Here is a 54,841-nt window from a genome sequence, read left to right as displayed (position 1 = left end):
GAGCGGGCGCATGAGCAGCTCGTCGAGCACCCGCCGCCGGGTCATGGCCGCGACGACCCCCCACGGGACGCCGAGTAGGTAGGCGCCACCCGTGGCCAGCAGCGCGACGAGCACGAGGCTCCGCCCGCCGAGCAGCACCTGATGCCACACGTCCCTGCCGATGAAGTCGGTGCCCAGCCGACCCTCGCTGGTGAAGGCCGCCCTCCTGGCGAGGTCGTCGGGCGCGAACCAGGGGCCGAGAAGCGCGATGAGCAGCGGTACTGCGAGCACTATCCGTCTCATGCGCGCGGCGCCAACCGGAAGGCCGCCAGGTCGGCGACGAGGTTCACCAGCACGGTGGTGGTGGCGAAGACCAGCGCCAGCCCCTGGACGACCGGCAGGTCCCGCCCGTCGACGGCACCGGTCAAGGTCGTGCCCAGACCGGGGATGACGAAGACCGCCTCGACCACGATCACCCCGCCCAGCAGCCAGTCGGTCGTGCGAGCGATCTGCTGGACGGCCGGCGCCAGCGCGTTGGGTAGCGCGTGCGCCAGCCGTACCCGAAGGACGGGTAAGCCGAGCCTGAGGGCGTGGCGCGCGTACCCGGAATGCAGTGCGTCGATCATCCCGGCGCGGACCAGGCGGCTGATGGAGCAGATCGGCCGGGCGAGCAGGACGAGCAGCGGCAGCACCAGCACCGCCGGATGCGCGAGCAGGTCCTGCACGCCGACCGCGGTCGGCGGGAGCCAGCCCAGGCCCACGCCGAACACCGCGATCAGCACGATGGCCAGGGCGAATTCCGGGATCGCGTACAGCGCGACGCTCACCGAGGTCAGCGCCTGGTCGAGCGCGCGGCCCTCACGGACGGCGGCGGCCACGCCGATCAGGATCGCCGCCGGCACGAGCACCAGGAGCGTGAGCCCGGCCAGCACCAGTGTCGGCTCCAGCCCGTCCAGCAGGATCTCCGCCACCGGCCGGCCGGAGACGATCGAGACGCCCAGGTCGGCGCGGGCGAGCCCGCCCAGCCAGTCGAGGAACCGGTCCAGCGGCGGCCGGTCCAGACCCAGCGTGGCGCGGATCTGCGCGATCCGCTGCGGGTCGGGGTTGTCTCCGGCCAGAGCGACGGCCGCGTCCCCTGGCAGGGCCTCGGCGAGCAGGAACACCATGGCAGCGACACCGATCACCTGGCCCAGGCCCAGCAGCAGCCGCCGCCCTGCGTAGCGCGGCAGGTTCACCCCAGCCGGACCTTGTCGAAGCGGGCCCAGTCGAGCGTGTTGGCGGGCGCGCTGGGCACGCCGGTGACGTTCGCGGCCGTTCCGACGATCCAGTCGGCGAAACCCCAGACCAGCAGACCGCCCTCGGCGTGCAGCATCTCCTGCATCCGGTGGTAGGCCAGGCGGCGGGCCTGCTCGTCGGCGGTGGAGACGGCCTTGGCGTACAGCGCGTCGAACTCGGGGCGGGCCCACTTGGTGGCATTGGTGGTGGAGGTCGACAGCAGCCGCTGGGCGATGTGCGTCTCGATCGGCATGGCGCCGGAGCGGAAGCTGACCATCGAACCCTTGGTGAGGATGTCGGCCCAGTAGGTGTCCTTGTTGCCCGTCACCACCTCGGCCTTCAACCCGGCCCTGCGGATCTGGTCGGCGAAGACGCTGGCGGACTCGACGAAGCCCGCGGCGGCGGCCGAGGTCGTCAACTGGACCGTGAACCCCTCCGCGCCCGCCTTGCGGATCAGCGCCCGCGCCTTGTCCAGGTCGGGCTCGCGCTGCGGGATGTCGGCGGCGTAGTACTGGTAGTCCTTTCCGAACAGATCGTTCCCGACCTGCCCCGCTCCCGGCATGATCGTGTCCACCAACTGCTGCCGGTCGGTCAACAGGAACATCGCCTCGCGCAGGTCCCGGTCGTCGAACGGCGGGCGGTCCACCTTCATGGCGAAGGCCTGCATGCCGCTGTTGGGCGAGCGGACCAGTTTGACCCGCGAGCCGTACTGCCGGGCAGTGGTCGGCGTGAGGTCGTGCGCGTACTCGACCTGCCCGCCGAGCAGGGCGTTGATCCGCGCGGACTCCTCGTTGGCGATGACGAACTCCAACTCCTCCAGGTACGGCGCGCCGTCCCAGTAGTCCGGGTTGCGCTTGAGCAGCACCGAACGGCCGGGCTGGAAGGAGACGAAGGAGAACGCGCCGGAGCCGACGGGCTTGGTGAAGTCCTCGGCGCCCTCGGGGACGATGTAGGTGCCGAACGCCGCCAGCACGTTGGGGAACTCCACGAACGGCCGCTTCAGCGCGAACTCCACCGTCCGCTCGTCCACCGCACGGCTGTTCGCCAGGTCGATCACCGCCAGGCTCGACTTGGCGCGGAAGGTCCGCTTCGGGTCGAGAATGCGGGCGTAGCTGGCCAGCACGTCCTGGGAGCGCACGGGGCGGCCGCCATGGAAGGCGGCCTGACGCAGGGTGATCCGCCACCGGGTGAGATCGGCCGACGGCTCCCACCTCTCAGCCAGCCTCGGTTGCGGCGACACGTCAGCGCCAAGGTCGGCGAGCTTGTCGAACATGGCCTTGGACCTGGCCGCCTCGACGAAGAGGTTCGCCAGGTGCGGGTCGAGCACCTCCGTGGCGCCGCCTCCCGCGAAAGCCGCCCGCAACCTGCCTCCTGTCGAGCCCCCGGTTGAGGCGGCGGGCTGTGTTGCGCACCCGGTGAGCGCGGCGGCCGACAAGCCGGCGGTGAAGCCGAGGAAGCCACGGCGGTTCAGGTGATCGTTCATGGGGTGGTGCCTTTCCATTTCGTTGTGACGTCGCGCAGCCGAGGCCGATGGCCGCGCAAAGCAGAGGTCCGGCGCGGTCGGCCCAGCCGAGAGTGGCGGTGCCCGCTGCCGCCGCGACGCCGGAGATCAGGTAGACACCCCGAAGTAGGTGCCGGACAGGCCGTCGCGGGCGAAGGCGGGGATCAGCGCGAGCACGAACGGCTGGGCGATCATCACGCCCGCCGACAGCGTGAGTGCCGCGATCAGCTCCGCGACCGGCCCTGCAAATCCCTAGTCCCACAGCCGCGTGAGTGCGGGGGCGGTGAAGCCGCGCCCCATCCAGCCAGTCCGACCGGGATGGTTCACTCGATCCGTCCGGGCGCTTCACGGCCACACTCCTGGGCGCGGGCCGTGAGATGGACGGTAGGCGACTGACCGAGTTCACTGACAGATGGATGGTGGCCGGCAACCTGGTGTTCACCGTGATCGCTCTATAGCCTCCACGCTTGAAACCTTGTCGCACGCGGGCCAGAGAGACGCGATGGCGCGACCGGATCGCCCTCTGCGGTTCCGCGCCCGGCAATGCTGGCGGGCGACCCGGTGCGCGGTAATCTCATCGAGCGGCGAGCCCCCGCTGATAGGCGCGGACGAGTCGTCGAGGGACCAGCAGGTCCCGCCCGTTCACGGTGATCGGGACGAGGTCCGGCACGGTCGCCTTCCACTGACTGCGGCGATGCCGCGTGTTGCTGCGCGAGGTCCTGCGCTTGGGCACGGCCACAGCTACCAGCTCGCCTTCGTGATCCCGGGGAGCTCGCCCCGGTGGGCCATGTCGCGGAAGCGGATCCGCGAGAGGCCGAACTTCGTCAGGTGCCCGCGAGGCCGCCCATCGACGGAGTCGCGGTTGCGCAGGCGGGTGGCGCTGGCGTCACGGGGCTGGCGGTTCAGCTCCTGTACGGCTGCCGCCCGCTCCTCCGGCGTACCGGTGCGGATCAGCTTCTTCAGCTCGGCCCGCCGTACGGCATAGCGGGCCACCACGACCTTGCGCCGCTCGTTGGCCGCGATCTTGCTCTTCTTGGCCATCAGACCTTTTCTCCCCGGGCGCGAATCCGGGCCACGGCCGCCTCGATGCCGATCTTGTCCACGGTCTTGATCGCTCGCGTGTTGAGCGTCAGCCGGACGAACCGGTCCTCGCTGGGCAGCCAGTAGCGGCGGCGCTGGATGTTGGGGTTCCACCGGCGCCGGGTGCGCCGGTGAGAGTGGGAGACGTTGTTGCCGAAGACCGGCGCCGCCCCGGTGAGCTGGCAGCGGGCCGACATCACGACCTCCCGTAACGCTGGTTGAAGCGGTCGACCCGCCCGGCGGTGTCCAGGACGCGGCTGCGCCCGGTGTAGAAGGGGTGACTGGCCGAGGAGACGTCAACGTCGACCACGGGGTAGGTGTTGCCGTTCTCCCACTCGATCGTCTTGGTACTGGTCATCGTGGACCTGGTGAGGATCGCGAACCCGGCGCTCGGGTCACGGAAGACGATCGGGCGGTAGTCCGGGTGGATGCCCTTCTTCATCGCTCCTCCCGGAATGCGACGTGCTGGCGGATGATCGGGTCGTACTTGCGGAGCGCGAGTCGGTCGGGGTCGTTCCGCCGGTTTTTCCGGGTCACGTAGGTGTAGCCGGTGCCTGCGGTGGACCGCAGTTTGATCACCGGCCGAAGTTCGTTTCTGGTCAAGGCGTGTCCTTTCCTGTCGCAGCAGTATGCCATGATAGCGACAACGGTTTTCATTTTTATGGGAGGTGCTGTGTCAACCCCCGTCGTCCTGGTCGCGGGTCTGCACACCGCGGCCCGCGCCGCAGTCGTCCACCAACTCCTTCGCGAGCACCCCGGCGCCGTCGCCATCCACCACGACCTGCTCAACGTGACCTCCGGCCGCGTCGAGCGCACGGTCCGCACCGCCGACGAGATGCTGGACGTCTCGGAGATCCGGCTCGCGCACGGCTGCGTCACTTGCACCGTCCGCGAAGACCTGCTCCCGCAGTTGGTACGGCACGCGGACGCCACCCCGCTGCTCGTCGTCGACCTCTGGGACTCGGTCGAACCCCGATCCGTGGCCGAAGCACTCGACAGCGAGGAAGCCCACGAGATCCTCCGCCTGGCCAGCGTGCTGACCGCCCTGGATGCCGAACACCTGCCGATCGACATCGTCCGCGGCGAGAAACTGATCGAAACGGGCCAGCCCGCCGCGGCCGGAGACCAGCGCTACCTGGCCGAGGTGCTGGCCCGCCAGCTCGAATACGCCACCGGCCTGGCCCTGCGCGGCGGCGACGAGGAGGACCACGAGCTGACCCGCGCCATCCTCACCCACCTGGCGCCCCACACCCCGGTCCACGCCGAGAACCTCCCCGCGGTGACCGGCCCCGCCGTCTGCACCGCCGCGCTGGCAGAACGCGTCGACCCCGCCACTGCCCAGCTCCCCTGCGACGCCCGGACCGGCGAGGTCACCACCGTGGTCTGGCGGCGGCTGCGCCCGCTGCACCCCGCCCGCCTCTTCGAAGCCGTCGATGAGCTGGTCACCGAGTCGGTCCGCTCCCGCGGCCGGTTCTGGCTGGCCAGCCAGAAGGACCGCATGCTCGCCTGGGACGCGGTCGCCGGGATCATCTCAGTGGAGGACGCCGGGCCGTGGCTGGCCTCGCTGCCCGAAGCCGCCTGGGAGATGGTCTCCCCGACCCGCCGCACGATCGCCGCCCTCGACTGGAACCCGATCGTCGGCGACCGCGTCCAGCACCTGGTGTTCATGGGCCCTGACCTCGACCACGAGCGCATCCACGCCCTGCTCGACTCCTGCCTGCTCGCGCCGCACGAGTCCGCCGCCGAGTTCGACGACCCGTTCGCTCCCCTGCTCAAGGAGACCGCATGAAGCCGCGCCGCACCCCGCGCAAGAAGAGCAACCCGCTCCTGGGGGTCAGCTCCATCGACTACAAGGACACGGACCTGCTGCGCAGGTTCGTCTCCGACCGGGGCAAGATCCGCAGCCGTCGCGTCACCGGCGTCACCGTCCAGCAGCAGCGCCAGCTCGCCACCGCCATCAAGAACGCCCGGGAGATGGCGCTCCTGCCGTACGTCTCCCGCACGCGCGGATGACGCCCGAGGAGGCGCTGGCCCGGTGGGACGCCCAGCAGGAGCGCTACGTCGCCAACCGGGAGAAGCGATTCGCGACGATCGTCCACGTGCTGGCGCATGCCCTTCGCGACGTGGCCCAGCCGCTGATCCTGGACCTCGGCTGCGGTCCCGGATCGTTGTCCGGCCGGGCGGCCGAGCGCCTGCCGGAGGCGGAGATCGTCGGCGTGGACGTGGACCCGCTGCTCCTCGCCCTCGGCAGAGCCGGGTACCCGACGGTGGCGCGCTTCATCGAGGCCGATCTGAGCGTCCCCGGCTGGCCGGGCCTGCTCGGGCTGGATCGGAAGGTGGACGCGGCGATGTCCAGCACCGCTCTGCACTATCTGCCGCCTGAGACCCTCGCCGGGATGTACGGCGAACTGGCCGGGCGGATGCGCCCCGGCGGCGTCTTCGTCAACGCCGACAACCTCTACGACGAGCAACCTATGGTCGCCGACTTGGCCGCCACGGTCAGGCGAGCAGCGGCGGCTCTCCATCACGAGGACTGGTCATCGTGGTGGAGAGCCATAGATGCCGAGCCGGCCGTGGAGGCCGATCATCGCGTGTCCGTCGCCGTACACGAGCAGCTGCTGCGCGACGCCGGGTTCGTCGAAGTGGGGACGGTGTGGCAGGTAGGCGACGACACGATCCTCGTCGCCATCCGGTGACGAGGATCTCCTTCGCCGCCGCTGGGGTGGGTGGATGTGCTGCGGGACTTGGCTCAGTCCAGCAGCCCGCACGCCTTGTAACGCGTCAAAAATTGCGCATACGTTCTGATCTGCGATTTCCCTGGCCAAGCTAACTCGCTGCCAAGGTTGATCAGGAGGTTGCGGGCCTGCTGAGCGGTCCACGCGCCGGTCGGGTGGCAGGTCACACCCAGAATGTGCACGCGCCGCGGATGGACCTCCATCACGAACAGCACCTACAGGCGGTTCAGAAAGATCGCGTCAAAGCTCCTTCCTTGGCGGGGGTGGCGCCCGCCGTCCTCGCCGTCGGCGCCGACGACCCGGTACACGACGACGTCGAGGCCTACGCGCGCAGGCTGCGCGGAGACGGCCGGTAGCCGTTGATCGTGGCCGAGGTTTCCGCGTCGAGGGTCACACCCCACCCATAGCGGCAGAACAACCTGCCGTTACTGAGCGCGACGACATTAACCGAAAGGAGCACTTTGTCATGGTCGGAGGATGCGCGCGTTCCCGGTCTCCCCGGAACTTGGCCGACGACCCGGAGAACTGGCCCCACGCGGATCTGTCCGGCCACCCGGCCGCCGCCGTCGTCCAAGCGATCGCCGCCACCTTGGCCGAGGTGATCGCCGAGCAAGGGCTGAGTTTCCGCCGTCTCGCGGTGATGTCCGGCGTCAATCGGCAGACCATCAACGACCTCATCGCCGGCCGCTGCTGGCCCGACGTCGCGACCATCGCCCAACTTGAAGCCGGCTTGGCCATCCGGCTCTGGCCTGCCTCGCCCGGCGGATCCGGGAGAGGCTGACCCGCGACGAACCCGCCTTCGCCCTGGTGAGGGCATCGCCGATCCTTCCCGCCCCGTCCCTGCCGCCAGCAGGGCAGGCGAAATCCAGGCTCGACGCCCCTCCCCAAGACATCCCATCCGGGTCACTCTCGGGAGTGCGCGAGCCACTGTCAGTTAGAACCTGGAGGGTGCTCACGCAACCTCGGGTGCCGCCGAGGGCCTAATCTCGGCGGCACCCCGCTTCAGTCACTCACGAAGCTATCGGCTCACTTCCCTCCCAGGCTGGGGCGTTGCCGTTCACGCCCGAGGCGATCGCGTAGGCGCCGCCCTCGCAGCGGGTCAGCCATCCATCGGCGGCCAGCCGCAGCAACCGCGACCGCATCGACTCCACCTTCCCCCGGTCGTCCGGCTGGCCCAGCGCCACCACCACATCCCGGACCCGCATCGGCCGCTGTGCCGTGGCCAGCAACGCCACCGTCTGCCGGCGAACTCCGCGCAACTCCGGCAACGCCGCAGTCCCGCCTGAAGGCCCGGCTGGGCCGTCCGGCTCATGCCTCTTGCCCGCCTCGACTGGTTCCTCGGCGCCTGACTCGCCCGATCCCGCCACCTGCTCACTCTGGGCCGACAATGCCCGCAGCGTCTCGCGGGTGATGGACAGGCGCCGGAGCTGTTCCTCCGCAGCGGCCAGTTGCTCACGCAGCTCGGCCGCTTTCTCGGTGGCAGCCGCCTCGACCTGGGCCAAACGTTCCAACAGTGACGTCACGTCGCCCTCCACGAAAGAGCGCAGACGCGCCCACCCGATCCGCTTCACGCCATGTGGTCCAACAACTCCACACTGTAAGCGGGGAAGTTCTGGCAGTCACTACCACAATCAAGATCAACGCCTGCATACGGCGCTCCGCCTTCACGGGCTGGAGGGGAGAGCGGGCAGCCAGTCTGCACGCGCCCGTCGTAGGGATGGCCAATCCAAGGTCCAACGTCTCCCGGATGCCGCCGCTGGCGCGTCGCCGAAGGTGGGCGTAGAGCGGGTAGTGCCGGTGGCGGGGCATCTGGGGCGGACCGCGCGCACAACGGGCCGGCTGTGCGCCGGTTCCTCAACCCCGATGCTGGTCGGCGTCATCTCCGGTTCGTCCAGCCCGATGTCCGATGCGCGATCGGCTAACGGATCCGGGCGCTCAGCCTTGATCGCTCACTGTTGCCATAGATGTCCCGGGCGAGCAGGGTCAGCCATGACCAGGCTGCAACGATCATGATTCGCTGGAACAGGCCGCCGAAGGCCACGAGGTTCGGCGATTGGGCGAAGGCCGCGTTCGAGAGTCCGAGGGCGACGAGGACGACGATGGCGGTCGCGGTCGAGTACAGCGCCCAGCCCTGCCGGTTCTCGGAGGCGAACCGGCGAGCGAACACGATGCAGGCCCCCAGGATCGCGACGAAGGCGACCAGCGACACGGCGTCGTGCAGGGCCGCCTGGGTGCTGCCGTAGGCAGGCAGCAGATCCGGGCTGCCAGCCGGGTATCCACTCACCGGGTCCGTGGTGAACAGGCCGGCGCCGACGAGGCCGAGCGCCCACACGCCCACGAGCATTGGGCCCCATAGCCTGCCGGGCCCTGGGTGCAGATTCCGTCGGAGCCCGACGGCGAAGACGGTGGTCAACGCGCCGGCGACGAGGAATGTGGCGCTCTGCACCCAGCCATGGTCGCCGAGGGCGAGGGAACTGACCGGATGGCGCAGCGGATCGTAGCCGTTCCGAACGGCGCCCTGCATCAGGAAGCTGAGTACGAACAGCGGACCGGCGGCGATGCCGCAGATGAACGTGGCCTTGGACATTGAGCCCTCCTCGAGTATTTGAGGTCTGTCAGTTTGGGTTGACAAGTGCCGCTTGTCAATCCAAACTGACAGTCATGGAGGAGCCCGAATTGGTCGCCCGACTGCGGTCGCACGACCCGGCGGTGGGGCTGCGCGCCGTCGGTGCCCTGCACCGGCTCGCGGAGCAGGTCGAGGCCGCCGCAGTAGCCCGCGCTCGAGCTGAAGGCTGGTCTTGGGAGCAGATCGGCGACGCGCTCGGAGTCTCGCGCCAGTCCGCCCACGCCAAGCACGGGAAGTGAGTTGCGATGTTCGAACGGTTCACGGCTGGCGCCCAAGCCGCGGTCGTGGCGCACGCACCGGCGGAGGCGCGGCGGCGCGGCGACCGGCGCATTGGCACAGAACATCTACTCCTCGGCGTGCTCCATGAAGCAGAGGCGGCACAGGCACTCGGGGCGGACGTTGAATCGGCGCGGTCCGCGCTCGCTGTCTTGGATGATGCCGCCCTTGCCGCAATCGGCGTAGATGCGCGTGGCGTCGAGCGGGCCATGATTTCGGCACCTTCGAAACGGATGCCCTTCACCTCCGGTGCGAAGGCCGCCCTGTCCCGGGCTCTCGTCGTGGCTAGGCGCAGCCGCGCGCGCCGGGTCACCGCGGTCCACCTGCTGGTCGGGCTCCTGGACGGTGACCGCACCGATCCCGCGTCTGACGTGCTGACCGAGCTCGGCGTGGACCGGGTGACTGCCCGCGCCCGTCTTGCGCCGTAGCCGATGGCGCGACGAAGAGAGTGCCGTGGGCGTGGACGTTGTCGTGGTGAGCGGGCCATGTGCGCGCCAGGACTTCGACGTCGACGAGCCAGCCGCCGCAGCACCCACCGCCAGGACACTGCGGATCGAGGAACCCTTACGCCGCTGTCCTGTACTCCAGGATCCTGGGCATCGATTCGGAGCTGGGAAACGATCATCTTCATGCCGGGAAACGATCTTCTTGCCCCCTCCTCCACCCCAGGCCAGATCCACCCGTGAACACCCCATGACCCCAAATGCCGACGCTCGGAGGCTTAAGCGAACCAAGGGGGATGGATGCCTGGTTCCGGGTTGGTGGCTGACCTTTGATCCCGATGTCACGCGCCGGGCCGTATCAGGCCGCTCTCGTAGGCCAGGATGACCAGCTGGACCCTGTCGCGCACGTTCAGTTTGGCGATGGCCCTGGTGATGTGGGTCTTGGCAGTGAGCGGACTGATGACGAGGCGCTCGGCGATCTCGTTGTTGGAGAGACCGAGCGCCACGAGCTTGACCGTCTCCAGTTCCCGGGCGGTGAGGGCGGCCAGTCGCCGCCCCGCGCTGGGCGTGAGGTCCTGCCGGTGGGCGAACTGCTCGATGACGCGGCGGGTCACCCCCGGAGACAGGAGCGCGTCTCCGCCGGCGACGGCGGCGACCGCCCGGCGTAGTTCGGCGGGTTCGACCTCTTTGGTGAGGAAGCCGCTGGCGCCGGCGCGCAGGGCGGCGAAGACATGTTCGTCGGTGTCGAACGTGGTGAGGATGATGACGCGACAGCCCAGAGTGGTCGGGTTGGTGACGATGCGGCGCGTGGCGGTGATCCCATCGGTGCCCGGCATGCGGATGTCCATGAGGATCACATCGGGGCGGGTGCTCGCGGACAACGTTACGGCTTCGTCGCCGTCCTGGGCTTCGCCGACTACCGTGATGTCCCGGGAGCGGGCCAGCAGGCTGCGGAAGCCGGCCCGTACGAGTGCCTGGTCGTCGGCGAGAAGCACCTTGATCGTCATGCCGTCGAGCCTGCCACAGGGATGTCGGCCCGCACGGCGAAACCGCCGGGGACCGGCCCCGCGGTGAGCACGCCCCCGAGTGCGCTCACCCGCTCGCGCATGCCCGCCAGGCCATGGCCTTCGGTGACATCGGCACCGCCTGGGACGCTGCGGCCGTCGTCGCTGATCTCGACGGTGATCGAGCCCGACGCGTAATTGATCGTCACCTCGGCCTTGCTCGCCCCCGCGTGCTTGAGCGTGTTGGTGAGGGACTCCTGTACGACGCGGTAGATGGCGATGGCGGGAATGGCGGGAACGGTCGCCGGGTCGCCGTGCTCGTCGAGGGTCACGTCAAGCCCTGCGGCGCGGGCGTCGGCGATGAGAGTGCCCAAGGAGGCCAGATCGGGCTGGGGCACGGTGTCGCCGGGGTTGTCGCGCAAGACCGCGATGAGGGAGCGGAGGTCGGTCATCGCCCGGTTCCTGACGTCCTTCGCCAGGCGTAGCGCGGCGGCGGCCGCGGCCGGGTCCTCCTCAAGAGTGTCGGCGGCGACATTGAGTTGAACGCCGACGACGGCCAGCGTGTGGGCGATGACGTCGTGAACCTCGTGCGAGACGCGCAGCCGTTCCTCGGCGGCGCGGGCACGGCTGTCGGTTTCGCGCAGCCGTTCGCGCCAGCGCATCGCGGCGGTGTAGGTGAGGCCCGCGGCGATGAGGATCGCCAGGAGCAGTCCTTCCCCCGCGACGTGGATCAGGTAGCGGGTCGGGTTCGTGTCCAGGACCGAGCGGAAGTCGACCGCGGAGTAGACCAGTTGAGCCAGGCCGATGGCGGCCACCCAGCGCACGCGTGGCGTGGTGGCGGCGGTGAAGTAGGCGACCGCGGCTGGCCAGATCCAACCGGCGGGAGACCAATGTCCGGTGAGGTGATAGGCGAAGATCCCGCCGATCGACAGCAGCAGCACGGTCATCGGCCAGCGGCGTCTGACTAGCAGGAGCGCTCCGAGAAGCAGAGCGAGGGGGATCGTGCCCTGCCAGGGGCTGTGCACCCCGGTGGCGAGGGCTACGGCGACGAAGAAGACCAGAGTGAAGGCAGCGAGCGTAATGTCGGTGATCCGGGCGAAGTGCCAGACAGGAGCGGGTTCGCGTCGTGGGGGCGGCTCTGCCATGCGGAGGCCCTTTCTCGAGGGGTGACGGGTGTAACGCCGGGCCGGGGCGTACCGGACGGCGTGTTCGGCTTCCGTAGCCGCGTGGATCGGCGGACTCAAGGACTGCGGAAGCTCTGGATCTGTTACCAGCCCGGGTGGGAAGGTTCGGATCAGACGTGGGTGACCAGGAGGGTCACGCCTGCCTCGCCGCCACAGTCGACGAAAACAGGACCGACGCCGTTACCGATCTTGGGGGCGAGGGTCGCCTTCGCCAAGAATCCCTTCGGGTTGTCCTCAACGATGCGGATGTTCTGTAGCACTGGGTGCTCCCTGTCGAGCCCGGCGAGCACGGCCTTGAGCCCTTTGCCGCCGCCACAGTGGCCGGTGATCGTCACCTCCTGGCCTCGCTTGGTGGTGGGATTGGGGCTGACCTGAACCACCGCCCTGGCGCCCTTCGGCGGCTTCGGCACGGCCATCGCAGCGGTGACAGCCTCGCTGGCCGTGCCGACCTGGGCACCAGCCGGCGCGCCGGCCAATCCCAGCAAACCGGCCGTCAAGCTCAGCCCGGCGATCGCAGCCATCACTCTCTTGCTCATGGCGATTCCTCCAGCTCTCATCCGGCTATCTCGAGGAGAAACGCTAGGCCGGGCCGCAGCGGGAGCGCGTCGTCCGTTGATCGTCACTTGACCTTGCACCGTTCGCCGTACGCACTACACCGAAGGGAGTAGACATCAGGCCTCAACCGACCGCACAAGGCCGAGACTGTCAGGGCTTTAGGACGGCATGTCCAGGCCAGTCGCGCCGGGCATGACGTGGGAGGCCGACTTCTTCGCCTTCGGTACTGGTGGAGGCTGAGTGCAGAAATTGGCGCTAGGAACGTGATCTTCGCTTCGGTTCGATGTCGCGACCTTTGGCCTGGCTGCTGGGCTTACGTTCCTGGGGCCATGCCTTTCCGAACCTTTCTGACGAGCCGCCCGGCATGGCCGCTTCCCCGAGGAGCCGTCAGCGGCGGAGCCGGAACGGGCTCTTCCGGCTGGATCGTGGCGTGCTGGAGGCGGTGGCCGACAAGCGCCGTCCTGCGACCCGTCTTGGGTGGGTGGCGCAGTGGGGGACAGTCCGTATGCGCGGGGCGTTCATGACCGAGGATCCGCTCGCGGTCCTAGCGCCAGCCCAATATCGTGATCGGCATCGACGACGGGCGCGTGTTCTCGCGCCCGGGAATTGGCCCTTCTGCCCCGGCGGGTCACATCACCGTCGAATCCGCAGTCGCCGGGCGCAGCGGTCTCCAGCCGCCGCCGTCCGGCTTGGCCAGCTCCGCCTCGACGTCCACGGTGATGACGCCGAAGAAGTTGACGTTCTCGCTGCGCGCCGGGGAGATGTGGGCCAGCAGCTCGTCGGGAACGTCCCTGCCGGCCGCCCGCAGCTGCAGCACGGCGAGTGAGTAGTACTCGGTCGTCCACGCTATGACAGAGCTGGTCAAAACGGTCAAACACCATGTCTGGTCCGTCTGATCGCCCAAGGCCGGCCTGATGATGGCGCCCTGCTGGGCATAGTGCAGGCCGCGACGCGGCGTGTGCAGGCTCTCGCCCTTGTTCAGTTGGCGGGCGATCTTGCGGCGGTAGGCTGGGTCCGACAGGTACTTCGCCGCGTGCAGCGTACGGCGTAGCATGCCCCCCGGTCCTTCTGCCATACCTACGGACGCGGCAAGGACACCCACGTGATGATCCCGGGCTGGCCGTACTCCATCGTCGCGGCCCTGGAAACCGGTCGCACGTCCTGGACCGCGCTGTTGGACGCGCTGCGCCTGGAGCCCGGCGCCGACGTCACGGTCACCGCCGCCCAACTCCGCGAGGTGATCGAACGGCTGGTCGCTGCCGGGCAGTGGCAGGCCGGGACCCGTCCGTCCTGATCGCCGATGCCGGCTATGACCTGCACCGCCTGTCGTTCCTGCTGGCCGACCTGCCGGTCGAACTGCTTGGCCGACTGCGCTCGGATCGGGTGATGCGCCGCCCGGCGCCCTCGCGCCAGGACTTCTTCCTGGCCAATCCCGGGGGCGGCAGGCCACCCAGGCACGTCGGCGAGTTTGTCTTCGGCCAGAGCTCCACCTGGGGCACCCCCGACCAGACCACGACCACTGCCACTACCCGGTACGGCACCGCGACCGCGCTGGCTGGCCTGGGGCCGGCTGCACCCGCGGTTGACCCGGCGGGCGGCCTGGATCGAGCACCTGACCGAGTTGCCGCTGATCGAGGGCACTGTGATCCGGCTGCAGGTAGAGCATCTGCCCGGCGGCGGCGATCCCAAGCCGGTGTGGTTGTGGTGGTCGGGCACCGACGCGAGCGCCGCTGACGTCGACCGGCTCTGGCAGGCGTTCCTGCGCAGGTTCGATCTGGAACGCACCTTCCGGTTGTTCAAGCAGACCCTCGGCTGGACCGCCCCCAAGATCCGCAGCCCTGAGGCGGCCGACCGGTGGACCTGGCTCATTCTGGCTGTCCACACCCAACTGCGTCTGGCCCGAGGTCTGGCCGACGACCTGCGGCGCCCCTGGGAGAAACCCGCCGACCCGCTCCGGCTGACTCCAGCCCGGGTTCGTAGAGGGTTTCGGCACATCCGCACCAAGACGCCTTCGCTTGCGCGTGCGCCTAAACCCACCCGGCCTGGTCCCGGTCGGCCACCCGGCTCCACCAACCGTCCCGTCCCACATCACGAAGTCGGGCGCGTCCTGGCTACCGGCGAGGCCTACCAACGCCCAGCTCACCACCGCAAAGGCACCAAGCCCAGAAGGTGATCCCACACTCGCTACACCGAGCAACCACCCGCTTCGTCATCTCCCAGGGCAAATGCGAAGATCAGAGGTTAAACGACAAGCTAAGTGCCTGTTCCTGAACCCGTTGCTTGAGCCGTATGACTATCCCGTCCACGCGAACGTTGCGACGTCCGGACCTACCTTGCGAACGATCGCGCAACGTCCGCAGTAACCATGCGAAAGGAGAGCCCTGACAGGGGAGATACGAAAGTCGTATCACAAGGCCCACTCTGCCGACGGCGACGACAACCGCGCTGCAGGGTGCTGCTCGGCGAAGTCGAAGCCGTCCAGACGGTGCTCGTCAACGATGCCTCCGTCGCGCTTTCGCCGTGCAGTTCCCGAACACTCTCGACTAACACTTTCGACGCGGAGGAGGCGCGGGCCGATTCGACGCCGTCGGCTCTCCCGTTCCGCCGGGTGCTCGCGTCGAAGGGCGACTGTGTCTCCTCCATCGGTCCCCGTGCCGCGATGATCGTCGCCGCCGTCACCTCGCCGCCCGTGAGCCAGAGAACGCGTGAACTGCGCCGTCGAGCTGCAGGGACGCCGGGGGCGCCGCCGAATCGGCGAACGCCATGAATTCATTCCATGAATTCGTGAATCATTTCCAGCGTGCTAGGTTCAGGGCATCGCGGTAACGAAAACAGCACGAATTCATGCCATTGGGAGAATCATGGAGTCGCTAATCGTCGAGCAGGTGGACACATTTGTCGTGGAATTGCCGTCCATCCGGTCGTTCAGCATTTCCGGGGGAAGTGTCACCACGGCGGGGAAGCCCGCCGAACGGGTTCTTGTCAAGGTGACGGCCGGAGGGCTGACCGGCTGGGGAGAGGCGACGCCGACACCCGCCTGGACCTACGAGACCGTGGAGTCGATCTCGACGACGATCGATCGCTACCTCGCTCCCGCGCTGGTCGGACGGTCGGCGTGGGATCTCGACGGTGCCTGCGCGGCGTACGAGAAGGTGATCAACCGAGGGCTGACGATCGGCTCCCCCATCGCCAAGTCCGCACTCGACATCGCGCTGCACGACCTGCTCGGCCGGGCGCTCGGTGTCTCCGTCGGCGTGCTCTGGGGCCAGCGCCGCGTCGACCGCATCACGCTCGGGTGGATCGTGGCCGGCCAGACCCCGGCCGAGGTACGGCAGGCGGTCGAGGAGGGCAGGGAGCAGGGCTATCAGGCGTACAAGGTCAAGGTGGGCCTGCACGACGAGGCGACGGACGTCTCGGTCGTGGCGGCGGTCAGGGAGGCGGCTCCGGGCGCGCCCATCTGGGTGGACGCGAATCAGGCCTACACCGTGGACGGCGCGCTGCGTATGGCGCGCAGGCTCGCCGACCTGGACGTGTCGGCGTTCGAGCAGCCGCTGCCCGCCAACGACGTCACCGGGCTGCGCCGGCTGCGGGACCGCAGTCCGCTGCCCGTGGCGTTGGACGAGAGCCTGCGCCATCCCTCCGACCTGGCCACCTTCGTGAAACTCGACGCGGTCGACATCGCCATCGCCAAGGTTCAGCGTTCGGGCGGTCTCACGCTCTCCCGCCGGCTGTGCCAGTTCGCCGAGGACGCGGGGCTGCGCATCATGGGTTCGGGACTGACCGACACCGATCTCGGATTCGCCGCCTCGCTGCATCTGTTCGCCGCGTTCGGCGTGGACACTCCCGTCGATCTCAACGGGCGGCAGTTCGTCCACTCGGCGTACGTCGGGGGGAGCACGGTGGAGGTCGTGGACGGCACGGCACTGGTGCCTTCGGGGCCTGGCCTGGGGGTCGAGGTGGACGAGGACGCGGTCCGCGCCCTCGCCTCGGCCCACTGGAGCGTCTGACGGACTGTGTTCCGCCGCTCCCCGAGGAGGGCGGCGGAACACCGGAGCGCTCAGCGCAGCCAGTCGTCCAGGCCGGCGGCGACGAAGTCGTCGTCGACCAGCCAGGGGTAGGCGGCACCGACTCTGGCGATCTCGTCGGCCTGTCCCGGGGACAGTCCCTCTTGCGGGTCGAGGCACCACGTTCCGGCCAGGAGCCCCTGCCCGCGCAGCACCTCGTGGACTCCGGCGATGCAGCCGCGGAAGTTGCCCGCCACGTCGAAGACGGCGCTGTTGGCGTCGGTGAGGTCGGCGGCGCGGGCCAGCAGGGAGCGGAGGACCTGGTCGTCCCCGGCCCATACCTGGCGTACCTCCTCGAACATGAGTACCGCCGCGCGGGTCCACACCGCCCACTGGCCGAGCAGTCCGCCGACGATGCGGTGCCCCGCGACCGGCGTGAGCAGGTCGGTCAGGATGTTGTCGTCGTTTCCGGTGTAGAGCGCGATGTCGTCGCCGCGCCCCGACGCCTCGACGGCCCTGACCACGTCGACCGTGCGGTAGCGGTCGAAGGGCGCCATCTTGATCGCCACCACCGACTCCTGCTCGCTCAGCGAGCGCCAGTAGGACGGGCTCAGCCTCCTGCCGCCCACCGCCTCCTGCAGGTAGAAGCCGATGACGGGCAGCACCTCCCCGACGGCCCTAGCCCGGTCGAGCAGCTCGGCCTCGCCGGCGCCCGCCACCTTCGGAGACAGCAGCACGGCGTGGTAGCCCAGCGAGGCGGCGAGCTCGGCCTCGGCGACGGCCTGTGCGGTGTCGCCGCACGCCCCCGCGACCATGACGAAGGGCCGGTCGGCCTCCTTCGCCACCACGTCGGCGGAGATCTCCAGCACCGGCCTGAGCAGCCCCGCGTCGCGGATCTCGAACTGCGTCGTGTGCACCGCGACGGCCACCCCGCCCGCTCCGGAGGCGAGGTAGTAGCGGGTGAGCGCCCGCTGGCGACGCTCGTCGAGCGTGCGCCGTCCTGTCAACGCCAGCGGGTGGGCGGGGATGACGGTCCCCTCCTTGAGCAGGTCGATCGACATCTCAGAACCTCCCGTCGCGCACCGCGAACCTGGTCGGCTTCCCTGACAGGGGCAGCCCGCGTGACAGCCAGCCGGCCTGCCACGCGATCAGCGTGTCGAGCGGCACGTCGGGGTAACTGACAGGCCGTGGCAGCGGGAGGCGTCGTTCAGCAGCGCCGTGCCGCTCTCCTGGCCGGTGAAGGTCGCCTCGACATCGAGTGCTGCGGCCAGCCGGGTGGCCGTGCGCCGCACCGAGGCCGTCTCAGGGCCGGTCAGGTTGAGCGTGAACGCCTCCGGTGCCCGCGCGTGCCGCAACGAGCGCAGCGCGACCTCGTTCGCGTATCCCTGCCAGACGACGTTGACGTGGCCGGTCGTGAGGTCGACCGGCTCGCCCGCCGCCAGGGTAGCGGCGATGTCCGCCAGGACGCCGTAGCGCAGGTCCACGGCGTAGTTGAGGCGCAGGATCGTGACCCGGGTGCCGTACGAAGCGGCGGCATGCTCGAAGACGCGCTCCCTGCCGAGGCAGCTCATCGCGTACTCGCCGACCGGTCCGGGCCGGTCGTCCTCCGCGCTCCCGCCGGAGGCCACGTCCACCAGGGGGTACACGTTGCCGGTGGAGAACGCCGCGATCGCCGAGTCGCGGTAGCGCCGCGCGACGGCGGCGGGCAGCGCGGCGTTGACCGCCCACGCCTGGTACGGCGCCGCCGATGTGCCGAACTTGGCGCCGACCATGAAGACGACGTTCGCCGCGTCGGGCAGCCCGGCGAGGTCGTCGTCGCCCATCAGGTCGTGGCGCACCACGTCGACGCCCTGCTCCGCCAGCTCCTTGGCGGCGGCGTCGTCCGACCAGCGCGACACGGCGTACACGCGGGCGGAGCCGCGTCCCGCGGCGTCCAGCGCTCGCCGGGCAAGCCGGACCAGGCTCGGCCCCATCTTGCCGCCGGCGCCGAGCACGACGAGGTCGCCGTCCAACTCGCCGACGTCGGCGACCAGCGCCGCCGAGGGGGTGGCCAGCCGGTCCTCGAGTTCCCGTTCAGAGGTGAACATGTCGCGCTCCTTCGTCGTCTGGCCTCCGGTAGCGCACGCCCAGCCGGTCTAGGAGCGGCAGGTGCGCGGTCAGCCGCCGGGTGAAGTCGCCGAGGTCCCTGCCGGAGGACCAGGCGGCCTCGGCGACGGCGCACAGGCGGGGGAAGGCGTTGTAGTCGAAACGTTCCCTGGTGGGGAGGTACTCGCCGGTTCACACCCCGCCACGCCATGATCACCATGTCCTCGGGCGGGTCGTGGTCGAACATGTCGTCCCAGGCCACCGCACGGCAGCCGAGCCCGCGCAGGTGATCGGCGAGGAGCCGCCCCCACCAGCCATGCAGCGCCTCGGGGCCGGCGAGCCCCTCGCTCGCCACCCGCCGCAAGGCGTCGGGGCTGGACGCCCATTCGCCGCTGCGGACCTCATCACCGCCGATGTGGATGAATCTGGACGGAAACACCTCACTCAGCTCGTCGAGCACGTCACGGGCGAACCCGGCGGCGCGATCGCTCACGTTGAGCACGTGCGAGGAGATTCCCCACGAGGTGCGCACCTCGGCGGGCGTGTGGCCGAGCCAGGGACAGGCGGCGATCGCGGCCTGGGAGTGCCCGGGGAACTCGATCTCGGGGACCACGGTCACGCCGCGGTCGGCCGCGTAGTCCACCAGGCCGCGCTGGGTGTAGAAGCCCCCGTGCGGGGTCCCGTCGAACCTGCCCTCCCGTGCGTGACCGGCCGAGGACTCGGCACGGGTGGCTCCGACCTCGGTGAGCCGCGGGTGGCCGCGCACCTCGAACCGCCACCCCTGGTCGTCGGTGAGGTGCAGGTGCAGGACGTTGAACTTGTGCAACGCCAGCAGGTCGACGTACGCCCGCAGAAAGGAGATCGGACGCCACCAGCGAGCCACGTCGATCATCACGCCGCGCCAGGTGTACCTGGGCACGTCGCGAACGGTGCAGCACTGCACGCCGCCGGGCCCGCTCAGCTGGCGCAGCGTCTGGACGCCCCAGCGCAGCCCGGCGGGTCCGGCCGCGGCGATCCTGGCCTCGTCAGGGGTGACGGTGAGCGTGTATCCCTCCTCCCCCAGGGACGGGTCGTCCACGAGGTGAAGGGTGATCTCCCCGGCGCCGCCGCCTTCCGACTCCAGGCCGAGCAGGTCCCGCGCCGTCCCGGCGTGCGGGCCGCTCACCTGCGTGCCGTGGCCGAGCGGGAACAGTCCTGGCCCTGGGATCAACGAAGTGACCTGCGGGATCAGCGGGGAGATCATCGCCCGAGCACCTCGCGGAAGGCGGCGAGGGCATCGCCGACGGGCGGCGCGTCGGGGTACCACACGCGTTCCCATTCGAGCGCGAGATAGCCCGTGTAGCCGAGACGGTCGAGCTCGGCGAGCACACCGGGCACCCCCACCGCGCCCCGGCCGGGCAGCACGGGGGCCAGCTCGGTCGGCGCCGCCGCGTCCTTGATCTGCACGTGCCGAAGGTACGGTGCCAGCGCGTCCGCCGTGGCGGCGGCCGTCTCGCCCGCGCGCCACGGGTTGACCATGTCCCACAGCGCGCCGACCCGTGGCGAGCCGACCCCGGCGAGCACTCCGGCGATCGCCTCGCCGGTGAGGAAGACGTCGTGCGTCTCCAGCAGCACGTCGACGCCGTTGTCCGGCAGCAGGTCCGCCACCTCCGCGAGCCTCCGAATCGCGGCGGCGGCCGGATCGTCCTGTCCCTCGACCCCGCCGAAGACGCGCACGAACGGCGAGCCGAGCGCCTCGGCGATCTCGACGTGGCGCAGCACCTCGGCCACGGTGTCGCCGTCTGGCCGCGCCACGCGCGTGTAGGAGCAGACGGCGACGATCTCGACTCCTGCCTCGTCGAAGGCGCGGCGGACCTGACGCAGGTCGGCGGCCGACGTGTCCGGCGCGACGATCTCGCCGTCGGCGCAGCGCAGCTCCACGCCGGCGCAGCCGTACTTGGCGGCCACCGCGATCACCTCGTCGGCGGGGGCGCCCGGCATGCCGAGCGTGCTGAACGCGATCGGGTTCACATCTGTCCCTTCACTGTGACGGTGGAACCGTTGAGGGCGGACTCGTAGACGGCGAGGGCGACGTCCAGGACGGACAGCGCGTACTCCGGCGTGACCTGGGGCGCGCTCCGCGCCGCGCAGGCGTGCGCGAAGTCGGCGAGCTGCGCGGCGAACGCCTTGGTCATCTCGCCGGGCTCGGGGGCGGCGACCTGGGTGGCGACGCCTCCGCGGAAGGACCAGACGCCTTCGCCCCGGCTGATCCTGACCGCGCCCTCGCCGCACACGAGCTCGGCCTCGTCGGTGAACGGCAGGCCGGTGCCGGTGACGGAGATCGTCGAGCGGGTGCCGTCGGCGTGCCGCGCCAGGGCCACCGCCTCCGTCTCGACCGATGCGCCGGCGGGTCCGGCGATGTGGCCGGTGACCTCGACGATCGGCGAGCCGACGAGCATCTGGAGCTTGTCGATGCTGTGGGTGCCGACGTTGAGCACGATCCCGCCGCCGGCCATGTCGGCGTCGAGGAACCAGCGGGGCCTCGAAGGGTCGGCGTAGTCGGCGGTACGCCGTTCCGAGGCCACCACGACCTGGCCGAGTTCGCCGGACGCGAGATAGGCGGCCGCGGCGCGCAGCGTCGGGACGAAGCGCAGGACGTGCCCGACCGTGAACACGACTCCTGCCGCACGGCAGGCGTCGATCATGCGGATCGCGTCCTGGCGCGTGGTGGCGATCGGCTTCTCCAAGAGCACGTGCAGCCCGGCCGCGGCGGCGTCCAGGGTGATCGGCGCGTGCAGGGCGTGCGGGACGGTGATCACGACCGCGTCGAGGCCGCCCGCGTCGATCATCTCGCGATGGTCGGTGAAGACGCGGGCGCCGGCCTCCGCGGCCAGTTTCTCCGCCACCTCGGCGCGCACGTCGCACACCGCGGCGATCTTCACCTGGCCGGCCGTCTGACGAGCGGCGGCCACGTGGAGCTCGGCGATGGTGCCCGCGCCGATGACGCCCAGGCGCAGCCCGGATGTTGTTGTCACGATTTCCTTCCTGGATGGGACGGAGGGCCTCAGCCCTTGAGTCCCGCGGACATGGTTCCGCGGACGAAGTAACGCTGGGCCAGGATGAACACGACCAGCATCGGCAGCAGGCTCATCATCGCCGCAGCCGTGACGAGCTGGTCGTTCCCGACGAACTGGCCCTTGAGGCTCAGCACGCCGACCGGCAGCGTGTAGTTCTCGGGTGAGGTGAGATAGATGGTGGGTTCCAGCACGGCCTTCCACGAGGTGGTGAAGGTGAAGACCGCCAGCGTGGCCAGGGCCGGCTTGGCCAGCGGGAGGTGGACCCGCCAGAACACCTGCCAGGGATTGGCTCCGTCAAGGCCCGCGGCCTCCTCGAAGTCCTTGGGGATGCCGAGGAAGGTCTGCCGCATCAGGAAGATCCCGATGGGCGTGGCCAGCCAGTACGGCACGACGAGCGGCAGCAGGGTGTCCAGCCAGCCCAGCGAGCGGAACAGCAGGAAGTTTGGGACGATCGTGATGACGGTCGGCAGCATCATGGTCCCGAGTGCCATGGCGAGCAGCGTCTGCTTGCCCGGCAGGCGCATCCTGGCCAGGGCGTGGCCGACCATCGCGCTGGTCAGCACGTTGCCGGCCACGGCGAGGACCGCGATCACGAGGCTGTTGACGAGGTAGAGCCCGAACGGGGTACGCCGCCACACTTCCGCGTAGTTGTCCCACTGGACCGGATCTGGGATCCACACCGGCGGCACCTGGATGTACTGGGCGAAGCTCTTGAGCGAGTTCCCGAGTGCCGCGACGAACGGCACCAGCATGACGAGGGCACCCGCGAGCACCAGCACGTAGGAGATGGTTCTACGCATAGTGCACCCACCTGCGCTGGAGACGGAACTGCACCAGCGTGAGCGCAAGGACCAGCACGAACAGCACCCACGCGATGGCCGAGGCGTAGCCCATCTGGAAGAACTGGAAGCCCTGCCGGTAGAGGTGGAGCACGGTCAGCTCGCTCGCCCCGTGAGGACCTCCGTCGGTCATCACGAAGACCTGCTCGAACGACTGCAGCGTCTCGATGGAGGTCAGCACCAGGACCAGGAAGGTGGTGCCGGAGACGCCGGGCAGGGTGATGTACCGGAACCGGTTCCAGGCCGACGCGCCGTCGATCTTCGCCGCCTCGTAGCGCTCCTCGGGGATGGCCTGCAGGCCCGCGAGGAACAGCACCATCATGTAGCCGACCCCCTTCCACACCGCGACGGCCGCTAGCGTGGGGATCACCAGCGCGGGGTCCTGCAACCAGTTCTCGGCGGGCAGCCCGAACCAGCCGAGCACCTGGTTGGCGATGCCGGTCTGCGGGTTGAAGACCGCGTCGGCGACGTACGCGACGACCACCCACGAGGAGACGACGGGTACGAAGTAGGCCGCGCGGAAGAGGGCCATGCCGCGCAGCCGCTGGTTGAGCGCGATCGCCAGGGCCAGGGCCAGCGCCGTCTGGGTCGGCACGAACAGCACGGCGAAGTACGCGGTGTTGCCCAGCGTCTGCCAGAAGACGCCGTCGCTGAAGAGCCGGGTGAAGTTGCCGAAACCGACGAACCTGGGCGAGGACATCAGGTCGTAGTCGGTCATGCTGAAGACCAGCGAGGCCAGCAGCGGCCAGGCGGCCAGCACGACCAGGTGAAGCAGGTAGGGCGAGGCGAAGGCGAACGCCCAGGCCCGCTCTCCCACGTGCCGTATCCGGGCGGGCGGCCGCGGTGCGGCGGCCGCCTTCCCCGGTGGTCTGGTGAGCATCGTCACTGCGTCTGTCCCGCGTAGAAGCGGTCGATGACCTCCTGTGCCTCCTTCTGCCCGGTCTCCAGCGCGGTGGCGACGGGCGTGGCGCCCGACAGCGCCTCGTTCATCCGCTTGGCCAGGGCCTCGGTGTACTCCGACCACACGGCGTTGGTGCCGAGGTCGGTGGCCGCGTCGAGCGACTCGAGGAACGCCTTGCTCTGCTCGGCGGGCAGGGCCGAGGAGGCGACCTGCTTGTTGATCGGGATCGCCTCGCCGAGTTCGGCCCACTTGCGCTGCGGGCCCTCACCGGAGAAGAACATGATCCACTTCCACGCCGCGTCTGCTTGCGCCGCCGAGGCCGCCTTGCTGACCACCCACGAGTTGACGATCGCGACGTTGCCGCGGCCGGCCGGCCCCTTCGGCATCGGCGCGACACCGAAGTCGACGCCCGCGCTCTTCGCGGGCAGGGTGCGGGCGTAGATGCCGTACGACATCGCGACCCGGCCGGTGGCGAACAGCGTGTGAACGACGCCCTTGCCGAGGGCCTCCGTGGTCGCGTAGTCGGGGGCGAACCCGTCCTTGCCCATCGCGGCGAGCATCCAGTCGAGCGCGGCGCTGGACTGCGGGCTGTTGACGACCACCTTGCGGTTGCCTTCGGTGACGATGTCGCCGCCGTACGCCTTGATGATGGGCCACCAGCTCTCGGTGAAGCCCGGCGAGTAGGCGCGGAACCCGTACGTGTCGGGCTTGCCGTCGCCGTTGGTGTCCTTGGTGAGCTTCTTGGCCGCGGCGGCGAAGTCGTCGTAGGTCCAGTCGGCCGTCGGCTCGGCGACCTTGGCCTCGGCGAACATCTTCTTGTTGTAGAACAGCACCGGTGTCTGGGCGCCCTGCGGGAAGCCGTAGATCCGGCCCTTCGCGTCCTTGTTCAGCTCGATGCCGGAGTAGTCGGCGGCGTTGACGGTGCTGACCCTGTCAGTCAGGTCGGCGAGGGCGCCGCGCGCGGCGAACTCCTGCACCAGCACGCCGTCGGACAGCCACACCTGCGGCGCCTGGCCGCCGGCGATCTGGGTTCGCAGCCGCTCGAAGAACTTGACGTACGGCGCGACCTCCAGCTCCACCTTGATCGACGGGTTGGCGGCCGAGAACTCCTTGACAAGTTCCCGCATGGTCGTGTCGGCGGGGTCTCCCGCCGCCGCGTAGAAGCCGAGTCGCAGGGTGACCGCTCCGGAGCCGTCGGCCGAGCCGCCACACGACGTCGTGCCGGCCACCGTGAGCACGACCACCGCGGCGGCGGCGAGCATGCGCACTCTCATTGAGTCCTCCAACAGGAAAAGGGGGCAGGGGGTGAGGGGATGAAGGTCGGCGTCACATCGGGACGCGGACCTCGACGAGGGTGCCGGAGGCGGCTCCGCAGGAGGCCCGTACGGCCAGGCGAGGCTGCAGCACGACACGGCAGATCGGGGCGACGGGACCGAGCTCGACCCGGCGCAGCAGCAGCTCGGTCGCCATGCGGCCGACTTCTGCCTTGGGCGGGGACACCGCCGTGAGCGGCACCTCGGCCAGGTCGGCGACCTCGTCGTCGTAGGCGACCAGGGCGATGTCGTCGGGGACGGTCAGGCCGACCCGGCGCAGGTAGGGCAGGAGCGCGGTGGCCTCGCGGTCTCCGAGGCACACCACCGCGCGCACCTTCGCGGTGACCAGCGAGTTGGCGTAGGCCAGCATGTCGGGTCCGGTCCAGACGGGCTGCCGGGCCACCGCCTCAGGGATCTCCGGCAGACCCAGGTCGGTGACGGCCTGGCGGTATCCCGCGAAGACCTCCTCGGAGGTGGCGGTGCCGATTCTGCCGAGGTAGCCGATCCGGCTCCGGCCGAGCCCGCTGAGGTGCTGGACCGCCGCGTAGCCGCCGCCTTGCACGTCGGTGCAGACGTAGGACGTGGAGTCGGCCGGGCGGGGGTCGGCCGGCCGGCGTTCCACCAGCACGTACGGCACGGTCAGCTCGCGCAGGCGGGCCAGGTGCGCGGCGGGGTCCGCGGCGAGGTGCAGGTTGGGCACCAGCAGCAGACCCGCGACCCCGACGTCAACGAGCTGCTGGATCTGCGCGAGCTCTACGCCGGGGTCGTAGTTGGAGCACGCGAGCACGAGCTGCACTCCCGCGGCGGTGGCCGCCCGCTCGATCCCCTGGACGACCTGGGGGAAGTAGTAGGTGGTCGACGGGACGAGCGCGCCGATGAGCCGCGGCCTGGCCTCGGTGGTGCCTGAGGGTCTGACGGAGGCGCTCACGAACGTGCCCGACCCCTGCCGGCGCCGGACGAGCCCCTCCTCGACCAGGAGGTCGACCGCGCGGCGCACGGTGTTGACCCCGACCGAGTAGGTCTGTGCCAGTTCGGACTCGGTCGGCAACCTGCCACCGACCGGCCAGCGGCCCTGCACGATCTCCTGCCGCAGGCGTGCCGCGAGAGTGCGGTATCGCCTTCCCTTTGGGAGGGAATTCATTCCGTCCAGTGGCTCCATAACGGGATTCTTCTTGTCATATCGCGGCAATGTCAATGACGAATTCATCGCTAATTCTGCAGAAAACAGGGATGAATTCCTTCCTTTAAATCGCAGCGCAGGGCCGCCTCAGGCGGGAGGTGGCCCTGCGGGCGGCGGGGTCGTCACCACTGGGCTGAGACGTCCCTGTCCCGGTCATAGGCGCTGGCCCAGTAGCGGCCGGGAGCTGTCAGCCGGTGGCCCGCGAACCCGACCTGGCCCGTCGGCTGTACCAAGGCCTCGGACGTCGCGGTGGCCCAGCCGTCGGCGTCCGCGGTCACCGTCACGTAGCGCCCCGCGGAGAAGGTGAAACGCCCGCGCACCGTGGCGGCCACCGGCTCACCGGTCTTCTTGTCCACGACGCGCAGCCGCACTCGCGCCGCGCCGCCCTCAAGCTTGACGGCCATCGACTCCACCACCATCGGGCGCAGGTCGGTGCTCCCGGTCGTCACAGAGACGGGATCCGACGCGGGGCCGCGGTGTCCGGCCACGTCCACGGGCACGACCCGGTAGGTGTAGGCGGTGCCGGGCAGCAGCCCGGTGTCGGTGTAGGTCAGGCCGCGCGCCCGGCTGGCGAGGGTGCCGGGTCCGGGAGTGAAGCCCGGCTCCACCGACCGATGCACCTCATAGAAGTCGACCTCGGCGTCGTCGTGGGCCCGCCCGTAGGTCAGGTCCACCGTGGAGTGGTCGAATGCGACGGCCTTCGGCGGCGAGTCGACGCCCGTGGGCGGCCCGGAGTCGGCGGGCGGCGCGGGCCACTTTGCCGAGGGGCCCCAGATCGTGGGCAGTTCCCGATAGGAGTCGTAGTGGTGGAGCGCCACCCCGGCGAAGGCGGGGCTGTCCGAGAACGCCCCGTAGACCTTCGCCAGCTCCGCCTCCATCGCGTCCCTGCCCTGTTCGCGGAAGGTGATGGTGTGCGGGTCTCCGCTGGTCGCGATGTCCAGGGTCTCCACCCCGATCACCACTGAGAGCGGCTTGCCGATGCGCTCGGCGTAGGCGATCTCACCCTCGGCCTGCGCGATGATGCCGGGGCTGCCGTCCGCCTGGTCCCGGTAATCCATGATCGCGATGTAGTCCGTCATGTCCTGGATGTGTTCGGCCATGGTGCGGGTGGTCCCGCCGTACGGGATGTCCGTGCAGCAGGCGGAGGTGTCCAGCCACCGGGGCACGGCGGGGCCGAACAGCAGGGGCTGCCCGGACGCGTCCCGGCGCGCGATCATCGCCCGCAGCGTGTCCAGCCACTGGATCTGCACGTCGGGCTTGGTGCTCCCGAACCAGGGCAGGATGTACGGCTCGATGTCGACGTTGATCCCGTCGAAGCGCTCGGCCGGCGCCGACGAGAGGTTGTAGTCGAGAACCCGTTCCATCTCCCTGACCGCGCGGTCGCGATATCGGGAGAGCGCGCCGAGATAGGGCGGACGCGTCCCGCCGGCCACCGTGGCGTGCACTTTCATCCCCCGGCGATGCGCCCAGGCCACGAGGTCGCGCAGCTCGGAGCGCGCGTCCTCGATCAAGTCGCGCCCGGCGTAGGTGTCCACTCCCAGGTAGATCGTCGAGCCGGGCCCCAGCACGGTCTCCAGCAGGCGGCGCGATCCCGGGTTGAGCACCAGGTTGTAGGAGGCCTTCTCCCAGATCCACATCGCCCGGTCCTGTTGGTGCCGCACCGGGCGTTCCTTCTTCGCCGCGCCGAGCGCCACGTACCGGGTGGCCGACCTGGACACGTTGCCGCGCGCGTCGACCGCCTCCGCCTCCAGGCTGGCCATGACATCGCCGTACTTCGCCGGATCCACCACCGTCACGTACCGCCCGTTCGCGCCGGAGGCGTTCTTCCATGGGCCGCCGTTGACCCGGACCCGCACCGAATGCACGTCCGCGCCGGTGATGTTCACCCGCACCGTCGCGGGCCTGGTGAGGCTCGCCCCATCCGCGGGCTCGGCGATCGACACCTTCGGCGCCCTGGCGCGCGGGTTGTCCACGCGCAGCGTCAGTGGCCTCGACCACGTTCCGTAGCGCGTCGCCGCATTCGTCGCCTTGGCGTAGATCTCGAGTTCGCCGTCCATCTCGCTGGTGTCCAGGTCATAGGACCAGGTGCCGGAGTCGTCGGCGTCCAGATCGCTCACCCTGGCGCGCTCGATCCGCTCGCCGTTCACCACGATGTTCACGTCGTACGCCCCGGTGAACCGGCCGGCGAGCCGTACGACGCCCTGGGTTGTCTCGGAGGAGTCGATCACCACCGATGACGGCTCATCCGCATGGACGGCGGCCGGTATGGCCGCCGTGCCCGGCAGGGCCAGCACGAGAGCGCCGGCGATCCGCAAGAGCCCTACACGCATGAAGAAGCCACCTCCGCAGGAATGAATTTATGCCGGATTACGAGATATCCAGACAAAGGAATCCGTGAGATGGCGAAACAATAACCCCGAACTAATGACAGAAAAATGGCGGGAATTCATGCCCAGCCCTGCCTGCGCGGAAGCGAAGCCCGTGCCCGAGACGGCCTTGGCGAGGCCGTCGAATGCGCGCGTGCACCAGGTCGGAGGTGGCCAGGTCACGCAGGGCAGGAGCCCTCGGAGTTGCGCGCCCGGCGCTCTCTGAGACAGGACACCCACGCTGGGCACGGTCATCCGCCCTGCGGCGATCGCATCGCTCGAAACAGCCTGTCGCGGCCCTCTGGAAAGTTGGTCCAGAGCCTGCGGTGCCGTCTTGCGCGGCGCTGTCGGCGCAGAGGTGGGTGCTTCGGTGTGGTTGCGCGGCGTCGCACCATGATCACTAGCGGGCGGGGAGAGCACGGGCCTATGGCATGATCACTTCCCATGAGCTGGACAGTGACGATGGCGGGTGTGGTGGGACTGGCGACCGTGTCGGCTCCTGCCCAGACCGCGGCGGCCGTCGATGTGGTCGCGGCGGTGCAGCGGCTGCAGGCCCACAGTCAGTCGGTGAAGGTCGTGCAGCACACCGCGGCTGACTGGCCGTACGATCCCCGGTTCCGCGAGATGCCACGCGGCGCGTGCCGGGGTGGCAGCGGTGACCCCCACCTGACGGGCGTGGCCCGGCTGGGCCGGGGCGGGGTGATCGCCGCCGACGTGACGCGGTCGATGCCGCTCGGTGAGTGCCACCTGCAGCTCCTGCGGGATGACGCCGCGGGTGGTGACCGCCGGGCGGCCGACCTCGCCAAGGTCGGCTCGGCGGCCCACAAGGTACGCGGCGTCGGCGGCGTGCTGTACGGCGCGGGGCCGGCCTACGGCGGGAAGTCGTGGGTGCGGCTGGGCAGCGCGGCCGGTGGCGCGGCACTGTACGGCGACCAGATCATCGACGTCTTCGACCTCGGCACGCTCAAAGCCCTGGTCGCCTCGGCGTCCAGCAGCAAGTCGGGCCCGACCCTCCGCGACGCCGACAACCGGGCCGTCAAGACCTGGGGCTACCGCGGCACGACCACGTTCGGGCAGCTGTTCAAGGTGTCGAAGCCGTTCAATCAGATGCTCGGCGGGCGGCTGAATCCCAAGTACAGCCGGATCACCCTGCACTGGGGGATCTCGACCGACCTGTCCGGCAGACCCATCGTCGTGCAGGCGATCTGGCGGCCGGGCGAGGGGTATCCGATGCAGTCGGTGGCGGTGGCCACCCGGTTCAGCTGGAACGTCAATGCCACCGCCATCAAGGCTCCGCGTGCCGGTGGGACGGCGCGGGACCCGTACGGGGACGACGTCGTCGACTTCTTCAGGTCCTGACCGACGGCCTCCTCAGGAGTGATCGAGATCCGGAGCGGTCAGCAGGGCTACACCTGCGTCTCCTCCGACTTCCGTACCCGCACTCTGTGCAAGGCGTTGGAGAGCACGGTCGACGCAGCACTGCGCGCCGGAACGAAGACCCGATGAAACGCCAGGTCAGCTACCAATGACGGCTCCGCTGGGTCATGGCCACCCACGGGATGTTCTCCGGGTACGGCGGTGTAGCACTTCAGACACCTTGCTCAAGATCGGGAGCATCGACGAAGATCAGGAATGATCACGGTGGATGCCGTATACGTAGACGAGGGAGATGGCGTGAAGAACACCGCTCGATTAGGCAACAAGATGCGTATACGTTCAATCGCGTTACGCGTGCTGGCCACCGCGGCGCTGGGGGTCTCGGCAACGCTGGTGCTGCCCGCGGCTGCTGCCCAAGCCGCACCGTCTGGTTGCTGGAGCGGACAGTGGAATAACTATGATGGCTGGCAGGGCAAGTGCGGCACGATTACCTACCCCGGCGTCGACGGGTACCGCGCCGTCGCCTACTGCGCACGGGAAGACGGAAGCCGCCGGACGGTCTATGGCGCTTGGGTGACGAACATCCCATATCCGGTGTCGATCGCGGCATGTCCAGTCAACTGGTTCGCCAGTGGCGGTACCCTCCAGACCGTCTCAGGTCCGTGACCTACGGATAATCGGCTCACACCACCACGACAGCGCGCAATCGGGTTGACACCCGCCGAAGTCTCGTCGTCTCGGCGGGTGCCGCACGCCTCGTGGCCGATGGGGGCGGGGTCTTTGACGGGGTTGATGCCGCGATGGTCCCACAGGTCGGACCCGCACAGGCAGGTGGCAAAGGTGCGGGTGATCGCGTCGGTGGGCTTGAGGAGCTTCGGCGCGTCACGGTCCTCGACGCGCACGTCTCGGGGGCCGTACAGGATGGCTCCACGCATGGCGGATACTCCCTTGCTCGATTCGGTCGGTTCCGGTCGCGGGGGCCTGCTGCCCCAGGCCGTCCAAGGTCGGGTGGCCGGGGATCTCAGGTGGGGTGGTCGGTGGGAGGGCTGGTGTATTCGGCGTCGGTGACGTGGTCGAGCCAGGTGACCTCATCGCCTTCCCACAGGGCGATGTGCGTCATGAACTGGTCGGGGGCGGCGCCGTGCCAGTGCTCTTCACCGGGCGGAGTCCAGATGACCTGCCCGGGGTGGGCTCGGAGGATCGGGCCGCCTCGGGACTGGATCAGCGCGATCCCCTCCACGATGTACAGGGCCTGGCCCCTGCCGTGGGAGTGCCAGGCAGTGCGGGCACCGGGCGTGAAGTGCACAGCGTTCGCCCGCATCGCGGAGGCGTCGTGGCCTCGGTAGATGACGTCGGCGAAGGCGTCGCCGGTGAACTACTCGGCCGGCAGCTTGCCGGTGGCGGGCCGCTTCAGCAGTTCCATGATGTTTTGTTCCTTTCGCAGGACGGGCCGGTCAGGCGCGAAAGAGATCTTTGGTGACCGTCATGGCGGACATGGCGCGGGGCCAGCCGGCGTAGAAGGCCAGGTGGCTGATCGCTTCGATCAGCTCGGCCTCGGTGACGCCGTTGTCGGTGGCCCGGCCCAGGCCGGAGATCATGCAGCCGGACCGGCGGCAACCCCGCCAGATAGGCCAACCACAAGAACTGGTCGGACACGTGCTGCGGGTGCAGCCGATCCCCATCCGGTTGGGTGAACACAAACCCGGTCTCCTTCCACGCCTCCCCCGCCGCGAGCCGTTCCTCCTGCTGGCGCCGCCTGTGCGCCCGCAAGATCCCGACCGTCTCGGCATCCAGCGCGATGGTACGCATCGAGGCATCGGTCTTGGGCCTGCCCTCGTGAATCTGCCCCGCCAACTGCACCAACTGCCAGGCGATACGCGCGGATCCCTGGTCGAGATCGACGTCCTTCCAACGCAGCCCGCACGCCTCCCCGCGTCGTAGCCCTCGAAGCGTGATCAGCCGATACAAGGCGAACAGCCGATGTCTCCTGGCCTCCTCCAGAAACAGCCGGGTCTGCTCCGGCGTCCACACCATCACCGACGACGGACGCGACACCCGGACATAGGCATCGATCGGATCGACCCTCCGGCCACCGCGCCGCGCCCTCTCCGCCGTGCGATAGTCACGGAACTCACGATGCCATTCCTCGACCCGGTCCCCCGGTCCATACCAGCGCCTTGGGCCGGGCAGTGGCCGGCATCTCCAGCACCGCCGCCGGGTTGAAGTCGGGGGACGGGGGCCGATGGGCTGCGGTCAGCTGACGGCACGCGTTTCATCCGTCACTGAAAACGATCTTTACTTTTAGTTCGACCTCATGTGATGATCACTCCGTTTTGTCGCTTTTATCCTCGAAGGGTCCGAGTGAACACATCACGACCAGCGTCCGGTTTATCCAACCGGACGCGCCGGCGCGCTGCCCTGATCGCGGCTGTGACGTTGCCGCTCTCGATGATGAGCGCGCCCGCGATCGCGCAGAGCCCCACCCCACCCCCCACCCCACCCCCCACGACATCACCCCCGAGCACCCCCGCGACGCCGACCGAAAAAGCGCTGGCGCAGGCCAAGAAGGAGAACCGACGCGTCGAGGTCGAGTCGATGGGCTCGGAGAGCACCACCTTCTACGCCAACCCGGACGGCAAGACGATCCGGATGGAGTCCAGCGCCCGCCCGATCCGGAAGAGGAACGCCGACGGCAAGGGTTTCACGCCGATCGACACCACCCTCGTCAAGGCGGACGGCGCCATCAAGCCCAAGGCCACGCTCGGCGACCTCATTCTGTCCGCGGGCCGGGACAAGACCCTGCTCAAGAGCCAGGCGACCGGCGCCGAGGCAGCGGCGGACGACGCCACGGCGAAGATCAGCACACCCTTGGCACTACCTGAGCCGCAGCTGAAGGGCAATACCGCCACTTACCCCGGCGCCTATGGCAAGGGCCGCGACCTTCGGGTGACCGCGACCGCGACCGGTTTCCGACAGCAGGTCGTCATCACCGAACGGCCCAGCGGTCCGGTCACCTTCAAAATGCCGGTGGCACTGCCCGCTGGGCTCTCCTTCGGCAAGAACGCGCAGGGCAGGCCCGTCATCGTGGGCAAGGACGGCAAGACGCTGACCGAGCTGCGGCCGACGCTCCTGCAGGACGCCACGGCCGCCGACGCCTACGCCCCCATCGACGAAGGCAAGGTCGGCAAAGCCGCGATCAGCCTCGATGACGACGGCAAATCGCTGGTGTTCGCCCCAGATACCGCGTTCCTGGCCAACCCTGCGGTCACCTATCCCGTGACCATGGCGGCCGTGGCAGCCGACTGGTGGGAGACCCACACCGGCGCCGGCGGCCTGCCCAAGCAGGGCTGGGACACCTTCGTCAACAACGCCGATTACCCGGACAGCTGGGACAACTTCACCCTGGACCGGATCCTGGTCGGCAAGTCCAACAGCGGCACCGTCCGCTGGCGCAGCTACATCAAGTTCCCCGACATGCCCGCCGAGTTCCGCGGCCTCAAGGTACAGAACGCCGACCTGATCCTGTGGAATCACCTGTCCAACGACTGCGGGACCTACATCGGCTCCGGGATCACCACCCGGCAGGTCACGTCGCCCTGGGACGAGGCGACCATGACGTGGAACAGCCAGCCGTCGGTCACCTCAACGGGCCAGATCACCGAGGGCGCCGCCTACAGCCCCAACTGCACCAGCGGAGCCGCGAGCTGGGCGGGCAAGGAATGGGACCTGGTCTACTCGATCGACGAGATCGTCCAGGCATGGTCGGACGGTGCCTCCAACTACGGCGTCCAGCTCACCGCCGGCAGCGAGTCGGACACCACCAACTGGCGCCGCTACCGGACCGACGAGGCAGGCGGCTGTAGGAGCACCCCGCTGGAGGAGTGCAAGGGGCAACTCCACCCGCCCATCCTCACCGTTGACTTCGAAGCGCCTCCACCGCCGGTGCCGAACATTGGATATTGGCTTTATCCCGGAGAGCCCCATCCGACGACAGCGGATGAGATTCGCGCCTTCGCGGACGACCCAGCGAAGGGACGCTCTGCGACTGCTCTTCCAAGCCCTGAAGATGTTTCGTGGGAGAAGGCCTCGGAGCTCAGGCTCCGTTCCGGCCAGGACATCTCCACGTCGGCAGAGGATCTTCTGAACGGTCCTGCGCCTGTCGAGGAACCACAGCCTGATGCAGCTCCGCCAAGCGTCGTGACAACATCGCCCGCCAGAGATGCAACCAACACGGCGACCAAGCTTGATGTCTGGGCTGTGTTGAGCGAAGACGTATCGAAGGCGGAGATAACCCTCAAGGACTCCGCGGGAAACGCTGTCCTCGGAAGCAAGATTACCGGCCAGGCTGCGGATTTCGTTGGATTCACTCCAGCAACGTCCTTGACGCCGGGGTCGGTTTACGTTGCCCAGCTGAGTGGGGTCGAGGATGCGGCGGGCAACGCGATGCCCTCGTACTCCTGGTCGTTCACGACTGACGGCACGCCACCGGCGGTATCTTCGGTGAGCCCGGTGGCCGCGGCCACCGATGTTCCAGTCACCACCCCGGTCACAGTGACATTCAGCGAAGTGGTCACTGACGCTCAGTTCACGATGAAGGACTCCGGCGGAGCTGCGATTGCTGGATCATCGGTGATGGATACCACCGACCGAGTGCTCACCTTCACTCCTGAACAGCCGTTCGCTGAGGCTTCCACCTACACCGCCGAGGTGGCCAGCGCGAAGGACCTCGCGGGCAACTCCCTGGCCGTGCCGTACAGCTGGTCGTTCACCACGGGTGCGAAACCACCGAGCGGGCTCGTGGCGGCGTACGGCATGGATGAGGGTGTCGGGACGAGCGTGAGCGACTCCTCTGGCCACAACAACACCGGAACAGCCACTGCCACCTCGTGGCAGAACGGAAAGTACGGCAAAGCGCTGCTGTTCAACGGCACCTCCAGCTGGGTGACCGCCCAGGACGCCGCCTCGCTGCGCGTGGAGAGCGGGATGACGCTGTCGGCCTGGGTCAACCCGGCCTCGGTGGCCAACTGGAGCCCCGTGGTGGGCAAGGAGCTGAGCGAGGGAGGCGTCTCGTACACCCTGTACGCCGCCAACGGCGACTCGGTCCCCTCTGGTTGGGCGCAGCCTGAGCCGGAGGCCGTCTCGTCCGTAGCCGGTACCTCCCCGTTGCCGGTCAACACCTGGAGCCACTTGGCGCTCACCTACGACGGCACGTACCTGCGGTTGTTCGTCAACGGCCAGCAGGTCAACCAGATTCCGTTCAGCGACAACCTGTATGACGACGGCAGCCCGCTGCGCATCGGCGGCAACCAGATATGGGGCGAGTACTTCAGCGGACTGATCGACGAGGTGCGCATCTACAACCGCGCGCAGACCACCACCGAGATCCAGACCGACATGACCACCCCGATCGGCAGGACGCCGTCGCCGGACACCCAGGCACCGAACGCGCCCGGCTCGCTCGCCGCGACCGGCGGCCCCGGCAACGCGCAGCTCACCTGGACGGCCTCGACCGACAACGTGGGCGTGACCGCCTACACCGTCCACCGCTCCACCACGCCGGCCTTCACCCCGTCGGCCGCGAACCAGGTCGGCTCGTCGCCGGCCACCACGTTCACCGACGCGGGCCTGGCGGCGGGGACGTACTACTACCGGGTCCGAGCCGCCGACGCGGCCGGCAACCTCAGCCCGTCCTCCAACGAGGCCTCGGCCACCGTCACCGCCCCGCCGGCGACCCCGGGCCTGGTGGCCGCGTACGGCATGGACGAGGGCACGGGCACCACCGTCGGCGACTCCTCCGGACAGCACAACACCGGAGCCGCCACCGACACCACCTGGGCCAGCGGCAAGCACGGCAAGGCCCTGTCCTTCAACGGCACCTCCAGCTGGGTCACCGTCCCGCATGCCCAGTCGCTGCGCTTGACGAACACACTGACATTCTCGGCGTGGGTCCAGCCGGCCACAGTGGCCGGCTACCGCACCGTACTGTCGAAAGAGAACACCAACGGCCACTCCTACGGCCTGTACGCCTCCTACGGCGGCGAACCCTTGGGCTGGCTGGAGAACGCCACCACCTCCAAGTCAGTGGTGGGCGACGATCCGCTGCCACTCAACCAATGGAGCCACCTGGCCGTCACCTACAACGGCACCATCGTCACCCTGTACCTCAACGGTACCCAGATCGACCAGACACCGATGACCGGCAACCTCGCCGACAACGGCGGTGCGCTACGCCTCGGCGGCAACAGTATCTGGTTGGACGAGTTCTACAGCGGCCTGATCGACGACGTGCGCATCTACAACCGCGTCCAGACCGCGTCCGAAATCCAAACCGACATGAACACCCCCGTCGGCGCCGCGGCGACCAGCACAGTGGCAAGGCTGAACACGGCTACCGCAGACCACGCCGGGATCGCGAAGCTGACGGTCGACGACGGCCGCACCATGGACGGCGTCACCGTCGCCTCCACCCTCACCCCCCGCCTGACCACCTGGCTGCCCGCCCAGCGCGACGGCGAGGCGAAAGTGGAGATGGAAATCTCCCGCATCCCCGCCAAGGCCAGCAAGTCCGGCAAGACGGACGAGACCGCCGAGGGCAAGCAACTGGTCTGGTCAGGTCAGGCCACCGCCAAGCGCGCCGACTCCCGCGTGACGCTGCAGGTTCCCGGTGGGCGGCTGGGAGACGGCGATTTGGTGAGGTGGCGCGCCCGCGCGACCGCCCCTGGCGCCAACGGCGCCTGGACTGGTTGGCACACCATCAGCGTGAGGATCACTGCAGCCACCCCTGCTGATACTCGCCCGGCCCAGCGTGAATCCGACAACACCGTCGTCCAGAGCGCGCCAGCCGCGGACGACCCGATCCCCATCTATGAATTCGATCGTATAACCCCCGACGACTGCAAGAAAGAAATCGCCAAAGCCGGTCGTCCGGAGGGCTGGATCAAAAACCACTATTCCTGGTGCTCCATCGGCGACGTTACGGCGATAGACACCTCCACCCCTAGCTGCCGCATCACCTACTGCCAGGCGAAGGGGAAGGTGATGACCATTGTCCAGACCTTCCACGGCAAGGGCAGCCTGGGCGCGGATGAAGCAAAGGGCGCCACATCACGAGACATCGTGGTTGACGTCTATTACCTGGATAATAAGCTCGACGACATCTATAACGTAGGCATCGGTTCGCGCCAAATGACGATCGGCGTGAATCCGGTGGGCACTCGATGCCAGCACGTAACCGAATTTGGGGGTAGCCCGAATGTCAATTATCGCACCAAGTCGATAAATAGCTGGGACGGCAGTACTGCGCGGTTCCGGCTACGCTGCCCCAAGGAAAAGGCGGATCCAAAGCGGACGCTTATCTGGGAAGTGCACGACAACGGAACTCCCGCAAAGACGGAAGAGAAGGAAAACGTGGAGGCCGTGACGATTGACGGTTTCCGAACGTATGTGAACTGGCCGACCTGGCCGGGCATCCAAGGCTATTACTCGCTCTCAGGGAAGCCGCTCGAGGATCGCACAATTGTTCGATGCGACAGCGCCAGCTACATCGCCGGCGATGGTGGCTGCATCTTCGACAGTGCCATCCCCTCGATCGTGTTCAGCACCGGTTCAGGCTATGACGCTGCATACGAGCATTACTGGAAGGCCTGCAACGACCCCAACGACACCTACGAGAAGCCTCTCGGCTACGTCGGTCCCGGAGGAGGTGCGGGAAAGACCATCATCCAGGGATGCGGCGGCGAGGACAAGAGCAGGGCATGGCTCCACAGACTGTCGGGCGACCTCGCCGACGCCTATCGTAGAAAGTATACGCGGCCGAAGTGCATAGAGATCTGGGGAGTTAACTACACGCAGAACCAAACCCGTCAATGCGATGAATATCCCTTCGCCTCCACATATGAGCGATGGGAATGGTCATCGCTCTGGGACGGCGACAAGCCGGCCAATCCCAATAAGTTCTCCGTCTGCCCCATAGCGAACGACGACAACAAAAAGGCCGGTGACGCACTCGACAAGAGATTCTATCTTCGAGACCGGATCCTGCATGGCGATCCATTCTTCGTCCGGTTCAAGACCAAGATCGACGTGCGACCGATCGAGCAGCTTTGCGGAAATCCCACCAAGGAATACCAAGATTGGGATGATCGCAGACGGTAAAGCATCGGGCGACGCCTTCTAGCGTCAAGCGATAAGCACACCCTGTTTGAGCCGGCCCGGGTGCCGAAACGGAAGCTTCAGCGCTCCCGGGCCGGCTCGGCGTGAACCATCTTCCCGATCGACTTATCGAGGAGTAGTATCAGGCACCATGTACGATCTTGCTGCGACAAACTACTACCTGCGCTTGCTGCGTTCCAGCTCTGCTCAGTGGCTATCCGATCGAATGTGGTGGATCTCCGTCACGCCAAAAGCTCAACAATCGATTGAGATGGACGATATCCACGAAGTCCTCGCGGGTGGGACTCCGCCAGAGGTTCGCCAAGAAGACGGATACGAACTTCCGATAACGCTGCACTGTCCGGTAGTGGCATTCTTTGTCCATCGGTCCGCAGGAGACGGGACGGTATCGATCCTCAACCTGTCCTCTGAATCCGCCTCCTTGAGAGACTATTGCCGCGCTCTGAGCAGTGGTGCGTCGGCGCTGGGAATCGAGTGGGGCGGCAGAACTTGGGAGGCCATTGCGTATGCCGAGGACGGGGATATCGTCGCGTACTTCCCCGAAGGTTTCTCGCGCGAGCTCGCCGGCGGAACCAATCCGGAAGCGCTCAGCCAAGAGCTGCAATTCATCCACCAATTTTCCGAGGACAGTCCTGCTGGCGTTCTCGCACAGAAGGCGGCGGCGCTGGCGATCCTGGAAGCCCGGTCAGGGCTCCGCATCACCGAAGAGTGGCTGAATTCAACCCACGAGGTCGTCTACGTCGACGTTCCGGTCGGCGTCGGCGATTCGGCACACGGTGATGCCATCGCTTCACCGCAGACTATTCCGAATCCACCGGATACGTGGCCGCACAGCAAGAAGACTGAAATTCTCTTCCGGATTATCGACCTGCTTGTCGCGAAATTCGGCTTTGAATGGCCGGAGATTGCAGAGGCCCGTAGCGCTTACGGCTCGGGGCATGTCCCCAGGGAGACGCTCCACACAGAGGTCATGGACCGCACACTTCGCCTCGGTCGCGATTGGCTCCAGGCTACCAATGAATATGAATCGTCCGCTGCGAACTCTGGGCTCATGAGGTTGCGATGGAGGGCTGGGATTGCCATCCGAGTCGCGCTTAGAGAGATCGAACAGAGCAACCCCAAACTGTCCTCGCTTCAGCTTGCCAAAGAAGCTCTTGGGACGGAGTGGCCGACCGTTCAGCAGCATATCCTCAACCTCTGATCTACTTTCTGAGAGTAAGCCGCCAGGGCTTTTAACGGCTGGCTGACGCGGGGTTGAGGAAGGCTCTGAGCCAGAACTCCCCGCTACCTGGCGCTTGCGCCTGCCGGAAATTCCATCCATGCAGGTCAAGCCGTATGTGAGTACTCGTGGAGGACCCCGCCGAGCAGGTCTCGTCGGCGTATGTTCAGGTCGGCGATTCGCTTCGGATCGGTGATCGGATCTGGCACGGTACGCAACGGTGCCGCTTGGGCCAGGGCCTGATGGGCTCGGTGCTGGTAGTAGAACTTTTCGTACTCGCGCAGGGCGTGCCGTAGGTGGCGTTCGTTCCAGATCAGGCAGCGGTCGAGAAGCTCTCGGCGGCACGACTGCACCCATCGTTCCATGACCGCGTTCATGCGCGGCATCCGGATACCGGTGAGCACGGTCTGGACGCCGGCGTCGGACAGGACCTCATCCATGAGGGCCGGGAACTTCGCATCCCGGTCCCGGATCAGATAGCGCGCCCGGCAGCCCGCCTCGTCCAGATCCATCACGAGATTCTTGATCGCCTGGATGACCCAGCTCGCGGTCGGGTGCGCGGTGGTGCCCAGCACGCGCACGCGCCTGCTGGCGTGCTCGATGACTGCCAGGATGTACTGGCGCTGCCCATCGAGGGTGATGGTCTCGATGAAATCGCAGGCCAACAGGGCGTCGGCCTGCGAGCGCAGGAAGTCGGCCCACGTGGTGGACGCCCTCTCGGGCGCCGGATCAAGACCTTCCTGCTTGAGGATCTCCCAGACCGTCGACGCAGCGACCTTGATGCCGAGTGCGGTGAGCTCGCCGTACACTCGCCGATATCCCCACGATGGATTCTCGCGAACCAGTCGCAGGATGAGGACGCGGATGGAGCGGACCGTGGGCGGGCGACCTCGCCTGTTCGGCTGGCAGGTACGGGCGTGACGCCGTTTCAACAGATCGCGGTGCCAGCGCAAGACGGTATCCGGCCGGACGAGCAGCCGTACCCGGCGCAGGATGTCGCGTGGCAGCGACGTCAGGAGGGCGGCGAGAACGGCTCGATCCTCGGGAGCGAACCTCACCCAGGTGTCGTCGCCGAGTTGCCGTTCAAGCACGGTGATCTGATGGCGCAGGGCGAGGATCTCGATGCCCTTGTCCCGATCACCCATCGGCAGCAACCTCAGCGCGGCGAAAGCGACGTGACGGCCAGATAGGCCAGGCGAAGGAGCACGACCGGTCATCCTGCCGCACTGACTCCTCTTCAGGAATTGAAGCCTGCCTACCAGAGAAGCCCTGCAAGGCCGTGACCTGGACGGATGGAATTATCGGCAGGCGCAGGGCCCGGCCCAACGCGGAGAAGCGGTGCGCCACACCAGCGAGTTGCCGGTGACCAGCGCCGACATCAGGGAGTAGTACTGCTCTATTCCTGGCATGACACGTAAGGGTCCTGTGGTCCGCGTACGGCCTTGATCGAGAAAATGTCGAGCATACGGATTCGCGGCCGGTCGTCTTCGCCTGCCGGTCAGGACCGGCCGGCTGAGGTCCTCGGATAGGGTCCACGGGTGAACGACGCCCCCATCATCCTGCTCGGCGGCGCTTCGGGGACCGGCAAGAGCCGGGTGTCCTATCCCCTGGCGCGCCGCCTGGCCTCACCTATCGTCGAGATCGACGACATCGTCGAGGCGCTGCAGGCCATGACCACGCCGGAGCAGCTGCCCGCGCTGCACTATTGGCGGGCCAACCCCGAGGCCGTCCACCTGCCTCACGAGCGGATCGTGGAGATGCAGATCTCCGTGGCGCGGGCGCTCGTCCCCGCGGTGCGGGCGGTGGTCGCCAACCATCTCGAGACCATGACGCCGGTGGTCGTCGAGGGCGACTACCTGTTGCCGTCCACGGCCGCAGAGCTGGACGGCGTGCGCGCGGTCTTCCTGCACGAGGGCGACGAGGAGCAGATCGCCGAGAACTACCGGCTTCGCGAACCCTCGGCAGGGGCGCAGCACGGGCGGGCCGTGGTGAGCCGCCTGTACGGCGACTGGCTGGCGTCGCAGGCCGAAGCGGCTGGAGTGCCGGTCGTTCCCGCCCGCCCCTGGGACGACGTGCTCGAACGGGTGGCACGGGCGCTCAACCTCGCGCCGCCCGCCGTCTGATCCTGCCGCCGGGCTTGTGGACCGGCACGCGGCGCGCCGATCGGTTCACCTGTGCGTCCAGCGGAAGAGGGTAACGCCTTCGGCGGTGAGCCAGGTGCCGTCCCCGAGCGGGTATGCAGATTCGTGCGCGGGCATCGGGTAGCGTACCTCCCCGCTGAGAGTGTCGATCAGGACGTGCCTGGCGTCCTGCGGCGTTTCGGTGTAGAGCGTCGCGGTGGCGATCACGGTCGCGACACGGGCCGCGATGTCGGAGATGTCGCCCAAGGCGTCGAGCTGCTCGTCGGTCAGCAGGTCGATCAGGTGTCAGCGCACGGATTCGACATGGAGAGGGGCGGCCTCTTGGATGGCGCGCCAGCCGCCCTCGCTCAGGACGATGACCGCGCCCCTGCCGTCCGTCGCGTGCACTCCTCCCTGGACACCAGGCCGCGCTCCTCCATCCGGCTGATGTGCCTGGACAGGCGGCTCTTGGACCACAGCACGCGATCGGCCAGTTCCTGCAGCCTCCAGCGCCTGTCCTCCCTGGCGGTCAGTGCGGACAGGACGTCGTGGTGGGGCGCAGGAAACCCTCTCCGACCTTGCCCGTCGCATCCTAGGTACAGCTCACCGTCGCAGGATGAAGGAGGATGGCGGCGACGCCGACCGGGCACGATCAGCGGCATGATGATCAGCGATGACAGGAATGCCGCGCTGCGCCTGGCGCAGCAATCCCATGAGGTCGGCCGTGCATCTGGACGCCAGCTCTGGCGAGAGGTGCTGCTGTGGAGTGGATCAGCCGCGGGCGACTCGGCCGGAGGGCAGGCTGGCCCGCCATCCCGCACTTAGGTACTGTCCAGCCCGGCCTGGTAGATGGCCAGCACCTGGCTCGCGTCGGCCTCGCGCATCGGGCGGACCTCCAAGCCGGGGCCGATCGCGGGCTTGACCGCTTGAACGATGGCCGAGCGGACCCCGTCGCCGTGATCAGCCGTGAGAGTTACCGTGGTGCCGACGAAGCCGGTCGTGCGCAGCAGGTCGCGGTACTCGGCCACCTTCAGGGAGCCGGCGACGCAGCCCACCCGCTGCTCGGCCGCGGCGCGCCGTGTCGGGTCGAGTGCGCTTTCGGTCACCATGTCGCTGATTCCCAGCCGTCCGCCCGGGCGTAGGACGCGGAAGGCCTCGGCCAGCACGGCCGCCTTGTCGTCGGACAGGTTGATTACGCAGTTGGAGATGACGACGTCCACCGACTGGTCCGATAGCGGGATGGCCTCGATGGTGCCGTGCAGGAACTCGATGTTGGTTGCGCCGGCCTCCGCCGCGTTGCGCCTGGCCAGCTCGATCATGTCGCCGCTGGCGTCCAGGCCGTGGGCCTTGCCGCGCATCGAAAACGACTCCTCCCCCTGGCTGGAACGTCCCCCCGGGATGGGAGCCCCCAACGATTGGGACGGCCCACCGCCGGACTGGCCCGACGCCCCGCCGTACTGGCTGTGGTGGAAGGAGCCAGCAATCCTCGCGCCACCGGGAGCGCGCGGTGCTCACTCGCCGTCGATAGCCCACGTCCATGGCTCTTCCGGATCGAGTCCTCATCGTTTCGCTAGGTTTGGTATTTCCCGATCAGGGGGCCGGTAAGGACATCAATGGTGCAGGCAGGGAGTGTTCATCTTGATGAGGAGTTCGATAGAGGCCACGTCGGTGCTGGCGGGGCGCTATCGGCTGGATGCGCTGATCGGCAGGGGTGCGGTGGCCGAGGTGTGGAGCGGCCGCGACCTGACACGTGACAGGCCGGTGGCGGTCAAGCTGTTCGCCCCCCAGTTGGCGGACCCGGCGGTGCGTGCGCGTTTCATGAGCGAGGCCCGCATCGCGGCCCGCGTGGTGCACCCCAACGTGGTGAGCGTGCTCAACGTGGGCGAGCATGACGGGCGGCCGTTCCTGGTGATGGAGCTGCTGTCCGGGCGGAATCTGGCCACCGAGATCGCCGAGCGGGGACCGTTGCCGCCAGAGGAGGTACGCCATCTGATGGGCCAGGCCGCCGCCGGCTTGGATGCGGCGCACGGGGCCGGGGTGGTGCACCGCGATATCAAGCCCGGCAACCTGCACCTGACCAGCAGCGGACTGCTCAAGGTGGTGGACTTCGGCATCGCCCGGGTAGCCGGAGAGGAGGCGGGCAGGCTGACCGCGGCCGGCACCGTGGTGGGCACCGCCGCCTATCTGTCGCCCGAACAGATCCTGGGACACGGCGGGAGCGCCGCCGCCGACCTGTACGCGCTCGGCTGCGTAGGCTACGAGCTGCTCTGCGGGCAGCCACCATTCTTGGGTGTCCCGATCGAACTGATCTACCAGCATCTCAACCAGCCACCGGTGCCGCCACGCCGGCTTCGGCCGGACATTCCCGCCGACCTGGAGGCGCTGGTGCTGTCGATGCTGGCCAAGGAGCCCGCCAGCCGCCCCGCGAGCGCGGCACAGGTACGACATGCCCTCGCCTCCGCAGGCCTTCGACGCGCGCCGGGCGGCACCGCCCTGCTCGAGGTGCCAGACCCGGACACATGGCCTGGACAGGACGCGCCCCGGCGACGGTCCGCTCCGCGCCGCTACGTGACCCTCGCCGCCACCTCCGCCGCGCTGGTCGGCACCCTGCTACTGGCGACCCTGACCAACGCGGTCCGGCAAGGCGCCACCCCGACGCCCTCCGCGCCGCTCACCACATCCCCGGTCACCGCGGCGTCTTCCGCGCCGAGCATGTCCCCGTCCGCCGCGCCTACCAGCCCGCAACCGTCACCAACGGCGCGGCCCGCCACGTTAGCGGCACTGGCCTGGCTCACAGCATTGGAACGGGCGCTTGCCGCCCAGCAGCGGCAGGGCGGCATCGCATCCGACGCGGCCCGCGAGGTTCGCAACCGCATCGCCGAGGCGCGCAAGAACCTCAACGAGGGCAAGATCGACGAAGCGCGCAGGCACGTTCTGGATCTCGGGACGATGCTCGCGGCGGTGCGAAGAGACGGCAAACTGGCCGATGGCCCTCTGGTCACGTTCCTGACCCGTTCCGGCATGCCTCTCCCCCGGATCGACGAGCAGCCCGATCAAAGCCATCCCGGCAAGGGCAAACACAAGAGACGCAAATAGTGCCCGCACTGGACACCTCGCGCCATCCTCTCCCTGCCGCAGCGGCCGCGGCCGGGGGCACGTCGGTGAGCTTGCCGCCGAAGCGGCAGAGCACGCCCTGGAACCGCCAGTACTTCTCGGTCGGCGCGCCGCGCTCGTCGACGCGCCCATCGGGGCTGTAGTGATGAGGCCATGCCGGTTCGGCAGACGAGAGACGGGCGCACTCGCCGAGCTTCTCGTCATCAAGCGCGGCGAGGCGGAATCCTGTTACGTCCGGCTTCTCCTCCGGCAGCCCAAGGTCCTCTACATCATCGTGTGCGCAACCGGCGCCGCCGGCGACGTCGGCCGCCTGGTCACCCTTGCCCAAGACGACGGCTGGACCGTCCAGATCGTCGCCACCCCATCAGCCCTGGACTTCATCGACATCCCCGAATTGGAAAAGCAGACCGGCCGCGTCGTCCGCAGCCAATACCGCAAGCCCCACGAGCCCAGGCCCCCGAGAGCCGACGCCATCATCCTTGCCGCGGCCAGCTTCAACACCATCAACAAGTTCGCCCAGGGAATCGCGGACACCTACGCCCTGGGACTCCTCGCCGAAGCACCCGGACTCGGCATCCCCGTGGTCGTCCTACCCTTCGTCAACAGCGCCTTCGCCACCCGCGCACCCCTCATCCGAAGCGTCGAACAACTCCGCGCCGCAGGCATCCCCGTACTCCTCGGACCCGGCCACTTCGAACCACACCCAGCCAGCACCGGAAGCGACCACATCGACGCCTACCCGTGGGCGCTGGCACTCAAGGAATTGGACAAGCTCATACGCCGCTAAAACGGTGATCTGCCGAATTGTTCTCATGAAGATCAAGGCGGCGGCGCGGCGCGCCGCCGTACCCCCGGCCCTCCTCCCGCCCGCCGTCCGGGCGTGCGGCCTGGGGGCCGGTCCCGAACGACGGCGGGACACCGGGCCGGGCACCGCGCGCCGCCCCGCCGTAGCGGCCGAACGCTCCGACCGAGATTGCCACGCCGCCGCGCAGGTACAGCATTACGATCGCCCCTGCGTGGTGGGTCATCGCAGGTGGCCGGGGCGATCGAAGGTCCAGGGCTTCGTTCCTCAGCCCCGGCCCACTGGGTATCCAGGCACAGGTCGGACGAGAACTCTCTGACCATGTACAGCGGCAGCATGATCCGGAACATGCGCGGAACGCTCCCCGTCTCCCGGGAGGAAACAGTGACATCGTCGCAGGTCGGGGTGCTGTCATGTGAAGGGACAGCGATCCACTTCTAATCCGACGGTCGCAGTTCGAATCCTGCAGGGCGCGCTAGGTATCCACCTGATCCACAACCGGCCTGGTAGACCATTGCCAGACCATCGCGTCAGGAGCCCGTCTTCCGGGACCCAGGGCCATGCCTCCGCTGTCGGCGGTCCAGGTGACCTCCGGCGCAAGCAGCCAGAGCAGCTCCTCCAGATCACCGGTGGCCGTGGCCCTCATGAACTCAGCGACGGCCGCGGCCTGGTCAGCACCGCGCTCCGCCCAATCGAAGGCGCCGAGCAGATCGTGCGCTCCCTGATCCATCTCGAGGGTAAATTCCGCGACCTGACGATCCTGGATCGTACGGTCAACGGCCAACCCGGCCTGATCGCCCAGCAGGATGGCCTCACCATATCCGTGTAAGCGTTCGAGGTGGCAGGCGACCGGATCAAGCTCATCTGGGCCGTCCGCAACCCCGACGAGCTCCGCCCGTGGACGGCGGAGCCACAGCATGAGGAGACTGGTCTGCAGCTCGGCGATGCGCCGTTTGGTGGCCGCTAACTCGATCTGCTCGCTGTTGTCAGACCGGGCTCCAAGCCGCGGTCGATGCGGTCCTGCCGCCGCCATGTGTAGATCGTCTGGGTGCTGATCTCGAGAGCGTGGGCCGGGTCAGTGGCCTCGCGGCCCGCCTCGAGCAGATCCAGCACGTTGCGCCGGAACTCCGGCGGGTAGCCCCGTCGTCCCACCCGCCTGCCGAGTAGGATCTCGCGCGCCCGGAATCCAGCCGGGTGCGCATCCGCACAGTGAGGAAGAACATGAAGGACGCGGTAGCCGGACCCGACGGTGCGAAGATCCGCTGGGTCGAGATCGCGGGCGACGAACCGGCGCGGGTATGCGTGCACGGCGCCGGAGCCCAGGCGGCGGCGTACTTCACCCACGTGATGACCCTGCCGTCCGTGGCACGGCGGCGGACGCTGATGATGGACCTGCTGGGTTTCGGACTCAGCGACCGGCCGGCCGAGTTCGGCTACCGGCTGGAGGATCACGCCGACGCGCTGGCCAGGGCACTTGATGCCGCGGGCGTCAACGGGGCCGAGGTCGTCGGGCACAGCATGGGCGGCGCCGTGGCGATCGTGCTGGCGGCCCGGCGGCCGGATCTGGTGTCGCGGCTGGTCCTGGCCGAGGCCGTCCTGGATCCGGTGCCGCCGCCCGCTCCAGGCACCGTCGGCGTCACCAGCTTCACCGAGGCCGAGTTCGCCGAAGATGGGATGGCCCGGATTCTGGACCGGGTCGGGCCGTTGTGGGCCGCGACCATGCGTCTGGCCGATCCCGTCGCGCTGCATCGCAGCGCGTACGGCTTGCGCGCCGGGACCAACCCGTCGGCCAGGAAGCTGCTGATGGAGCTGACGATTGCACGCACGTTCCTGGTTGGGGCCCTGTCCCAGCCGCTGGAAGGAAGGGCGGAGCTGGAGGCGGCGGGTGTGCGGGTCGTCACCGTTGCCGACGCCGGTCACAATGTCATGCTCGACAACCCGCAGGCGTTCGCGGTCAGCCTCGACGGCTCGTAGGCGCCTGGATCTCGCGGATGATCTGGATGAACGTCCGTACCCGGGCGTTCTCCTCGCCTGCCCGCCACAACAGCCCGTATTCGATGGGCGGGGCGTCGCTGAACGGCACGAAGGCGATGCCCGGCCGGGTGTAGTAGCGGGCGCCCCCCCGCGGCCACGACGGAGACGCCCTTGCCGACGCCGAGGTGCGGATGCCGGTTCTGGGATGAGAGGACACCTTCCAGCGTGGCCAGTCGTTCGGCACCGGGCGCTGTTACTGGGCCGCAGGACCTACGAGGCCGTGTCGAAGGTGTGGCGGACGGTGGGCCACGATGGCGACGTCGCCGCCTGGATGGACGCCATCCCCAAGTACCTCGGCCTCTCTGAGCGATCCCGGCTGGAACAGCGTCGTGATCAAGGGGGAGGTCGCCGAACAGGTCGCCAGGCTCGAGCGGGAGCCCAGCCGGGATCTGCTGGTGTACGGCAGCGCCACGCTGGTCAACCACCTGATCACGCACGGCCTGATCGACGAGCTCAAGCTCCTGCTCCGCCCCGTCGTGGTCCCCGCTTCACCGAACGGCTGCCGCTGCGCCTGCTGGCCAAGGCGGCGGGGTGCAGCGAACGGAGCGTCACCCGGCTGTTCCACCGCGCGACCGGGCTCACCCCGCTGGCCTATCAGACCGCCCTGCGCGCCTGGAACGTGCCGAACTCCTCATACGGCAGCGCGCCACCACCGAGGTCGCCGCCAGGGAGGCCGGCTTCGGGGATACCGGATGCTGCGCAGGCTGCGGGCGCGGGCTGCGACTCTGGATCACCCGTGAATCGCCAGGTGCCCAGGGGCGCCGGGCGGGACTTCGCCATTCCGGTCCGCGGCCACCAGTAGAGATTCCCCGGGAGCGCACGCCGACACGCTTCGGCCGTATCCGCCCGCTGCCAATGATCAGGACAGAACGGAGGAGAAACCGTCGAGCCGTACCCAGGTGATCTTGCCGGCGGTGTCGCGTAACTGGACGAGGTACAGCTCGTGGGTGACCGGGTCCACAGCCAGCGACTGCATAGCGGGCCCGTGATGCAGCCTCGTGTCCGCCAGTACGCGGGTCCAGGGGCCGGATAAGTCGAACATGCGGGAGATCGTACAAGGGATGATCAAGGCGGAGGCGGCGGGATCGTGTGGCTGAGCCGTACCGCCGCCGTCTCCGTCGTCGCCTCCAGCAGCTCATGCGGGTTGACGCCGAGATCTGCCGGGCGCTGTTCGCAGAGCTTCGAGGCCCTCCGCTCGGGTCCGCGCCATGAGGGCGTTTCCGCAAGCCACAGCGGGTGACGGAGGCATCGCCCGAGTGTGGGTGCGGTCTGCGGCGGGATCTCCCGGTTACTCGCGGCTACTTTGCGTCTGGTGACGGATCCGAGCGGAGGGCGCTCATCGGGGGTGCCCGGGGGCTATGGCCTGACCGGATCGGTCCGAACGGTGGCCAGGTGTCCGATGGCTGGGCGTCGTTGAACATGCCTAAACGCTCGCGTCCTGATCGCGCGTTGATCCTTTCCATCGTCGTCCCGGATCCTGAAGACGCCTCACTCGCCAATCTGCCATGGAGTGAACCATGAGTGCCGCACGCAAGATCGTGACCGGACTTTTCATCTCGCTCGACGGTGTCGTGGAGGCGCCGGAGAAGTGGCACTTCCCCTACATCAACGAGGAGATGGAGACGGCGATCGTCGAGATGGCGGCCGACGCCGACACCCTGTTGATGGGACGCAAAACCTACGAGTCCTTCGCCGCCTTCTGGCCGCACCAGAACGACGAGATGGCCGACCAGCTCAACGGCATCCGCAAGCTGGTCGCCTCCACCGCTCTCGACCGGACCGACTGGCAGAACTCCAGCCTGATCGAGGGAGATTTCCTCGCCGCGGTGAGCGAGCTCAAGCGGCAGCCGGGCCAGAACATCAACCTCACCGGCAGCATCAGCCTGGTCCGCGCCCTGCTGCAGGCCGGTCTCCTGGACGAGCTGCGGCTGCTGGTGCACCCGATCGCGGTCGGCGACGGCGAACGGCTCTTCCCCGGCGGCACCGGCCAGGTACCGCCGCCGGCCGTACGTGGGCGTCCATTCGGGCTTCTTCGACAGCGCGGTCCCGGCGAACTCGGCGGCGTCCCGGCCCGCGACGGAGGGCTGCTCCGCGCGGCAGGGAGGGGCGGCACCTTCGATCTCGTCTGCTTGGCCGCTGACAGACCGAAGGATGATCACTAACTCAGCTCGAACACGTCAAGGAGTTCGCCGGTGGTACTGTGCCGCCTTCGCCCTCGGCAGGGGAGGTCAGACGCATGAGCACGTCGGGATCCGAGGCGACCACGCCAGAGAATCGCTCGGGAGTGAAGAACTCCTCGGCCGCCGCGACCACCGCGTCCGGCGTCACTGCCGCCACACGGTCTGGGAAGTCGAGCAACCGGAGCGGGTCGATGGCCTTGGCGGAGAGGTCGGCGAGCGCGGAGGCGAAGGCGGCACGCGGAGCCAGCCGGGTCGCCATCGAACCGAGAGCGTAGGACCGGGCGGCTTCGATCTCCTGCCTCGTGGGGGGATTCGTCCGCATTCGGCGGAGTTCGCGGTACAGCACCTCCATCGCGGCGTTCGTGGTGGCGGCCGCAGTGTCGGCTTCGATCGCCAGGAGTCCGCTACCGGGATGGGCGTCAAAGAACGAGGTGACGCCGTACACGTAGCCCTTGTCTTCACGCAGGTTCTTCGAGAGCCGCGAGGAGAGATAGCCGCCCAAAACGTTACAGGCCAGGAAGAGCGCCGGATAGCGCTCGTGATCGGCCGTCAGCGCCTGTGCGCGCAGCCGGACGCGTGACTGCGGGACGCCCGGTTGCGGCAGGGACGCCAATCGTCCGCCTTCGATCTCGGGAAGCGACGGCAGCGGCGGCGTTCCCTGCGCCGGTGGCCGCCAGCCGGCCAGCGATCTCTCCGCGGCGTCGGCCAGCCGTTCGGGATCGTCCTGCGCGAGGACCACCAGGACGGCACCGCGCGGATCGAACGGCCGGTGACGCGGCTCCTCGATCGCGGCCAGCTCCTCTTCCCGCACCTGGAACGCCACCGGATGGTCACCGAACAGGTGCCGCGCGAGGTGTGCTCTGACCGCGACATCGGGATGCGATCCGGCCATCTTGAGATGCGCCACCAGCTGTCCACGCGCCGAGGCGGCCCGAGTCGGCGTCCCGCGCACCACCCAAGCCATTGCCGACATGAGCGAGTCGACCGCGTTCACGGAGCAACAGGCGCTGACTGTCATCTGGTGGACGTCGGCCACCGCGTTCCATTCCACGCCGTCGTCGTCCCGCCCCTGCGACATGTGGGCCGCCAGCAGTACGGACTCGGTCAGCGCGTCCCGGGTCGGGCAGGGGAGGGGAAGGCGGAGCCGCGCTTCCACAAGGGGGCTCACACCGTGCCGCAGCGCCAGCAGGCGCAGGCCGTTCCCCAGAGTGCGATCCACCACAGCACTACTCATGCACCCTCCCCGGAAGTGCCCTGAGCAGCGCGCGGGAATCGGCACGCAGGCCGGCGGCCGCCGCCGCCACGTCGTCGGTGGTCACCTCGGCGTACATGTCGGGCAACCGCGCGACACGTCCGGCATCGCCGAACAGCAGCTCGAAGCGCCCCAGCGTACGCACCCGGTCGGCGATCCGGTCCATGGACCGGTGATGGGAGGTGAGCCACGTCGTACGGCAGCGGCGCAGTTCCTCGTCGGTGGGCCCGCTCGCGCTGAGCGACTCCAGCTCCGCGTCCACGGCGGCCAGCACCTGCGCGGGCGGCACGCCGTCCGGGTGGACCGCGGTGAGCAGCCACATGTCGGGGTCACGCGCGTCGAGGAAGTCGAACAGGCCGACGCGGGCGGAGAAGGTGACCGTCTGCCCCGTCTCGCGCCGCATCCGCTCACGCAGCCGCGGTCTGCCGCCTCCGGTCAGCACGCCGGAGAGGGCGGACAGCGCGAAGTGGGCACGCGGCTCGGCGGCGGGGTCGGGCACTCGATGGCCGATGGCCAGAGCGGGAAGCGGTGCCAGCGCGTCGATGTATTCGGCCTCGCGCCGCCCGGCCGGTTCCGGCTCCCAATGGGAGGCGGTCGCGGGCGCGGGCCGGGCAGGGATCTCGCCGAACGTGCGCGTGACGGTTTCCAGCACCGCGTCGGCCTCGACGTCGCCCGTCACCGTCACCACGGCGTTGGAGGGGCTGTAGTTGCGATCGAAGAACTCCATGCAGTCGTGGAGGGTGACATGCCGCAGGGCGGCGTAGTCGCCGTACCCGTCATGGGCGTTGGCGAAGTCGCGGAAGAGCACGGGCGAAACCCTGGGCCAGGGGAAGCCGCCGTAGGGTTTGCGGATCTTACCCAGGATCTCTTCCTGCACGACCGATGCCTGGGTCCTGATGGCCCGTTCGGTGATCCTCGGGGCTCGCATACGGCCGGCCTCCAACATGATCACCCGTTCGACCGCGTCAGTGGGGACCACGTTGTAGAAGTCGGTGTAGTCCTGGCGGGTCGAGGCGTTGCAGAAGCCGCCCGCGCTTTCGACCTGCTCGAAGTGGTCCGACTCGCCGCCCATCTCTCCCTGGAACATCAGGTGCTCGAACAGGTGGGCGAGCCCGGACCCGCCTTCGGCCTCAGCGCGGAAGCCGATGTCGTAGTGGACGGCCACACCCGCCACGGGCACGGAGCGTTCCTCCTCGATGACCACTCGCAGTCCGTTGCCCAGCCTCGCGCGCACGATCTCGGCGGGCCTCACCGGCGGATCATCTCGCCTCGGGCGGGCAGCAGTTCCCCGGCGTCCGCCGCGTCGATCACGTCGGCGACGAGCCTCAGATAGACCACGAGGAGTTCGTGCCATCTCCTGTAGGCGGCGAAATCGTGGACGTGCTTCAGGAAGCGCACCGCGGCGGTCCTGCCCACGGCGGCGAGATCGAGCCGGGTGGCGTAGCCCTCCAGAACGCGGCCGATGAGGTCGTCGTAGTGGACCTTGGGGAGCATTCCGTGGCCGAACCTACGGGCCAGCTCACGGAACTCCACCAACTCGCCGATGAGCCACCCCACGTCGGACTCCCGCCGACCGGTGCCGAGATTCTCACCGGTCAGCAGGTGACCATCCCGGCCCGGCGACAGAGGCAGGAGGATGCCCTGGCTGGGAGCACCGTGCAGCAGCACGCGCGGTTCCTCCGCCCCCGGTACGCACCACGCCCCCACCATGGCCATACGTTCGTGCCCGAGGATCTCGATCGCGTGCCGGTGAAGGTCCGGCGCGGCGAGGGATCCCCGCCCGCTGCGCAGCCACGAGAGCAGCCGTCGCGGGCCTTCGGGGGACGGCAAGTCGGCCTGCGGCAGGGGCACGGCGTGCAGCCGGGCGAGTGCTGCGCTCGTCTCCGAGAAGGTGTCCCCGATGATCTGTTCGAGAGGGGTCCCGGCCCCTTCCGGCCTCCGGAGCAGCATCCCCGCGATCGAGTGCGGCTGATCCGTCCGGTACGTCATGCCTGCGGCGTCCGCCTGTTCCGGGAGCGTCAGCCTGACCCGGCCCTGGCAGGCCGTACGGACGGCCGCGACGACGGCGGGATCAGGTATCCGCATCGCGTCGTCCCGCTCGGATCCCGGCCGCCGGGTCCATCGGTAATCACCTTCACCGCACCGGACGACCGTGGTGACCACGAAACCCGAGCCGAAGGATTCGACGACTTCGCTCACAGGACCTCCTCGCGGGAGGCGCGCAACTCCGCCAGCCGCCCGATCAGCGTGTCGAGAGGGGCGGCCGCCAGGGCGTCCCGCTCTCTGGTGTGGGTGCTCAGGGTGGGCACAGGGTCGACGATCGCGACGTTGGGGCGGGCCTCGATCACCGCGAGGTTCTGCCGGTAGGCGTACGAGTCGACAGCCCCGGGCGGCAGGGCGGGGGCGATTCCGACCAGCGCGGACGTGCACTGGAGCGCCAGCAGCATCGGGGTGTCACCGAAACCGTTGGCGAACCGGCTCAAGAAGTGGTAAGTCGCCGGGTATACCAGGACGGTGTCGGGCCAGGTCGCATACTCCACGTGCGGCGATCCCCGTTCCGGGACCTCCGGCCAGGCGTCCAGGGGGACGTCCTTTCCGGTGATGGCCGCGATCGACTGCCGGGTCACGAATTGCTCCGCGCTTCTGGTGACCACCACCCGGACATCCAGGTGCCGGTAGGTGGTCCTCAGCCAGTTGAGCCAGTAGGGGAGGAAGGTGGCGCCGAGGGACCCGGTGGCGAGCACGAGCAGGCGCTCGGCGTGGAACGGCGGCGCACCCTGGGGCTGCCCGGTCTCACTCATCGGCGTCCGCCATGGCTCCGAGGATCCGCTCCACGTCGGTCAACGCGGCTGTGAAACCCTCGGTCTGCGCCACCCCCGCCGGGTTGAGGATGATCTCGTCCACCCCCGCCTCACGGTACTCGCGCAACCGTCCGGCGACCTCGTCCGCCGTGCCGTACACGTAGACCCCCGCCTCGACCAGCGCCGCGGCGCCCGCCCGCGGGTCGGCCGGGTCCGCGGGCACTCCGGCCCGCCTGAGCATGTCGGTGTAGTGCGGTGCCGTCAGGTGGAGCGCGGCCGCGGCGTGCGCGAGCTTGCGCGGATCGCGGCCGGAGCCGGCCAACCCCACGTGTACGACGGTCGCGACGCGAGGTGGCGAGCAGCGGTCCGCGGCGCCTTCGGCCAGGGCGGGGATCAACACGTCCCGGACGTAATCGGGCGGCGTCATCCAGGTGATGGCCACGTCCGCGACCGCGCCCGCCGCGCGCGCCATACCGGGGCGCAGGACGCCCAGTCCCACCTCGACCGGCGCGTGCTTCATCGGGGGCAGCCCGGTCGTGGCGACGCACGCCTCACAGTCGTGACCGGAGATCCCGCCGTCGAGGATGCCGCGCATCGCGCGGGCGTAACCGGCCGCGGCCGTCGCCGGCTTTTCGTACGACGCGCCGCGCAGCGCCCTGACCACCTCGGGTGTGGCGGCACCGTACCCGGCGACCACCGGCTTGCCGGTGAGCACCGCCAGACTGCGCGCCTGCGCCGCGGCGTCCAGTGGGTGCCGCAGCGGCATCAACGTCACGCTCAGCCCGGACGGCACCCTGATCCCCCGGCCCGACAGGTAGGCGAACGTCTGGTGGGTCTCGGCCATCACGGACTGCCCCATCCAGAGCCGACCGGCCAGCCCCTTCATCACCAGTTCCCCGAAGGGCACGACCGCGTCGGGATGCGCAGGCTGGAATGGGAACAGCAGCGCGGTAGCCATCAAACCTCCAAAACCGTCATCTGTGAATGCCGCGTCCCGAGCGGTGGCGGTGCCACGGGTCCCCGCGACACCGCCACACGGGCTCCGTTAGAAGCACTCCATCGTCAGCGTGCAGATGCTGTAGATGGTCGTCGGCGGGGGGAGCTCACGGGTCTCCCGGAGGGACGCGGCGACCTCGGCGAGCGAGGTGTAGGCGTCGGCGCCTTCCATCAGGAACTCGGCGGACATACGTCGCTTCCTTTCGTTGTTCTCACGCGCGGTGTTCTCGCGTACGGTGATCTCACCGTGCGTTCTCACACACGGTGTTCTCATGTGCGGCGGCGCCGCGGACCGTCATCCGCGGCGCCGCCGTCCGCTCAGGTCAGCAGCCGGACTGGATCGTGTAGGCGATGCTGCAGAGCGGGCTGGTG

The 54,841-nt window shown here is 68.6% G+C and carries 57 protein-coding genes and 3 pseudogenes (1 of these 60 cut by a window edge); 19 read left to right on the top strand and 41 right to left on the bottom strand.

All coding sequences use genetic code 11. The annotated features are described in order from the left end of the window. The 8 genes from ACWDLG_RS13365 to rpmG form a co-directional block, all read right to left on the bottom strand. Positions 1-282, bottom strand: the start of a protein-coding gene (locus ACWDLG_RS13365; protein ID WP_449919368.1) for an ABC transporter permease. Its footprint begins 480 nt before the window's first position; the window shows 282 of its 762 coding nt (coding positions 1-282); it begins with the start codon at positions 280-282; its stop codon lies off the left edge, out of view. After that, complete coding sequence (locus ACWDLG_RS13360) at positions 279-1,214, bottom strand: ABC transporter permease (RefSeq protein ID WP_449919365.1); 936 nt, start codon at positions 1,212-1,214, stop codon at positions 279-281. The genes ACWDLG_RS13365 and ACWDLG_RS13360 overlap by 4 nt, the downstream gene beginning before the upstream one ends. Next, entirely contained in the window at positions 1,211-2,737 is a 1,527-nt protein-coding gene (locus tag ACWDLG_RS13355; RefSeq protein ID WP_449919364.1) for an ABC transporter substrate-binding protein, read from the bottom strand. Before ACWDLG_RS13355 ends, ACWDLG_RS13360 begins: the two co-directional genes overlap by 4 nt. 592 nt (positions 2,738-3,329) lie before the next feature. Beyond that, positions 3,330-3,494, bottom strand: coding sequence for a 50S ribosomal protein L32 (gene rpmF, locus ACWDLG_RS13350; protein ID WP_449919361.1), 165 nt, complete (start codon positions 3,492-3,494; stop codon positions 3,330-3,332). Positions 3,495-3,496: 2 nt separating this feature from the next. After that, on the bottom strand, positions 3,497-3,796 hold the full coding sequence (gene rpsN, locus ACWDLG_RS13345; RefSeq protein ID WP_449919360.1) for a 30S ribosomal protein S14: 300 nt from the start codon (positions 3,794-3,796) through the stop codon (positions 3,497-3,499). Further along, the gene (rpmB, locus tag ACWDLG_RS13340; protein WP_449919357.1) at positions 3,796-4,032 is read right to left on the bottom strand and encodes a 50S ribosomal protein L28; all 237 of its coding nucleotides are present in this window, start codon (positions 4,030-4,032) and stop codon (positions 3,796-3,798) included. The genes rpsN and rpmB overlap by 1 nt, the downstream gene beginning before the upstream one ends. Continuing rightward, a complete protein-coding gene (locus ACWDLG_RS13335) occupies positions 4,032-4,277 on the bottom strand; it encodes a type B 50S ribosomal protein L31 (protein WP_449919356.1) in 246 nt (81 codons plus the stop codon). The genes rpmB and ACWDLG_RS13335 overlap by 1 nt, the downstream gene beginning before the upstream one ends. Next, the gene (gene rpmG, locus ACWDLG_RS13330; RefSeq protein ID WP_449919354.1) at positions 4,274-4,438 is read right to left on the bottom strand and encodes a 50S ribosomal protein L33; all 165 of its coding nucleotides are present in this window, start codon (positions 4,436-4,438) and stop codon (positions 4,274-4,276) included. Before rpmG ends, ACWDLG_RS13335 begins: the two co-directional genes overlap by 4 nt. A gap of 70 nt (positions 4,439-4,508) precedes the next feature. On the opposite strand from rpmG, the gene ACWDLG_RS13325 reads away from it, so the two are divergent. The 3 genes from ACWDLG_RS13325 to ACWDLG_RS13315 are packed head-to-tail and all read left to right on the top strand — an operon-like array spanning position 4,509 to position 6,531. After that, positions 4,509-5,624, top strand: coding sequence for a CobW family GTP-binding protein (locus tag ACWDLG_RS13325; RefSeq protein WP_449919351.1), 1,116 nt, complete (start codon positions 4,509-4,511; stop codon positions 5,622-5,624). Next, on the top strand, positions 5,621-5,848 hold the full coding sequence (gene rpsR / locus ACWDLG_RS13320; RefSeq protein WP_449919350.1) for a 30S ribosomal protein S18: 228 nt from the start codon (positions 5,621-5,623) through the stop codon (positions 5,846-5,848). The genes ACWDLG_RS13325 and rpsR overlap by 4 nt, the downstream gene beginning before the upstream one ends. Further along, entirely contained in the window at positions 5,845-6,531 is a 687-nt protein-coding gene (locus ACWDLG_RS13315; protein WP_449919348.1) for a methyltransferase domain-containing protein, read from the top strand. The genes rpsR and ACWDLG_RS13315 overlap by 4 nt, the downstream gene beginning before the upstream one ends. A gap of 53 nt (positions 6,532-6,584) precedes the next feature. Here ACWDLG_RS13315 and ACWDLG_RS13310 read toward each other — a convergent pair whose 3' ends face one another. Continuing rightward, positions 6,585-6,785: a hypothetical protein gene (locus ACWDLG_RS13310; RefSeq protein ID WP_449919346.1), complete on the bottom strand. Its 201-nt coding sequence runs from the start codon at positions 6,783-6,785 to the stop codon at positions 6,585-6,587. 290 nt (positions 6,786-7,075) lie between these two features. Here ACWDLG_RS13310 and ACWDLG_RS13305 point away from each other — a divergent pair, with 290 nt between their 5' ends. Continuing rightward, a complete protein-coding gene (locus ACWDLG_RS13305; protein WP_449919344.1) occupies positions 7,076-7,351 on the top strand; it encodes a helix-turn-helix domain-containing protein in 276 nt (91 codons plus the stop codon). Between the two features lie 229 nt (positions 7,352-7,580). Here the strand turns inward: ACWDLG_RS13305 and ACWDLG_RS13300 are convergent, their stop codons facing one another. Beyond that, a complete protein-coding gene (locus ACWDLG_RS13300) occupies positions 7,581-8,141 on the bottom strand; it encodes a hypothetical protein (protein WP_449919341.1) in 561 nt (186 codons plus the stop codon). 347 nt (positions 8,142-8,488) lie between these two features. Next, on the bottom strand, positions 8,489-9,157 hold the full coding sequence (locus ACWDLG_RS13295) for a DUF998 domain-containing protein (RefSeq protein WP_449919339.1): 669 nt from the start codon (positions 9,155-9,157) through the stop codon (positions 8,489-8,491). Positions 9,158-9,246: 89 nt separating this feature from the next. Between ACWDLG_RS13295 and ACWDLG_RS13290 the strand changes: the two genes are divergently transcribed. Together ACWDLG_RS13290 and ACWDLG_RS13285 are read left to right on the top strand one after the other, a co-directional pair. After that, the gene (locus ACWDLG_RS13290; protein WP_449919336.1) at positions 9,247-9,435 is read left to right on the top strand and encodes a helix-turn-helix domain-containing protein; all 189 of its coding nucleotides are present in this window, start codon (positions 9,247-9,249) and stop codon (positions 9,433-9,435) included. 6 nt (positions 9,436-9,441) lie between these two features. Then, complete coding sequence (locus tag ACWDLG_RS13285) at positions 9,442-9,900, top strand: Clp protease N-terminal domain-containing protein (protein ID WP_449919334.1); 459 nt, start codon at positions 9,442-9,444, stop codon at positions 9,898-9,900. Positions 9,901-10,256: 356 nt separating this feature from the next. Here the strand turns inward: ACWDLG_RS13285 and ACWDLG_RS13280 are convergent, their stop codons facing one another. The 4 genes from ACWDLG_RS13280 to ACWDLG_RS13265 all read right to left on the bottom strand — a co-directional run bounded on the left by ACWDLG_RS13280 (position 10,257) and on the right by ACWDLG_RS13265 (position 13,712). Continuing rightward, positions 10,257-10,922, bottom strand: a complete 666-nt coding sequence (locus ACWDLG_RS13280; RefSeq protein ID WP_449919332.1) for a response regulator — start codon at positions 10,920-10,922, stop codon at positions 10,257-10,259. Beyond that, positions 10,919-12,064, bottom strand: coding sequence for a sensor histidine kinase (locus ACWDLG_RS13275; protein WP_449919330.1), 1,146 nt, complete (start codon positions 12,062-12,064; stop codon positions 10,919-10,921). The genes ACWDLG_RS13280 and ACWDLG_RS13275 overlap by 4 nt, the downstream gene beginning before the upstream one ends. 149 nt (positions 12,065-12,213) lie before the next feature. Then, positions 12,214-12,639: a hypothetical protein gene (locus ACWDLG_RS13270; RefSeq protein WP_449919327.1), complete on the bottom strand. Its 426-nt coding sequence runs from the start codon at positions 12,637-12,639 to the stop codon at positions 12,214-12,216. A gap of 647 nt (positions 12,640-13,286) precedes the next feature. After that, positions 13,287-13,712: a Tn3 family transposase gene (locus ACWDLG_RS13265; RefSeq protein WP_449919324.1), complete on the bottom strand. Its 426-nt coding sequence runs from the start codon at positions 13,710-13,712 to the stop codon at positions 13,287-13,289. Between the two features lie 51 nt (positions 13,713-13,763). Here ACWDLG_RS13265 and ACWDLG_RS13260 point away from each other — a divergent pair. The 3 genes and pseudogenes from ACWDLG_RS13260 to ACWDLG_RS13250 all read left to right on the top strand — a co-directional run. Next, positions 13,764-14,143, top strand: a pseudogene (locus ACWDLG_RS13260) (transposase); the annotation flags it as partial. Between the two features lie 97 nt (positions 14,144-14,240). Beyond that, positions 14,241-14,831, top strand: a complete 591-nt coding sequence (locus tag ACWDLG_RS13255; RefSeq protein ID WP_449919742.1) for a hypothetical protein — start codon at positions 14,241-14,243, stop codon at positions 14,829-14,831. A gap of 688 nt (positions 14,832-15,519) precedes the next feature. Then, the gene (locus ACWDLG_RS13250; protein WP_449919323.1) at positions 15,520-16,665 is read left to right on the top strand and encodes a mandelate racemase/muconate lactonizing enzyme family protein; all 1,146 of its coding nucleotides are present in this window, start codon (positions 15,520-15,522) and stop codon (positions 16,663-16,665) included. A gap of 50 nt (positions 16,666-16,715) precedes the next feature. On the opposite strand, the gene ACWDLG_RS13245 is transcribed toward ACWDLG_RS13250, so the two are convergent. The 10 genes from ACWDLG_RS13245 to ACWDLG_RS13200 form a co-directional block, all read right to left on the bottom strand. After that, positions 16,716-17,723: a dihydrodipicolinate synthase family protein gene (locus tag ACWDLG_RS13245; protein ID WP_449919321.1), complete on the bottom strand. Its 1,008-nt coding sequence runs from the start codon at positions 17,721-17,723 to the stop codon at positions 16,716-16,718. Between the two features lie 87 nt (positions 17,724-17,810). Then, positions 17,811-18,599: an NAD-dependent epimerase/dehydratase family protein gene (locus ACWDLG_RS13240; RefSeq protein WP_449919727.1), complete on the bottom strand. Its 789-nt coding sequence runs from the start codon at positions 18,597-18,599 to the stop codon at positions 17,811-17,813. Next, the gene (locus ACWDLG_RS13235; RefSeq protein ID WP_449919319.1) at positions 18,485-19,990 is read right to left on the bottom strand and encodes a beta-N-acetylhexosaminidase; all 1,506 of its coding nucleotides are present in this window, start codon (positions 19,988-19,990) and stop codon (positions 18,485-18,487) included. The genes ACWDLG_RS13240 and ACWDLG_RS13235 overlap by 115 nt, the downstream gene beginning before the upstream one ends. After that, positions 19,987-20,757 carry a sugar phosphate isomerase/epimerase family protein gene (locus ACWDLG_RS13230; protein WP_449919317.1) on the bottom strand — a complete coding sequence of 257 codons (771 nt, stop codon included), beginning with the start codon at positions 20,755-20,757 and terminating at the stop codon, positions 19,987-19,989. Before ACWDLG_RS13230 ends, ACWDLG_RS13235 begins: the two co-directional genes overlap by 4 nt. After that, a complete protein-coding gene (locus ACWDLG_RS13225; protein WP_449919316.1) occupies positions 20,754-21,761 on the bottom strand; it encodes a Gfo/Idh/MocA family protein in 1,008 nt (335 codons plus the stop codon). The genes ACWDLG_RS13230 and ACWDLG_RS13225 overlap by 4 nt, the downstream gene beginning before the upstream one ends. Positions 21,762-21,790: 29 nt before the next feature. Then, positions 21,791-22,603 carry a carbohydrate ABC transporter permease gene (locus ACWDLG_RS13220; RefSeq protein ID WP_449919313.1) on the bottom strand — a complete coding sequence of 271 codons (813 nt, stop codon included), beginning with the start codon at positions 22,601-22,603 and terminating at the stop codon, positions 21,791-21,793. Continuing rightward, on the bottom strand, positions 22,596-23,522 hold the full coding sequence (locus ACWDLG_RS13215) for a carbohydrate ABC transporter permease (RefSeq protein WP_449919311.1): 927 nt from the start codon (positions 23,520-23,522) through the stop codon (positions 22,596-22,598). The genes ACWDLG_RS13220 and ACWDLG_RS13215 overlap by 8 nt, the downstream gene beginning before the upstream one ends. A gap of 2 nt (positions 23,523-23,524) precedes the next feature. Continuing rightward, positions 23,525-24,817: an ABC transporter substrate-binding protein gene (locus ACWDLG_RS13210; protein ID WP_449919308.1), complete on the bottom strand. Its 1,293-nt coding sequence runs from the start codon at positions 24,815-24,817 to the stop codon at positions 23,525-23,527. A gap of 52 nt (positions 24,818-24,869) precedes the next feature. After that, positions 24,870-25,997: a GntR family transcriptional regulator gene (locus ACWDLG_RS13205; RefSeq protein WP_449919306.1), complete on the bottom strand. Its 1,128-nt coding sequence runs from the start codon at positions 25,995-25,997 to the stop codon at positions 24,870-24,872. A 161-nt stretch (positions 25,998-26,158) separates the two neighbouring features. Further along, entirely contained in the window at positions 26,159-28,366 is a 2,208-nt protein-coding gene (locus ACWDLG_RS13200) for an Ig-like domain-containing protein (RefSeq protein ID WP_449919304.1), read from the bottom strand. A 480-nt stretch (positions 28,367-28,846) separates the two neighbouring features. On the opposite strand from ACWDLG_RS13200, the gene ACWDLG_RS13195 reads away from it, so the two are divergent. Then, a complete protein-coding gene (locus ACWDLG_RS13195) occupies positions 28,847-29,761 on the top strand; it encodes a hypothetical protein (RefSeq protein ID WP_449919302.1) in 915 nt (304 codons plus the stop codon). A gap of 273 nt (positions 29,762-30,034) precedes the next feature. After that, on the top strand, positions 30,035-30,445 hold the full coding sequence (locus ACWDLG_RS13190; RefSeq protein ID WP_449919301.1) for a hypothetical protein: 411 nt from the start codon (positions 30,035-30,037) through the stop codon (positions 30,443-30,445). A gap of 355 nt (positions 30,446-30,800) precedes the next feature. On the opposite strand, the pseudogene ACWDLG_RS13185 reads toward ACWDLG_RS13190, so the two are convergent. The 3 genes and pseudogenes from ACWDLG_RS13185 to ACWDLG_RS13175 form a co-directional block, all read right to left on the bottom strand. Further along, positions 30,801-31,142: pseudogene (locus tag ACWDLG_RS13185) on the bottom strand (cupin domain-containing protein); the annotation flags it as partial. Between the two features lie 91 nt (positions 31,143-31,233). Continuing rightward, positions 31,234-31,377 carry a carboxymuconolactone decarboxylase family protein gene (locus ACWDLG_RS13180; protein ID WP_449919298.1) on the bottom strand — a complete coding sequence of 48 codons (144 nt, stop codon included), beginning with the start codon at positions 31,375-31,377 and terminating at the stop codon, positions 31,234-31,236. A gap of 49 nt (positions 31,378-31,426) precedes the next feature. Beyond that, positions 31,427-31,813: pseudogene (locus ACWDLG_RS13175) on the bottom strand (tyrosine-type recombinase/integrase); the annotation flags it as partial. Between the two features lie 396 nt (positions 31,814-32,209). Between ACWDLG_RS13175 and ACWDLG_RS13170 the strand changes: the two are divergent. Together ACWDLG_RS13170 and ACWDLG_RS13165 are read left to right on the top strand one after the other, a co-directional pair. Next, a complete protein-coding gene (locus ACWDLG_RS13170) occupies positions 32,210-37,933 on the top strand; it encodes a LamG-like jellyroll fold domain-containing protein (protein ID WP_449919296.1) in 5,724 nt (1,907 codons plus the stop codon). A gap of 148 nt (positions 37,934-38,081) precedes the next feature. After that, positions 38,082-39,152, top strand: a complete 1,071-nt coding sequence (locus ACWDLG_RS13165) for a hypothetical protein (RefSeq protein WP_449919293.1) — start codon at positions 38,082-38,084, stop codon at positions 39,150-39,152. 125 nt (positions 39,153-39,277) lie between these two features. Here the strand turns inward: ACWDLG_RS13165 and ACWDLG_RS13160 are convergent, their stop codons facing one another. Then, complete coding sequence (locus tag ACWDLG_RS13160) at positions 39,278-40,315, bottom strand: integrase core domain-containing protein (RefSeq protein WP_449919291.1); 1,038 nt, start codon at positions 40,313-40,315, stop codon at positions 39,278-39,280. Positions 40,316-40,708: 393 nt separating this feature from the next. Here ACWDLG_RS13160 and ACWDLG_RS13155 point away from each other — a divergent pair, with 393 nt between their 5' ends. Beyond that, a complete protein-coding gene (locus ACWDLG_RS13155) occupies positions 40,709-41,293 on the top strand; it encodes a hypothetical protein (protein ID WP_449919288.1) in 585 nt (194 codons plus the stop codon). Between the two features lie 45 nt (positions 41,294-41,338). Here ACWDLG_RS13155 and ACWDLG_RS13150 read toward each other — a convergent pair whose 3' ends face one another. The 3 genes from ACWDLG_RS13150 to ACWDLG_RS13140 all read right to left on the bottom strand — a co-directional run bounded on the left by ACWDLG_RS13150 (position 41,339) and on the right by ACWDLG_RS13140 (position 42,648). Further along, entirely contained in the window at positions 41,339-41,557 is a 219-nt protein-coding gene (locus ACWDLG_RS13150; protein ID WP_449919287.1) for a hypothetical protein, read from the bottom strand. Between the two features lie 101 nt (positions 41,558-41,658). Further along, positions 41,659-41,952: a helix-turn-helix transcriptional regulator gene (locus tag ACWDLG_RS13145; protein WP_449919284.1), complete on the bottom strand. Its 294-nt coding sequence runs from the start codon at positions 41,950-41,952 to the stop codon at positions 41,659-41,661. 159 nt (positions 41,953-42,111) lie between these two features. Then, positions 42,112-42,648 carry a methyltransferase domain-containing protein gene (locus ACWDLG_RS13140; protein ID WP_449919281.1) on the bottom strand — a complete coding sequence of 179 codons (537 nt, stop codon included), beginning with the start codon at positions 42,646-42,648 and terminating at the stop codon, positions 42,112-42,114. A gap of 271 nt (positions 42,649-42,919) precedes the next feature. Here ACWDLG_RS13140 and ACWDLG_RS13135 point away from each other — a divergent pair, with 271 nt between their 5' ends. Further along, positions 42,920-44,386, top strand: a complete 1,467-nt coding sequence (locus tag ACWDLG_RS13135) for a serine/threonine-protein kinase (RefSeq protein WP_449919278.1) — start codon at positions 42,920-42,922, stop codon at positions 44,384-44,386. 163 nt (positions 44,387-44,549) lie between these two features. Continuing rightward, positions 44,550-45,191, top strand: a complete 642-nt coding sequence (locus ACWDLG_RS13130; RefSeq protein WP_449919275.1) for a flavoprotein — start codon at positions 44,550-44,552, stop codon at positions 45,189-45,191. 490 nt (positions 45,192-45,681) lie between these two features. Here the strand turns inward: ACWDLG_RS13130 and ACWDLG_RS13125 are convergent, their stop codons facing one another. Next, complete coding sequence (locus ACWDLG_RS13125) at positions 45,682-46,239, bottom strand: hypothetical protein (protein WP_449919739.1); 558 nt, start codon at positions 46,237-46,239, stop codon at positions 45,682-45,684. After that, positions 46,170-46,319, bottom strand: coding sequence for a hypothetical protein (locus ACWDLG_RS13120; RefSeq protein WP_449919273.1), 150 nt, complete (start codon positions 46,317-46,319; stop codon positions 46,170-46,172). The genes ACWDLG_RS13125 and ACWDLG_RS13120 overlap by 70 nt, the downstream gene beginning before the upstream one ends. A gap of 108 nt (positions 46,320-46,427) precedes the next feature. Here ACWDLG_RS13120 and ACWDLG_RS13115 point away from each other — a divergent pair, with 108 nt between their 5' ends. Together ACWDLG_RS13115 and ACWDLG_RS13110 are read left to right on the top strand one after the other, a co-directional pair. After that, the gene (locus ACWDLG_RS13115) at positions 46,428-47,180 is read left to right on the top strand and encodes an alpha/beta fold hydrolase (protein ID WP_449919270.1); all 753 of its coding nucleotides are present in this window, start codon (positions 46,428-46,430) and stop codon (positions 47,178-47,180) included. A gap of 311 nt (positions 47,181-47,491) precedes the next feature. Further along, positions 47,492-47,980: a dihydrofolate reductase family protein gene (locus ACWDLG_RS13110; protein ID WP_449919267.1), complete on the top strand. Its 489-nt coding sequence runs from the start codon at positions 47,492-47,494 to the stop codon at positions 47,978-47,980. Between the two features lie 119 nt (positions 47,981-48,099). On the opposite strand, the gene ACWDLG_RS13105 is transcribed toward ACWDLG_RS13110, so the two are convergent. Further along, positions 48,100-48,282, bottom strand: coding sequence for a hypothetical protein (locus tag ACWDLG_RS13105; protein ID WP_449919264.1), 183 nt, complete (start codon positions 48,280-48,282; stop codon positions 48,100-48,102). Between the two features lie 475 nt (positions 48,283-48,757). On the opposite strand from ACWDLG_RS13105, the gene ACWDLG_RS13100 reads away from it, so the two are divergent. Beyond that, positions 48,758-49,402: a dihydrofolate reductase family protein gene (locus tag ACWDLG_RS13100; protein ID WP_449919262.1), complete on the top strand. Its 645-nt coding sequence runs from the start codon at positions 48,758-48,760 to the stop codon at positions 49,400-49,402. A gap of 1 nt (position 49,403) precedes the next feature. Here the strand turns inward: ACWDLG_RS13100 and ACWDLG_RS13095 are convergent, their stop codons facing one another. The 6 genes from ACWDLG_RS13095 to ACWDLG_RS13070 all read right to left on the bottom strand — a co-directional run bounded on the left by ACWDLG_RS13095 (position 49,404) and on the right by ACWDLG_RS13070 (position 54,659). Beyond that, a complete protein-coding gene (locus ACWDLG_RS13095) occupies positions 49,404-50,654 on the bottom strand; it encodes a M16 family metallopeptidase (protein WP_449919260.1) in 1,251 nt (416 codons plus the stop codon). Continuing rightward, positions 50,647-51,924, bottom strand: a complete 1,278-nt coding sequence (locus tag ACWDLG_RS13090) for a M16 family metallopeptidase (RefSeq protein WP_449919257.1) — start codon at positions 51,922-51,924, stop codon at positions 50,647-50,649. The genes ACWDLG_RS13095 and ACWDLG_RS13090 overlap by 8 nt, the downstream gene beginning before the upstream one ends. Continuing rightward, positions 51,921-52,871 (bottom strand): hypothetical protein, encoded by a 951-nt coding sequence (locus tag ACWDLG_RS13085; protein WP_449919254.1) that lies wholly within the window; start codon positions 52,869-52,871, stop codon positions 51,921-51,923. Before ACWDLG_RS13085 ends, ACWDLG_RS13090 begins: the two co-directional genes overlap by 4 nt. Next, positions 52,868-53,473: a flavoprotein gene (locus tag ACWDLG_RS13080; RefSeq protein WP_449919251.1), complete on the bottom strand. Its 606-nt coding sequence runs from the start codon at positions 53,471-53,473 to the stop codon at positions 52,868-52,870. The genes ACWDLG_RS13085 and ACWDLG_RS13080 overlap by 4 nt, the downstream gene beginning before the upstream one ends. Beyond that, positions 53,466-54,431, bottom strand: coding sequence for an LLM class flavin-dependent oxidoreductase (locus ACWDLG_RS13075; RefSeq protein ID WP_449919249.1), 966 nt, complete (start codon positions 54,429-54,431; stop codon positions 53,466-53,468). The genes ACWDLG_RS13080 and ACWDLG_RS13075 overlap by 8 nt, the downstream gene beginning before the upstream one ends. 87 nt (positions 54,432-54,518) lie before the next feature. After that, positions 54,519-54,659 carry a hypothetical protein gene (locus ACWDLG_RS13070; RefSeq protein ID WP_449919246.1) on the bottom strand — a complete coding sequence of 47 codons (141 nt, stop codon included), beginning with the start codon at positions 54,657-54,659 and terminating at the stop codon, positions 54,519-54,521. Positions 54,660-54,841 lie beyond the last annotated feature (182 nt).

The sequence above is a fragment of the Nonomuraea sp. NPDC003727 genome (genome assembly GCF_053586935.1).
The sequence above is the reverse complement of the archived record's forward strand: the minus strand, read 5'-3'. Positions and strand labels throughout refer to the sequence as shown.

What these genes read in the sequence shown, in the direction of transcription:
- ACWDLG_RS13215 (WP_449919311.1), bottom strand. Translation starts at nt 23,522, where the DNA reads ATGCTCACCAGACCACCGGGGAAGGCGGCCGCCGCACCGCGGCCGCCC.
- ACWDLG_RS13105 (WP_449919264.1), bottom strand. Translation starts at nt 48,282, where the DNA reads ATGTTCGACTTATCCGGCCCCTGGACCCGCGTACTGGCGGACACGAGG.
- ACWDLG_RS13235 (WP_449919319.1), bottom strand. Translation starts at nt 19,990, where the DNA reads ATGATCTCCCCGCTGATCCCGCAGGTCACTTCGTTGATCCCAGGGCCA.
- ACWDLG_RS13165 (WP_449919293.1), top strand. Translation starts at nt 38,082, where the DNA reads ATGTACGATCTTGCTGCGACAAACTACTACCTGCGCTTGCTGCGTTCC.
- ACWDLG_RS13275 (WP_449919330.1), bottom strand. Translation starts at nt 12,064, where the DNA reads ATGGCAGAGCCGCCCCCACGACGCGAACCCGCTCCTGTCTGGCACTTC.
- ACWDLG_RS13080 (WP_449919251.1), bottom strand. Translation starts at nt 53,473, where the DNA reads ATGAGTGAGACCGGGCAGCCCCAGGGTGCGCCGCCGTTCCACGCCGAG.
- ACWDLG_RS13355 (WP_449919364.1), bottom strand. Translation starts at nt 2,737, where the DNA reads ATGAACGATCACCTGAACCGCCGTGGCTTCCTCGGCTTCACCGCCGGC.
- ACWDLG_RS13095 (WP_449919260.1), bottom strand. Translation starts at nt 50,654, where the DNA reads ATGAGTAGTGCTGTGGTGGATCGCACTCTGGGGAACGGCCTGCGCCTG.
- ACWDLG_RS13110 (WP_449919267.1), top strand. Translation starts at nt 47,492, where the DNA reads ATGGCGACGTCGCCGCCTGGATGGACGCCATCCCCAAGTACCTCGGCC.
- ACWDLG_RS13115 (WP_449919270.1), top strand. Translation starts at nt 46,428, where the DNA reads ATGAAGGACGCGGTAGCCGGACCCGACGGTGCGAAGATCCGCTGGGTC.
- ACWDLG_RS13125 (WP_449919739.1), bottom strand. Translation starts at nt 46,239, where the DNA reads ATGGCGGCGGCAGGACCGCATCGACCGCGGCTTGGAGCCCGGTCTGAC.
- ACWDLG_RS13205 (WP_449919306.1), bottom strand. Translation starts at nt 25,997, where the DNA reads ATGAATTCCCTCCCAAAGGGAAGGCGATACCGCACTCTCGCGGCACGC.
- ACWDLG_RS13220 (WP_449919313.1), bottom strand. Translation starts at nt 22,603, where the DNA reads ATGCGTAGAACCATCTCCTACGTGCTGGTGCTCGCGGGTGCCCTCGTC.
- ACWDLG_RS13130 (WP_449919275.1), top strand. Translation starts at nt 44,550, where the DNA reads ATGAGGCCATGCCGGTTCGGCAGACGAGAGACGGGCGCACTCGCCGAG.
- ACWDLG_RS13190 (WP_449919301.1), top strand. Translation starts at nt 30,035, where the DNA reads ATGATCACGGTGGATGCCGTATACGTAGACGAGGGAGATGGCGTGAAG.
- ACWDLG_RS13335 (WP_449919356.1), bottom strand. Translation starts at nt 4,277, where the DNA reads ATGAAGAAGGGCATCCACCCGGACTACCGCCCGATCGTCTTCCGTGAC.
- ACWDLG_RS13200 (WP_449919304.1), bottom strand. Translation starts at nt 28,366, where the DNA reads ATGCGTGTAGGGCTCTTGCGGATCGCCGGCGCTCTCGTGCTGGCCCTG.
- ACWDLG_RS13160 (WP_449919291.1), bottom strand. Translation starts at nt 40,315, where the DNA reads ATGGGTGATCGGGACAAGGGCATCGAGATCCTCGCCCTGCGCCATCAG.
- rpsN (WP_449919360.1), bottom strand. Translation starts at nt 3,796, where the DNA reads ATGGCCAAGAAGAGCAAGATCGCGGCCAACGAGCGGCGCAAGGTCGTG.
- ACWDLG_RS13315 (WP_449919348.1), top strand. Translation starts at nt 5,845, where the DNA reads ATGACGCCCGAGGAGGCGCTGGCCCGGTGGGACGCCCAGCAGGAGCGC.
- ACWDLG_RS13270 (WP_449919327.1), bottom strand. Translation starts at nt 12,639, where the DNA reads ATGAGCAAGAGAGTGATGGCTGCGATCGCCGGGCTGAGCTTGACGGCC.
- ACWDLG_RS13250 (WP_449919323.1), top strand. Translation starts at nt 15,520, where the DNA reads ATGGAGTCGCTAATCGTCGAGCAGGTGGACACATTTGTCGTGGAATTG.
- ACWDLG_RS13075 (WP_449919249.1), bottom strand. Translation starts at nt 54,431, where the DNA reads ATGGCTACCGCGCTGCTGTTCCCATTCCAGCCTGCGCATCCCGACGCG.
- ACWDLG_RS13195 (WP_449919302.1), top strand. Translation starts at nt 28,847, where the DNA reads ATGAGCTGGACAGTGACGATGGCGGGTGTGGTGGGACTGGCGACCGTG.
- ACWDLG_RS13295 (WP_449919339.1), bottom strand. Translation starts at nt 9,157, where the DNA reads ATGTCCAAGGCCACGTTCATCTGCGGCATCGCCGCCGGTCCGCTGTTC.
- ACWDLG_RS13280 (WP_449919332.1), bottom strand. Translation starts at nt 10,922, where the DNA reads ATGACGATCAAGGTGCTTCTCGCCGACGACCAGGCACTCGTACGGGCC.
- ACWDLG_RS13180 (WP_449919298.1), bottom strand. Translation starts at nt 31,377, where the DNA reads ATGATCTCCGGCCTGGGCCGGGCCACCGACAACGGCGTCACCGAGGCC.
- ACWDLG_RS13145 (WP_449919284.1), bottom strand. Translation starts at nt 41,952, where the DNA reads ATGCCGCTGATCGTGCCCGGTCGGCGTCGCCGCCATCCTCCTTCATCC.
- ACWDLG_RS13070 (WP_449919246.1), bottom strand. Translation starts at nt 54,659, where the DNA reads ATGTCCGCCGAGTTCCTGATGGAAGGCGCCGACGCCTACACCTCGCTC.
- ACWDLG_RS13140 (WP_449919281.1), bottom strand. Translation starts at nt 42,648, where the DNA reads ATGCGCGGCAAGGCCCACGGCCTGGACGCCAGCGGCGACATGATCGAG.
- ACWDLG_RS13285 (WP_449919334.1), top strand. Translation starts at nt 9,442, where the DNA reads ATGTTCGAACGGTTCACGGCTGGCGCCCAAGCCGCGGTCGTGGCGCAC.
- ACWDLG_RS13210 (WP_449919308.1), bottom strand. Translation starts at nt 24,817, where the DNA reads ATGAGAGTGCGCATGCTCGCCGCCGCCGCGGTGGTCGTGCTCACGGTG.
- ACWDLG_RS13245 (WP_449919321.1), bottom strand. Translation starts at nt 17,723, where the DNA reads ATGTCGATCGACCTGCTCAAGGAGGGGACCGTCATCCCCGCCCACCCG.
- rpsR (WP_449919350.1), top strand. Translation starts at nt 5,621, where the DNA reads ATGAAGCCGCGCCGCACCCCGCGCAAGAAGAGCAACCCGCTCCTGGGG.
- rpmB (WP_449919357.1), bottom strand. Translation starts at nt 4,032, where the DNA reads ATGTCGGCCCGCTGCCAGCTCACCGGGGCGGCGCCGGTCTTCGGCAAC.
- ACWDLG_RS13100 (WP_449919262.1), top strand. Translation starts at nt 48,758, where the DNA reads ATGAGTGCCGCACGCAAGATCGTGACCGGACTTTTCATCTCGCTCGAC.
- ACWDLG_RS13265 (WP_449919324.1), bottom strand. Translation starts at nt 13,712, where the DNA reads ATGCTACGCCGTACGCTGCACGCGGCGAAGTACCTGTCGGACCCAGCC.